A 52,087-nucleotide genomic window follows, 5' to 3' on the forward strand; every position below is an offset into this window, starting at 1 on the left:
ACCTGGACCGGCTGGGGAGCGCGTGCTTCCGGCTCCAGGACGCGGCGCGCTGGGAGTCGGGTACAGCTTGCGCCCAGGCGGAATTCGAGTTGCTACGGCTGGCAGCCCGGGTGGCCGAGCGGCCCGGGCATGTGCTCCTCGTTCAGTCCCTGCAACGGGCCTTCCTGGGAGGCGCGGACCGGCTGCAGCCTTTCATGGGGGGAGAGTTGCTGCGCGAGTGGGCCTGGCGCGCAGTGGGGGCGCTGGATGAGCGCGACGCGCGGAGGCTTCAGCACGAACTGCCGGCGCTGCTGAAGGCGCGCGATGATCGCATGCTGGAGGCCTTCGCTCCCGTCCTCCAGGAGCCGGTCTCCTCCGAAGCCGCGTGCTCTCAGGAAGCGCCGCTCAGCGCCTCCGCGTCAGCTCCCGCGCCGAAGGCACGGCCTGACGTGGACGAGAGAGACCTTGGCCCGCGTGTGCCAGCCGCGGAGGATATCGGAGCGCTCGGGGGCGCATCCTGTCCCCAGGCGGAGGCCCTCCACCTGGAGCTGGAGTGTGGGGCGCTGCCGCCGCCAACCGTTCCAAGGCCCGTTCTCAACGAGTTCGTGGGTGATGGCACCGGGGCGGACGAGCAGGCCGCGGCCTCGGAGACCTCGTCCGACCATCGGATTGGACTGCCGCAGGAGACAGGGGGCCGCCTGGGCGGGTGGATTGCGCGACTCTGGCGCTTCATGGTCCATGCCCTGGGGCCACCTGTGTCGTGCTCGGATTACCGGGGCTTCAGTGCCCGCGCGCCTCCGCCTCGAACCGCCGATGGGCGGACTCCATCCGTGCCAGCGCGTCCACGAGATCGCGCTCGATGTCCTCCCGCTGGGCCTGCACCAGGTCTTCCGGAAAGCCCGTGCGCTCCAGCAGGTTCAACTGCATGAAGAACCGCTCGCACTGGTCGGCCCTGAGCGCGCGATCCAGATACTGACCTGCCTGAAAGAGGAAGTCCCCCCAGGAGAGCGCCCCGTTTCGATAGCGGAGGAACAGGCTCGCCAGGTGGTCCGCATTCTCCTCGCGGATTTCCTCGGGAGTGGCTGGAAACGGAAGCATCGGAATGTCGCGGATCAGCCCCAGCGCTGTGTCGGCATCTGGCGCAGTGCACATTTCCAACAACCAGGGCGGTGGGTCATCCAGCTTCATCACCCAGGCATCCGCCCAGGCGATGATCTGCTTGAGCCCGACGAGCCCCATCTCCACCATCACGCCGATTCGCACGACGGAGACCAGGTCGAACGGGGTGCCGTCCTTCACCGCTTCGACCCGGTCTTCTTCGCCCCGCCGCGTCCACCCGCCTTCGCGTGGTAGCCCTCCACGCGCATGCCCAACTCGTGGACCACGGACATCGCCGTGTCCTGCGGGATGCGCGTCTCCTTCAGCTTGTTGTGCGCGGGGTCGAGCATCAGGCCCGTGGCCCCGGAGAAGTCCGTCCGGGTCAGCGTGCAGCCGCGGAAGTTGCTGCCGGTGAGGTCCGCGCCCGTGAAGTCCGCGTCCGTCAGGTCCATGTCGAAGAAGTTCGCTTCCCTCGCCACGCAGCGCACGAAGGACGTCTGGCGAAAACTCAGCGCCACGAACGAGCTGTAGGGCAGGCCGCACTCCTCGAAGTTCACCTCCGGGTTCGGCGCCACGCCCGTCCAATCAATGCCCATCAGCTTCGAACCCTCGAAGCGCACGTCCCTCAGACGGATGCCATTGAAGTTCGCGCGCGTCAGGTTGCAGCCCCGGAACACACACGCCTCCAGCAGCGTGTCCTTCCACCGGCCCTCCTGCAATTCACAGTTCAGGAAGGTGCACTGGTAGAATTCCTTGTCACCCAGGTCGACGCCCTGGAGGTCCAACCCCTCGAACGTCTCCTTTTCGAACGAGTCCTCCTGCTGAAGCCGCTTCGCCACCGCGCTGTCATTCTGGGCCATGGCTGCCTTATACCGGCTCGCCGCCACGCATGCGCGGGGTGAAGTGCCTGCCTTATCGCGAAGGGCCCGGCCCCAGGAAAAGCGCCGGGCCCTCCACGGCCTTCACGCTACTTGGCCACCAGCACCAGCACGCCGCGGCCGCACAGGCCGTAGCTCGCGGCCTCGCCGCCAATCAGGTCCGCGCTGCCCGGGTTGAGCAGCACCTGATCCGCGCCCCGGCTCTCAATCCACGAGCAGGTGTCCGTCACCCGGTACCACTGCTTGCCGCTGCCCGGCCACGGCAGCAGGAAGTTCACGCTGGCGGACCAGCCGTTGTAGGCGACGTAGATGGCGCTCACCGTCTCGCCGGAGAACTCCGTCGCGTCGATGCGGTACGCCAGCGCGTGGTTGCTCGCGCTGTTGAAGTACGCCGCGTCCGGGACCAGGCCGTCCGGCTTGAACCAGCGGTGCTGCTCCATCACGTTCCCGTTGTTGTCGTTCGTCTTGTAGAAGTCCGCCGGACGGAGCGCGGGGTGCGCCTTGCGGAATGCGATGAGGTTCTTGGCGAACAGGCGGAAGTTGGACTGGTCCGCGCTCCACGCGTAGTCCAGCCAGTTCTTGTTCGAGTCCAGGTTGTAGACGTTGTTGTTGCAGTACTGCGTGCGCAGGAACTCGTCACCCCCCGTCAGCATGGGCACGCCCGCGCTCAGCATCATGAACGCCAGGCCGTTGCGCGCCGCCTGCCGCTGGAGCGCCGCGCTGCCGCCCTGGTCCCAACTGTGGTTGCTGTCCTCGCCGCCGTCGGACGGGCCGTAGGGCCACGGCTGGCTGTTGTTCTTGCTGTTGCACGAGTACAGGTCCTTCAAGGTGAGGCCGTCGTGGGCCACCATGAAGTTCACGGACGCGGCCGGCTTGCGGCCGTCATCCGAGTACAGGTCCGACGAGCCCGCGAAGCGCGTGGCCAGTTGCGCCGGCGTCACGCTCTCCACGCCCAACTGGTTCTGGTCCTTGCGGAACGTGTCGCGGAACGCGCCGTTCCACTCCCGCCACTTCGCCGGGAAGTTGCCCACCTGGTAGGAATTGCCGCCAATGGCCCACGGCTCCGCGATGAAGTCCGTGCCCGCGCCGCCCGCCTCCGGGCGCGGGTCCAACTGCGTGGTGATTTGATTGAGCGCGGTGTTCGGGTTGTCCCGGTCGTAGAAGTAGCCGTCGTGGGTGTCCGTCTGGTGTTCGTAGACATTGCCCAGCACGGACGCCAGGTCGAACCGGAAGCCGTCCACGCCCAGCGTGTCCTTCCAGTAGGACAGCGAATGCAGGATGACGTTGCGGGCCGTGGGGTTGAACGTGTTGAAGTTGCCGCCCACGCCCGTGTTGTCCCAGTTGAACTTCATGTCCTTCGTCAGGCTGTAGTACGTGGGGTTGTCCAGGCCCCGGTACGACATGACGTTGTACGTGGTCGGGTCGCCGTTGATCCACGCGCCGCCCTCGCCGGTGTGGTTGTAGACCACGTCCACCAGCACCTTGATGCCGGCGTCGTGGAACGCCTTCACCATGGTCTTGAACTCGCGCGTGGGCCCGCCCGGCGTCTGGTCGCACGCGTAGCGGCGGTCCGGCGCGAAGTAGCTGAGGTTCATGTAACCCCAGTAGTTGTCGCCCGCGGTGCTCATGACGGTGTCGTTGTTGCCGTTGTCCGTCTCGTGCAGCGGCAGGAACTCCACCGCCGTCACGCCCAGCGCCGCCAACTGCGCCGCCTTCTGGCCCGCCGTCTTGTAGGTGCCCAGACAGGCGGCGTCCAACCCGGAGCCGGTGTCCTGTTTCGTCAGGCCGCGCAGGTGCACCTCATAGACGATGTCGTCCTTGAAGGCGCGCGTGGGCTTGGTGCCCGTGGCCGTGGCGTCCGGCGGCAGCACGATGCCCTTGGGCGCGAACGGGCCGCTGTCCTTGTAGCGGTGCAGCGGGCCGGACGCGAACACCGTGGCGTCCGTGTTGCTGGGGTTCACCGGGTCGTGCGACAGCTCCAGCGCGTACGGGTCCCACAGGAGCTTGTTCGGGTTGAAGCGGTTGCCCGCGGAGTCCACGTCCGCGATGAAGCCCACCGCGTTGTTCGTCTTGGTCCAGGTGGAGTTGTACGGCCAGTTGGGGCCCCACGCGCGGTAGCCGTAGTAGACGGTGCCGGTGACGCCGTAGCTGTTCTTCAGCGTGGAGACGGAGACGGTCTTCGACCAGACGTTGGTCGTCGTGTTCTTCGTCATCACGTAGCTGACGGCCTCCTGCGCGCCCTGGGCCGTCTTGTAGATCCACACCTCGATGCGCGTGGCGCGCGACGAGTACACGTTGAAGGTGATGTTCGCCTGCGTGGCGTCGTACTTCGCGCCCAGGGTCCAACTGAGCAGCTCCTGCTCACGCTGCGCGATGTCCTCCACGGCGGGCGTGGCAGGCGCGGGCGTGTCGGCGGGGGCTTCCGGGGAGGCGCAGGAGACCAGCGCCGAGGCGAAGCCCGCGGCGACAAGGGGATGCCACCGCGAGAGCCAGGGGCTCCGGCGGTGGCGACGGGGAGGGGTCATCATGGATGTGGCTCCAGACGCGGCAAGCGAGGTTCACGACCGCTGCATGGCCACCGGGCCCGCGACTACCCGGGGCCCGTCCGGTTCACCACCCCCACGACTGTGAAGTCAACCGCACGTTCCCCCACTCCCACCCCCGGGTCCGCTCGCGTGTGACGCAAGACATGGCCCGGTGCGTCAAGGCACGGGGGCGGGTGGGGTGACGCAGGTCTTGCTGGCCCCACACACCAGGTCGAGCGCGCAGTCCTCGTTGCCCACGCACCGGGTGCCCTGGGGGCAGTCGTAGCCGCTGCCGCCGTTCATCCCGCTCACCTTGAAGTTGTTGTTGGCGACCTTCTCCGTCATGGCCTGGTTGCCGATGGAGCCCTTCAGCTTGTGGGTGACGTTCACGGTGATGGAGCCGGTGACGACCGACGCCTCGATTTCGAACGGCTCCTCCACCGCGTTGATGGCGTCCCGGATGACGAGGGCAATCTGCGCCGCGGGCGTGCCGCTCGCCAGGACCACCCGCTGGTTGGCGGGGTTCTTGAGGCTGTTGTCGCGGTCGAACTCGAAGGTGACCGGGGTGTTGATGCCGTCGCTGAGGGTGAACGTCTCCTGGTCGGACAGGTTCGCGCTCGACGTCGCCGTGATGGTGCCGGTCGCCGCCTGGAGCGTCTGCGTCTTGCAGTTGGCGCTGCACGAGCCGCAGGTGAGGGTGTTGCCGTCGTCGCAGGCCTCGTTCGTGGCGTCCTTCACGCCGTCGCCGCAGACGTTGCCGGAGAGCGAGAGCACCTGCTGGCAGTCATTGCTGCACTGCTGGCAGCTCGCCGTGCCGTACAGGCAGGTGGACTCCGTGGTGGTGTTGCCGTCGTCGCAGGCCTCGTGGTCCGGGTCCTTCACGCCGTCGCCGCAGACGTTGCCCGTGACGGGGACCCGCTCCTTGCAGTCGCCGCGGCACACCTGGCAGCTCGCCTGCCCGTAGGGGCACGAGGACTCCGTCTGCGTGTTGCCGTCGTCGCAGACCTCGTTGGAGGCGCTGGGGTCCTGCTTGCCGTCGCCGCAGACGTTGCCCGTGAGCGTCAGGACCCGCTGGCAGTCGTCGCTGCACGTCTGGCAGTTCGCCTGGCCGTAGGGGCAGGAGGTCTCCGTGGTGGTGTTGCCGTCGTCACAGGCCTCGTGGATGGGGTCCGCCACGCCGTCCCCGCAGACGTTGCCCGTCACCGGCAGCAACTGCTTGCAGTCGCCGCTGCACGTCTGGCAGTTGGCCACGCCGTAGGGGCAGGAGGTCTCCGTGGTGGTGTTGCCGTCGTCGCAGGCCTCGAAGGTGGGGTCCTTCACCTTGTCGCCGCAGACGTTGCCCGTGAGCGACAGGGGCTGCTGGCAGTCGCCGCTGCACTTCTGGCAGGTGGCCACGCCGTAGTCGCACGCGGTCTCCGTCTTCGTGTTGCCGTCGTCGCAGGACTCGTGGTCCGGGTCCTTCACGCTGTCGCCGCAGATGTTGCCCGTGCGCGACAGGCTCTCCTTGCAGTCGAAGCGGCACACCTTGCAACTGGCGGTGCCGTAGGGGCAGGCGTCCTCCGTGTCGGTGTTGCCGTCGTCACAGGCCTCGTTCGTGGCGTCCTTCACGTTGTCGCCGCAGACGTTGCCTTTCAGGTCCAGCCGCGCCTTGCAGTCGCCGCTGCACGCCTCGCAGGTGGCGGTGCCGTAGTCGCACGCGACCTCCGTCTTGGTGTTGCCGTCGTCGCAGGACTCCGGGCGGTCCGGTCCGTTGACGTTGACCACGCTGTCGCCGCAGATGTTCGGCTTGCAGGTGCCCAGGCAGTCGTCGTCGTCGCGGGTGTTGCCGTCGTCGCACTGCTCCTTCGCCGCCGTGTTGGTGACGCCGTCGCCGCAGGCCACGGGGGTGCAGTCCACGTCGCAGATGGCGGAGCTGGGCCCGTCGTCGCACTGCTCGCCCGCCGCGGTGTTGAGGTACCGGTCGCCGCAGGCCGCGGGCGTGCAGTCCGCGTTGCAGGTGCGGGAGTCGCCCGCCGTGTCGCACAGCTCGCCGCGCGTGAGGTTGGTGAAGCCGTCGCCGCAGAAGGCGATGGTGCAGTCCGCGTCGCAGGCGGGGCTGTTGACGGGGCCGGGGTTGTCGCACTGCTCGCCGGAGGACGTGTTTACCACGCCGTCGCCGCAGGCGCGCAGCGTGCAGTTGGCGTTGCAGTAGGCGGACTCGCCCTTGTCGTCGCACTGCTCGCCCGCGGTCCGGTTGACGATGCCGTCACCGCAGACGCGCACGGTGCAGTTGAGGTTGCAGGTGGCGGACTCGCCCTTGTCGTCGCACTGCTCCTCGCCGTCGCGGACGCCGTTGCCGCAGCCTTCCGCGGACCGGCAGTCCGCGCTGCAGCCGTCCTCGCTGACGTTGTTGCCGTCGTCGCAGATTTCACCCTTGATGGTGTCCAGGACGCCGTTGCCGCACGTCTCGTTGGACTTGCAGTCGGAGCTGCACCCGTCGCCGTTGACGTTGTTGCCGTCGTCGCACTTCTCACCCTTGGCCACGTCCACGTAGCCGTTGCCGCAGCTCTCCTGGGAGCGGCAGTCCGCGCTGCACCCGTCGCCGCTGACGGTGTTGCCGTCGTCGCAGCGCTCCTCCTTCGTGGGGTCGGTGTAGCCGTTGCCGCACGTCTCGTTGGACAGACAGTCCGCGCTGCAGCCGTCGCCGCTGGCGTTGTTGCCGTCGTCGCACCGCTCGCCCACGGCCGTGTCCACCACGCCGTTGCCGCACAGTTCGTTGGACAGACAGTCCGAGCTGCAGCCGTCGCCGTCCTCGGTGTTGCCGTCGTCGCACTTCTCGCCCACGGTCGTGTCCGGGACGCCGTTGCCGCAGGTCTCGTTGGACCTGCAGTCGCGGCTACAGCCGTCGCCGTCCACGACGTTGCCGTCGTCACACTGCTCGTGGGGCTGGACGACGCCGTCGCCGCAGTCCGTGGAGATGCAGATGGACTGGTTCGCGGCGCACTTCAGGCCGTCCGGGCACACCAGGCCGGCGGGGCAGTCCACCGTGGTGGGCTGGAAGCAGGAGGAGAGGAGCAGGAGCGGCGCGGCCAGGAGCAGCAGGGCGCGCGCCATGGAAGAGGGGGAGACGCGTGTCATGCGAGGACCTCTAGAAGCGGAACGTGGCCACGGCACCGCCCGACCCCGCGCCGAGGAGCGGCGTGACCTGCACGGCCGCCGCCTCCTGACCCGGTTCGATGCGGTACGGCTTGGGTTGGTTGAGGACGGCGAGCACCGCGCCGGTGACGATGACGGCGCCGCCTACGGCGTACCCGGCGATGGCGCCGGTCTGCATCAGGTTGCCCTGGGAGCGCTCGTCGGCGACGGCGGCGGGCGGCACGCAGCCTCCGCATTGGGTGATGCCGGACTCGAAGGCGCGGAAGTGGTCGCGGGACTGGAGGTGCAGGAAGGTGCTGCCGCCCGCCACGGCCACGCCCGCGCCCATCACCAGCCAGGGCATCGCGGCGGACCAGCGGCGCTTGTAGCGGATGAGGTCGTCGGAGGTGAAGAGCTTCAGGTCCAGCGCCGTCGTCTCACCGGGCAGCAGCGTGCGGCTCTGGTCGCTGGGCACGTAGCCCGCCATCGTCGCGACGATGCTGTGCGCGCCGGGGCGCACCAGCGCCTCGTAGCGGCCGGGGGCCACGAACAGCGTCTGGCCGTCCAGGGTCACCGTGGCGCCGGGCGTGGCGCAGGTGATGTCCACGCGCGCCAACTGCTTCTCCACCAGCGTCTTGTAGTTGCGGGCGTACTCGTACTTCTCCTTCTCCAGCGGCGCCGGTCCGAAGCGCAGCGCCGCCACCAGGTGCTCGTGCACCTCCACGGGCTGGTCCAGGTTCATCAGCGCCAGCGCGAGGTTGTAGTGGATGGCCGGGTGGTCCCAGCGCGCCAGCGCCTGGCGGTACTTCTCCACCGCCCGCACGAAGATGGACTCCTTCAGGAGCACGTTGCCTTCGCCGAACAGCGCGAGCGACGCGTCCTGGTCCGCCTTGGAGATGCCCTGCGCCCAGGGGCGCTCTTCCGCGCCGGAGGGCGAGCCCTCCAGCGTGCTGCTGGCCTGCTCCTGCTGGGGCTCCACGGCCCTGGGCGTGGGCGGCGGGGGCATGGGAAGGGACGTGGAGAGGGGCGCGTCCGAGGGGGCCTGCGCGGCCTCGGCGGCGGTGGGCTTGCGCTTGCGCTTCGAGGCGCCGGCGCCGGACAGCTTCGTCTTGCCCGTGGCCTTCGACGCGGTGGGCTTCTTCTTCGCGCCCCGGGACGTCTTCGCGGTGCCTGTCCGTGGCGCCGGCTCCCGGGCCCACGCGGGCACGGACTCCAGCGCCAGCAGCAGCGACAACGCGACCGCGGACCTGCTCATCACCCTGTTCAAGACGCTTCTCACTTCAGGACCTCGATGACCGGACTGCCGAGCTGGGATTGCAGACGGGAGACGCGCTCCTTCTCCCGCTTGAGCAACGTGGAGAGTTCTTCCGCCGCGCGGAGGGCCTTCTCGCGGGCGTCGCGCGCGGACTCGGCGCTCTCCTCGGCGCGCTTCTTGGCGCTCCGGGCGCGCAGTTGCGCTTCCTGGGCGCGCTTCAGCGCGGACACCAGTTCGTCGTTCTTGCTGAGCAGCTCCTGGTTGGCCAGCGCCACCTGCGCGTTGGCGGACTCCGCCGCCTGCTGCGCCTTCTGGCGTTCCAGCTCCTTGGCCTGCACCTCGGCCAGCCGCTGCTTGGCCTCGGCCTCCGCGCCGCGGGCGTTGGTCTCGGCGGCGCGCGCGATGATTTCGGCCGCCTGGGCCGCCTGGGCCTGCTTCTCGGCCTCCTGCTGCGCGTTGCGGATGACCACGAGCGCTACCACCGCCGCCACCACCAGGAGCCCCAGGAACGTCGCGCTGCCGATGAGCAGCGCCCGCTTCAGCCGGCGCCCCTTCTTCGCCTGCGCGAACACCGCCGTGAGGAAGTCCTGCTGCAGCCGGGGCAGCTCTCCCCGGTAGCGCCGCTGGAAGCGCTGGGCCTCCTCCACCAGCTCGCCGCGCCACAGGAGGTGCGCGTCGAAGTTCTTGCCCTGCCACTGCCGGGCGGCGTTGCGCAGTTGCTCCAGGAACGCGGAGTCCTCCTGGCCCTCGTCCAGCCAGCGCCGCAGCGTGGGCCAGCTATGCAGGAGCGACTCGTGGACGATCTCCACCGTGGCGCCCGTGGCGCCGCCGCCGGTCTGCACCACCAGCAGGCGCGCCTGCACCAGATGGTCGATGAGGCGCTGCATCTCCCCCGTGTCCTTGGTCAGCTCGCGCAGCTCGTCCAGGGACACGATGGCGCGCGTGCGCTCGGGGGTGACCAGCCGCAGGAAGAGCGCGCGCACCAGCGTGCGCTCCTGCGTGGACAGGCTCTCCAGCACGCTGTCCGCGTGGCTCGCCAGCGCGCCGGCGATGCCGCCCATGGCCTGGTAGGCGCCCTCCGTGAGCAGCCGGTGGGTGACGTCTCGCGCCTCCCACAACTGCGTGGCCGCGAACTGCAACAGGGGCAGCGCGCCCTGGGACGCGTCCAGGTGCTCCAGCATGCTGGCCACCATGGCGGGGCTCTCGAACTGGTAGCCCGCGCGCTCCGCCGGCTGCACCAGCGCGTCCTTCAGGCCTTCGCGGGCGGGCGCGGTGAGGAAGTAGAGCCCCTGGCTGAGCTCCGCCATGAAGCGCTCGTCCTCCGGCACGCGGTCCAGGAAGTCCGAGCGGATGGAGAGGATGACGCGGATGGGCGTGGTCGCGTCGTCCGCGATGCCGGACAGGCACGCGGTGAAGGCCAGCCGCTCCTGGGCGTCCGGCACCAGCGTGTAGAGCTCCTCGAACTGGTCGACGAAGAGCAGGATGCGCCGCTTCTCCCGCCGCGCGCGGCTGCGCAGCACGTTGCCCACGTAGCCGGGCTCCGCGCGCAGCCGCTCCACCACCCGCTGCTGCTCCACCAGGTCGTCCTCGATGGTGGTGGACGAGCTCATCAGCGGCGTGACGATGCTGGCCAGCGCCGACAGGGGGCTTCTGCCGGGGCGGATGACCAGCGCCTCCCACGGCGTGCCGGACCGCTTGAGCACGGGCACCAGGCCCGCGCGCACGAACGACGACTTGCCCGTGCCGGACGGGCCCACCACGGCCAGCAGCGGCCGGTCGTTGATGCGGTTCACCAGCGCGGCGATTTCACGGGTGCGGCCGAAGAAGCGGTCCGCGTCCGCCTCCTGGAAGGAGCTGAGGCCCGCGTAGGGGCTCTCGTCCACGCGCAGCTCGCGGCTCATGCGGCCGGGCAGGAAGGGCTCCAGCGCACGCAAGAGCGACGCCGCGTCCGGATAGCGCTCCTCCTTGCGCTTGAGCAGGCAGCGGTCCACGACGGCCGCCAGCTCCTGCGGCACGTCCGGCGCCATTGTCCTGAGCAGCGGCATGGGCTCGTCCAGCATGCCCGTGACCATCAACTGCGGGCCGCGCAGCGGATCCAACGGGTGCTTGCCCGCGAGCATGCGGAAGAGCATCAATCCAACAGCCCAGATGTCCGTGCGGTTGTCCACGGCCACGCCGATGCCCCACTGCTCCGGGGACATGAAGGCCATGGTGCCCATGATGGCGCCCTTGCGGGTGAGGTTGGACACGTCCTCGCCCATGCCCTCCACCGAGTGCAGCCGCGGCTGGACCTGCGGGCCGCCCGGGGCTGCTTCCGCGGGCTCGTCCCCCTGGAGCACCTTGGCGATGCCGAAGTCGAGCACCTTGATGGCGCCCGAGTCCGTCACCACGATGTTCTCCGGCTTCAGGTCGCGGTGGACGATGCCCTGCTCGTGGGCGCACACCAGCGCCTTCACCACCGGCACCATCAGCTCCACCGCGCGCGCGGGCGGCAGGCGCTGGGTGCCCAGCACCTTCGTCAGCGGCTTGCCCTGCAGGTACTCCAGCACCATGAACGGGCCGCCGGTGAACTCGCCGACCTCGTAGATGATGACGATGTTCTCGTGGCTGCACCGCGCCGTGGCCCGCGCCTCCAGGATGAAGCGCCGGGTGATGTCGGCGTCCTCGCTGTGCAGGAACTTGATGGCCACCCGGCGCCCCAGCCGCACGTCGCGCGCCAGGAACACCGTGCCCATGCCGCCGGAGCCCAGCTCGCGGATGAGCTCGTAGTGCTGCAGGCGCATGCCCGGGCGCAGCGCGTGGCCCTGGATGGAGGGGCTCGTGTTGTTGCCGGTGTCACCGGTGCCACCCGTGCCCGGACGCGACGGCCCGTCCCACGTGGACGAACCCGTGTTGGAGCGGGACGGAGGCTCCACGGGCGCGGGAGCGACCCCCAGGAGCGACTCCATGTCCGCGGCCTGGGTCCGGTCCGCGAGGTCCGAGGACACACCCGTCACGCCCACCGCGGGGGGCTCCCGCCGCACGGCACCTGCTTCGTTCTTCATCATGTCCGGCCACTTTTCCCGCGACGCATTCACAGCCATGGCGCGACCCGGGCACCTCCGCCCGGTGCAGCCATGCGCTGGCTACAGCCCCCCGGCCCTGCCACCACGTGTCGTAATCATACACGGTCACTGAATCGCGGACACTCCACGCCCCCGCTGTCACAGGCGTGTCTGTTTTGACCTTGGGGGTCAGGAGGGCACACGCGCGCGGAGAGTCATTGCGCCGCTGCGACACGAAGTGTGTCGGCTCCGTGCGCCGTTCCATAACGTGGGGACTTTTCCTGTGACGCGCGCGGTCAGCGGATGCCATCTCAAGAGGGGAGGAGGGCGGGTTTCAGTAAAAATCCAATCAATCTGTTTTCCTTGATTGAAACAGGGAATCCATGGTTATTTTGATTCCCATGGTTCCTTCCACTCCGACCGAGACGCCCGCATCCGGTCCTCCGCGAGCACGGCGTGTCCCCTGGGTCCTGGCGGGCGCGGGGCTGGTGGCCGTTCTGGCGGCCGTGGGTCTGGTGTGGCGTGGCGGTGACGACGCCCGGGCGCCGTCCGCGGTGGCGGCCCCCGTCAAAGGCACACAGCCGGGCGGGGCGCATGGCGGCGGTGGGGGCGCGGCGGCGGCGGCGGCGCCTGCTGGCGCGGCGGAGGCGGAGGCCGCGGAGCGCCGCTTCTCGGACCAGACGTGCTTCCCGGAGCTGGCGCGCTTCAACGACGGCGTGACGATGGAGTCGTTCCGCGACTGGGCCGCGCCGCTGCTCGCGTCGAAGGACCCGCTCGTCCGCGACTACCTGAAGGCGAAGCTCGCGGAGCTGATTGGCGACGACGCGAAGAAGGCGGGGCAGGTGGTGGACTGGGCCCGGGACGCGCAGGGGGCGGAGTTCCAGGTGCTGCTGTCCGGGCTGCGCGGGTCGGACGCGGTGCAGAAGCCGCAGGTCGCCGCGCGGCTGCTGGAGGCGGGGATGGACAAGGGCCTGTCCATCGCGCGGCGAGCGGGCATGCTGTCCGCGCTCGACACGCAGAAGCACCTGACGCCGGACGCGATGGACCGGATGGCGGACTTCGCGCGCGACCCGGCGTCCACCGAGGCGGGCTGGGCGGCCACGCGCACGCTGGGCCGCGTGATGGCGCGCGAGTCGGAGAACCTGGGGGACGCGTCGCCGTACCTCGACCGGCTCCTCACCATCGCCACGGACGCGCCGGACGAGCAGATCCGCCACCTGGCGCAGACGGCGCCGCTGCACAACTCGCCCGTGCTGGACGCGAAGACCACGGCCCGCTTCGAGCGCATCCTGCGCAGCGAGGGCAACGAGGACGGCCGCGACGCGGCGGCGCAGGTGCTGGCCATGTCCTCCGACAAGGAGCACGTGCTGGAGATGTTCACGGACGCCTTCCAGCGCGAGCAGTCCGTGTGCGTGCGCTGGGCGCTGTTCCGCTTCTCCGCGCGCGTCGCGGGCCGGGACGCCCTGCCGGTGATGGCGAACATGGCGACCGTGGATCCGCGCTTCCAGCCGCTCTACGGCATCTTCGAGACGCTCTACGCCCAGGGCCACGTCGACTTCATCCGCGTCTGGAACGAGCTGCCGGACCAGAACCCCTTCGGCTGCATGGACCGCCACACCTAGGAGCCCTGCCCCATGCCCCGCTACCTCCAAGGTCTTCGCGCGCTCGGGGGCCTGACGCTGATGCTCGCGTCCCCGGTCGTCACCGCCCAGTCCACGCCCTCCACCGCGAAGCCCGCGCTGCGGGGGGAGAGCTGTTCGGTCCAGGGGCTGATGGATCAGCTCCGCCAGGGATTGGGCTCCAGCTCCAAGGCCTACCGCGACTATCTCCAGGCGGTGCTGCGCGAGGCGGCCGTGTCGCTGCCTTCGGGCGAGCTGCACGCGGCGTTCGACCGCGAGACGGACCCGGCGATGGTGGAGCAGTTGGCCGCGGCGCTGGTGGCGCGCAGCGAGCGCGAGGCGGAGAAGGACGCCATCCAGGCCGTGGCCCGCCGCGCGCTGGAGGACCGCGACCCCTCCGTCCGCGCCGCCACCGTGCGCGCCATGCGCCGCACGGGCGCGCTGGAGAAGACGGGGGACATGTACGAGCGGCTCATGCGGGACGGCTCGCCGGAGGTCCGCATGGAGGCGGCGAAGAACCTCGTGGAGGACAACGCGCACGTCTACTCCGGCTACCACGGCCCGGCCACGGACACGGCGGTGAACGCGGCGGCGGTGTCCACGGACCCGAAGGTGACGGCGACGATTCTGGAGTCCCTGGACACGCGCAGGATGGGGCCGGAGGCGGGGCAGAAGCTGCTGGGGATGCTGGGCCACGAGAGCGCGGACGTGCGGCGCTCGGCGGCGCTCGCGCTGGGCAGCGCGCCGGCGGCGCAGATGGGGCCCGCGCGCGAGGCGCTGGTGGGCATGTACCGGGGCGAGCGGGACGTGGGGGTGCGCAAGGCGCTGGTGCAAAGCCTCGCGGAGCTGGGCTTCGCGGACGCCGTGCCGGAGCTGCGCAAGCTGCGGAGCATGGACCCCGCCATGGCGCCGGAGATCGACGCGTGGATCCGCGCCTTGGAATCAGGAGTTCAGGAGTGGGGCCTGCTCCTGAGAGAGAAGCAGCGGCTGCAACAGGTCCGTTGAGCGGCACCCTCATGGGGCCGGACCCGCCGGCCCGAAAGGAACACCCCCGATGCGTCACATGAAGAAGAAGGTCTTCGCGGCCGTCCTGGCCCTCGCGGTCCCCTCCGTCGCGGCGGCGTACTCGTACACGGTGAAGTCGCCCTTTCCGGGCACGGTGACGGCGACGACGTACTACTCCAGCGGCAGCTTCCACGGCGCGTTGGACATCTCCAGCGGCCGCTGCAACTACTGGGGCGTGGAGACGGGCGTGATGGCGTCCCTGTCCTGGAACGTGACCATCCGCACCTCGGGCGTCTATTGCAACGGCACGGGCAGCGGCACGCAGAACGAGGCGAAGCACGCCTTCGCCAACGGCCGGACGTTCCGCCTGTGGCACTTCATCAAGACGTCGGATTCGTATGACCGCACGTGCAACCGCTGCCAGGTGGGCAACGAGGGCGGTACGGGCAACGCCACGGGGCCCCACGTCCACGTGCAGTATGACCAGTCCGGCAGCAACCTGACCGGCTGGTACTCCGGCTACACCACCAGGGGTGAGGCCGTGGACCGCTCGGAGACCATCGGCGTCATCGAGTAGCTCCCAGCTTCCCGCCGGAGGCGGAGCGTCGTGGGGCGCTCCGTCTCCCGTGGAATTGGGAGGTCGGTCGCAAGAGCTGTCGCGGCACGCCGCGACGTCTCCCTAGGCCGGAGGCGGCGGGAGGCTCAGGGCCACGGTGCCTCGGCCCCGGCGCTGCTCGCGGACCCATTGTTTGGAGTGGTGGATCTTCCGCAGCATCCCCTGGAGCGAGGGCTGCTGGCTGGCCATGAGCAGCAGGTAGCTCCACACGGAGCTGCCCCGGCGGTTCAGCAGCGAGTAGGCGAACCGCGTCGCGTCCTGGTCCACGTAGCTGGGGACGTTCTCGAACCACTCGGAGCTGCTGCGCGCCGCCAACTGGATGGCCAGCAGGGAGGCCCTGCGCTCCTCGTCATAGGCCTCCAGCGCCGTGGGCACGTCCGGCTGCTCTCGCAGTTGCCGCGCCAGCCCGATGGCGTCCTGCATGGCCAGCTTCGTCCCGGAGCCGATGGAGAAGTGCGTGGTGTGCGCGGCGTCGCCCATCAGCACCAGGTTGTCGTGGTACCAGCGCTCGTTGGTGATGCGCTTGAAGTTGAGCCACGGCGCCCGGCCCATGCCCTTCAACTGGTTGAACAGCGACCTGCCCTGGAGCCGGCTGTGGAAGATGCCCTCCAGCTTCCGGAGCGTCGCATCCGGCCCCATCGTGTCGAAGCCCAGGGCCCTCCAGGTCGCCTCCTGGCACTCCACGATGCAGGTGCTGGTCTCGCTGTTGAAGCGGTAGCCGTGGAACCAGAGCCAGCCGGCGGGCGTCTCCTCGAAGGCGAAGGTGAAGGCGTCGAACACCTGGTTGGTGCCCAGCCAGATGTACTTGTTGCGCCCCTCCTCCATGTGGGTCTGGAAGTGATGGGCGTGGCGCTGGCGCAGCCGGCTGTTGACGCCATCGCAGGCGACGACGAGGTCCGCGTCCATGAACGCGGAGGGGTCCGTGACGTCGTGCTCGAAGCGGACGTCCACGCCCAGCCCCCGCGCCCGCCGGATGAGGATGTCCAGCAGCCGGTCGCGTCCCAGCGCGAAGCCATAACCGCCGATGTGCGTCGCGTACCGGCCGCGCAGGTGCACCTCCTGCGTGTCCCAGCGCGCCGCGGACAGGGCGATCCGCTGCGCGCTCACCGGGTCGTTCCGGTAGAGGTCGTCCAGCAGGTCATCCCAGAACACCACGCCCCAGCCATACGTCACGCCCGCGGGGTTGCGCTCGAGGACGGTGATGTCGTGCTTCGGGTTGGACAGCTTCGCCAGGATCGAGAAATAGAGCCCGGCAGGGCCACCGCCAACACAGACCATCTTCATCGAATCCCCCCAGCGCGCGAACGACCCGGATGCTACCGGCCAGCCAGGGGAATCGACGCTGGTCGGAAGCGCTGTCTGTCGTTGCTGGCAGGACAGAAGAGGGGATGAGAGGCTTCAGCGGCTCCGGCCCTCGCGCCGCCGGGCCCCGCGGACGGGGGCAGGTGTTCAGCGAGGAACGCCAGCGGGTGTCCCATTTCGCGCCCGGCGCCTGGATTCGGGTTTGCGCGGCGTGGCCATTGTCTCGGAGGCTCGCGGGCCGCATCCCCACGGGCCGGAAGGCCGTACTCCTCTTTTCCCGGGACACGCCATGCGCATCGAACTCACTGGAAGGACCGCCCTCGTCACCGGCTCCACGGCCGGCATCGGCCTGGCCACGGCGAAGGGGCTGGCGGCGGCGGGCGCCGCAGTCATCGTCAACGGCCGCACGCAAGCGTCGGTGGACCGGGCCATCGCGGCGGTGCGCGAGGCGGCCCCGGGCGCCACGGTGAAGGGCTTCGCGGGCGACCTGGGCACGGCGGAGGCCTGCGCGGCGCTGGTCGCGGCGCACCCCCACTGCGACATCCTCATCAACAACCTGGGCATCTTCGGGCCGAAGGACTTCTTCGACGTGTCCGACGAGGACTGGAGCCACTTCTTCGAGTCGAACGTGCTGTCCGGCGTGCGGCTGTCGCGCGCGTACCTGCCGGGGATGCGGCAGCAGGGCTGGGGCCGCGTGGTGTTCGTGTCGTCCGAGTCCGCGCTGAACATCCCCACGGAGATGATCCACTACGGCGTCACCAAGACGGCGCAGTTGGCCGTCGCGCGCGGCCTGGCCAAGCGCATGGCGGGGACGGGCGTCACGGTCAACTCCGTGCTGCCGGGCCCCACCCTCTCCGAGGGCGTCCGGGAGATGTTCCGCGAGGAGCACGAGAAGTCGGGCCGGTCCTTCGAGGACCTCGCCGTGGACTTCATCCAGGCGAGCCGGCCCAGCTCCCTCCTCCGCCGCCCGTCCAGCGTGGAGGAGGTGGCGAACATGATTGTCTACGTCGCGTCGCCCCAGGCCTCCGCCACCACCGGCGCCGCGCTGCGGGTCGACGGGGGCGTGGTGGACTCCATCGCCTGAGCGCCCGGGGCGTGGCGTCGCGTGTGCAACAGTGTGGGCCGCCGGCGGGGTTCAAGGGCGTGCAGGTCCGGCGATACTCCATCGCATCTGGCCCTGCGGGGGATTAAGCCTGGGGAACCGGCTCCCCGGGTGGGACCCTCCAGGACTTCATGCCCAGCACGACCCGTCACGACCCCGCGCCATCCCCTTCGTTGAGCGCGGTGGGACGCGCGCTCCCCCCGCACTACGCCAGCCAGGAGCAGCTCATCGCGGCGCTGCGCGACCTGTGGGCGACGAAGCACTTCAACCTGGAGCGACTGGAGGACCTGCACCGCAACGTGCAGGTGGGCGGCCGGCACCTGGCGCTGCCCTTGGAGGAGTACCCGGCGCTCACGACGTTCCAGCAGCGCAACGACGCGTGGATCCGCGTGGCCACGGAGCTGTCGGAGAAGGTGGCGCGCGAGGCGCTGTCGCGCGCGGGGCTCACGCCGAAGGACGTGGACCACGTCTTCTTCGTCACGGTGACGGGCATCGCCACGCCCAGCGTGGACGCGAGGCTGGTCAACCGGATGGGCCTGCGCGAGGACGTGAAGCGCACGCCCCTCTTCGGCCTGGGCTGCGTGGCGGGCGCGGCGGGCCTGGCGCGCGCGGCGGACTACCTGCGCGCGTTCCCGAAGCAGACGGCGCTGCTCATCGCCACGGAGCTGTGCTCGCTCACGCTCCAGCGCGAGGACCTGTCCATCCCCAACATCATCGCCTCCGGCCTCTTCGGTGACGGCGCGGCGTGCGTGGTGCTGCGGGGCGCGGAGGCACCAGCCACGGGTCCTCGTGTGGTGGGCTCGCGGTCGGTGTTCTACCCGGACACCGAGCGGGTGATGGGCTGGGACGTGGTGGACACGGGCTTCAAGGTGGTGCTGTCCGCGAAGGTGCCGCAGTTGGTGAAGGAGCACATCCGGGGCAACGTGGAGGGCTTCCTCGCGGAGCACGGGCTCGGCCTCAAGGACGTGAAGCACTGGGTGGCGCACACCGGCGGCCCCAAGGTGCTGGAGGGCTTCGAGTCCGCGCTGGAGCTGGCGCCCGGCGCGCTGGAGCGCTCGTGGCGGTCGCTCAAGCAGGTGGGCAACCTGTCCAGCGCGTCGGTGCTCTTCGTGCTGGGGGAGACGCTGGAGGAGGTGGACGCGAAGCCGGGCGACTGGGGCGTGGTGATGGCCATGGGTCCGGGCTTCTGCGCGGAGATGGTGCTGGTGCGATGGTGACCGGGACGCAGGCGTTGTTCGCGGGCTTCATGGGGCTGCTCGTCGCGGAGCGGCTGCTGGAGCTGGTGCTCTCCAAGCGCAACGCGGCGCGGGCCTTCGCGCGGGGCGGGGTGGAGACGGGGCAGGGGCACTACCGGTTCATGGTGGTGTTCCACACGCTGTTCCTCGTCGCGTGCGTCGCGGAGGTGTTCGGCCTCCAGCGGCCCTTCTGGGGCGCGTGGAGCTGGGCGGCGCTGGTGGGCGCGGCGGTGGCGCAGGGGCTGCGGTACTGGGCCATCGGGACGCTGGGCGACCGGTGGAACTCGCGCATCATCGTGGTGCCGGGGCTGGCGCCGGTGACGGGCGGGCCGTACCGGTTCCTGCGGCATCCGAACTACGTGGCGGTGGTGTTGGAGCTGTTCTGCGTGCCGCTCATCCACGGAGCGTGGGTGACGGCGGTGGTGTTCACGGTGGGCAACGCGGCGCTGCTCTATGTGCGCATCCGCGCGGAGGAGGCGGCGCTCGGGGCGATGTACTCCGAGGCCTTCGCCCACCGTCCCCGCTTCATTCCGGAGGTTCGCCGTGGCTGACATCGTGACGGAGGCGGTGGCGGAGATCCGCCGCATCGCCCGCGAGGAGCTGGAGTTCGAGGGCGCGGTGGAGCCCGCGCACGACCTGCTCCGGGACCTGCAACTGGACAGCCTGGGGCTGACGGTGCTGGCGGTGGGGCTGGAGAACCGCTTCCGGGTGCTCCTGTCGGAGGAGGACGCGCAGGGCGTGCGGACGGTGGAGGACCTGGCGCGGCTGGTGGCGGCGCGGGTCGAGGCCGCGAAGCCGGACGCGGGAGCGCACCCGTGAAGGGGCCGCCGCTGCCGGCGCTGAAGCACGCCACGGTGAACGCGATGCTGAAGGCGACGTCGCGCACGTCGCTGGGGCTGGTGTTCGTGGACGCCGCCGAGCACGAGACGTCCCTGCCGTGGGCCCAGGTCTACCGGCGGGCGAAGCGCGCGGCGGCGGGGCTGGCGCGGCTGGGCGTGCGCCCGGGGGACCGGGTGGCGGTGTTGTTGCCCACGTCGCCCGCGTTCATGGATGCGTACTTCGGCGCGCTCCTGGCGGGCGCGGTGCCGGTGCCGCTGTATCCGCCGGTGCGGCTGGGGCGGCTGGACGAGTACCACCGCTCGACGGCGCGGATGCTCCAGTTGACGGGCGCGGTGGTGGTGCTGACGGACACGCGCGTGCGGCTGCTCCTGGGCCCGAGCATGGCGCTGGCGCGGCCGAGGCTGGGCTGTCACACGGTGGACGCGGTGCTGCACGGCGACGAGGACCTGGAGGTGGAGGTGGAGCCCGACGCGCTGGGGCTCATCCAGTTCTCCTCCGGCTCCACGGTGGAGCCGAAGCCGGTGGCGCTGACGCACGGGGCGCTGGTGGCGCAGGTGGCGGCGCTGGAGGCGGCGATGCCGTTGGCGCCGGGCGTGATGCCGGTGGGCGTGAGCTGGCTGCCGCTGTACCACGACATGGGGCTCATCGGCTGTGTGCTCGCGGCGCTGTACTACCCGGGCAGCCTGGTGCTGATTCCGCCGGAGACATTTCTGGTGAAGCCGGCGCTGTGGCTGCGCGCGCTGTCGCGGCACCGGGGCTTCGTGTCGCCCGCGCCGAACTTCGCCTACGGGTTGTGCTTGAAGCGGGTGAAGGACGCGGACCTGCAGGGCGTGGACCTGTCCGGGTGGCTGCACGCGCTCAACGGCGCGGAGCCGGTGTCCGCGGACACGCTGCGCCGCTTCGCGGAGCGGTTCGAGAAGTGGGGCTTCTCCGCGAGGGCGCTGCGGCCGGTGTATGGCCTGTCGGAGGCGGCGCTGGCGGTGACGTTCCCGCCCGCGGGCCGGGGGCCGCGCGAGCTGGGCGTGGACGCGGACGTGCTGGCGCGCGAGGGGCAGGCGCGTGACGGGGCGCGGACGCTGGTGAGCGTGGGCGCGCCGGTGGCGGGCTTCGAGGTGCAGGTGCGCGGTGAGGACGGCGCGGTGCTGCCGGAGCGTCAGGTGGGGCGCGTGTTCGCGAAGGGGCCGTCGGTGATGCACGGCTACTTCGAGGACGCGGAGGCGACGTCGCGGGCGCTGGTGGCCGAGGGCTGGCTGGACACGGGAGACCTGGGCTTCAGCGCGGACGGGGAGCTGTACCTGACGGGCCGCGCGAAGGACCTGGTCATCATCCGGGGCGCGAACCACGCGCCGCAGGCCTTCGAGGATCCGCTGCTCAAGGTGGAAGGCGTGCGCACGGGCTGCGCGGTGGCGCTGGGCTTCACGCCCGAAGGAGGCCAGGACGAGGCGTTGCTCATCCTGGCCGAGCGCGCGGAGCGGGGCGCGGACGTGGCGTCGGTGGAGGCGGACATCCGCGCCGCGGTGGTGGAGGCGACGGGCGTGCAGCCGCACACGGTGAGGCTGCTGGAGCCGGGAACGCTGCCGCGCACGTCCAGCGGCAAGCTGCGCAGGCGCGAGGCGTTGCGGCGCTATCTGGCCGGAGAGCTGACGGCGCCGAAGAAGGTGGGCGCGGTGGGGCTCGCGGTGGAGATGGCGAAGAGCGCGCTGGCGATGGTGCGCGCGGAGCACGACTCGTGAGCGTGGCGGTGCTCGCGTGACCGCGTCGGTGCGTGGAGCCCGGACCGCTCGGAGTGGGATGGGGCCCGTGGCTCCAATGCTGCGCGGGGCGGGTCCTCGCTGGCCGTGCCCTTGGCACGGACGAGGTCCGAACACGTGAAGCAGCACGACGTGGTCGTGGTGGGCGGAGGTCCGGCCGGGCTCGCGGTGGCCATCACGGCGGCCCGGCGCGGGCTGGACACGGTGGTGGTGGAGCGCGCATCCACGCCCGTGGACAAGGCGTGCGGTGAGGGCCTGATGCCCTCCGGCCTCGCGGCGCTGGAGCGGATGGGCGCGCTCGCGCACCTGGACCGGAGCGACAGTTCGCCCTTCGTGGGCATCCGCTACGTGCAGGAGGACGGCAGCACGGCGGAGGGAAAACTGCCCGCGCCCGGTGGGCTGGGCGTCCGCAGGCTGGCCCTGTCGAATGCGCTGGCGACCCGCGCGCGCGAAGTGGGCGTGGACCTGCGCGAGCACACGCATGTCGTGTCGCACGTGCGCACGCCGGACGGCGTCACGCTGGAGACGCCCGTGGGCCGCGTGTCCGCGCGCTTCCTCGTCGCGGCGGACGGCTTGAACTCACCGCTGCGCAAGGCCGAGGGCCTGGACGTCGAGCAGGACATGCCCCGGCGCTACGGGCTGCGTCGCCACTTCCGGCGCGCGCCGTGGACCCCCTACGTGGAGGTGCACTTCGCCTCCGGCGTCGAGGCGTACGTGACGCCCGCCGGAGCGGAGCGCGTGGGCATCGCGTTCCTCTGGGAGGACGGCACGGTGCCGGGCCGCGTGGGCTTCGACGCGATGCTGGAGCGCTTCCCCCGGCTGGCGGAACAGCTCACCGGCGCGGAGCCGGACTCCCAGCCGCGCGGCGCTGGCCCCCTGGCCCGCGTGGCCCGCACGCGCATCGCGGATCGCTTCGCCCTCGTCGGTGATGCCGCCGGCTACGTGGACGCGCTGACCGGCGAAGGGCTCACGCTCGCCTTCGCCTGCGCGGAGTCCCTGGGCGCGCTGCTCCCGGACGCTCTGGCGAAGGGCGCGGGCCGCGACACGCTGCTGCCCTACGAGCGCACCTTCCAGCAGGTGTTCCGCAAGTACTCCTGGACCACGCACGGCCTGCTGATGCTCGCGCGCCGCCCGCGTCTGCGCAGGCCCGTGGTGCGCCTCCTGGGCCGCGCCCCCTGGCTCTTCGAGTGCATCCTCGCCGCCGTGGTGAGCTGACCCGGACGCGGATCCGCACGGCCTGGCCCTTGTTCCACCGCCGCGCGCCGGGGACACTCGTCCCCATGGCATCTGGCCCCGCGGCTTCACGTCCCTGGTTCGCGTTCTCCCTCGACCTGGCTCCGGCCGCGGCGAGCCGGCACCTGCACGGCCTGCCCCCCGTGCCCGACTTCCCCGAGGGCGAGCTCGCCGAGGCCCTGGACGTGGACGTCGTCTACGACGTGCACGTGCCCAACTGGGGCGGCCGGGTCGCACGCCTGGTGGATGCTCCCGGACACCGGCTGTCCGGGCGCCTGCGCCCCGTCGCCACCGAGTCCTGGCCCGTCCTCGCCCGCCTGGAGACCGCGCTCGCCCTGGCCACCGAGGAGCGCCCGGTGAAGGTGCGCACCGCCTCCGGCACCGTCGTGGACGCCCACGCCTTCACCCCCGCCGCGCGCAACGCCTCCACGCAGGGGCCCGTCAGCGAGGCCTTCCTGATCACCCTCGCCGTCGCCGCCGAGCGCGCCCGCCTGCCTGCCGCCGTGGTCGAAAAACTCCAGGCCGAAGCCCGCATCGTCCACGCCGTCCAGCACGCCCGGCCCGACGGACACCACCCTCCGCCCCCCTCCAAGTCCGGCATTAAGTGACAGCCGGGTCCAGCCGGACCGAAAAACGCCCTGCTCCCTGAGAAAAAAGGCGGGGTGACGCAACCGGGCGCCGGGTCACTCCGACGATGGAGGGGAGGGGCCCTCCCTGATCGTCTCCCCCGCCGGCTCCGAGGACTTTCACCGCATGTCGCTGCGAATCCCGACGGGAATCTCCACCCCGCGTCCCACGCCCGCGAATGCCGCCGCCCCCACCGCCGCGCCCGCGAACACCGCGGTGCCCGCCGGGGCGGACCTCCCCGTCAATGCGCCCGCCTCCAACGTCGTGGCGCCCACGGGGGGCAGTTGGAAGCGCTCCGCCACCAAGGAGGTGGCCATCTCCGACCTCCAGCAGAAGTTCGGCTGGACGGATGAGAGCTGGCAGGGGCGCCTGCTGCACGCGGCGGACGAGGGCGCTGACGGGAGCCGGGCCTCGAACGGCCAGGTGTCCGCGGCGGAGCTGGAGTCGTACCTCTCCGCGCCCGCGGACGCGCAGTTCCTCACGTCCACGGCGCTCCAGCAGCAGCGCGCGGCGCTCGACGCGAAGCTCCAGGGCGGCGCGCAGTCCGCGAAGGTGGACAGCTTCGACAGCCCCTGGCAGCAGTCCGTGGCGAAGCGCGCGGACCTCCTGGGCGGCAACGGCGACGGGGAGCTCTCCGCGGACGAGCTGACGGCCTACATCAACGCGTCCAAGGCGAACCAGGCCAAGGGCACGGGCACGGCCGCGAACACGCAGTGGGTGCCCGACCAGCAGATGGCCGTCTTCCAGAGCCGCGTGGCGGAAGTGGCCGGCGAGGTGGATCCGCTCCAGGGCGTGGGCGGCAGCGGCGCGACGCCCGGCCTGAACATGGTGAAGGAGTACTCGCGCACGCTGATGGACACGGACAAGAACGTGCCCACGTTCGTGAGCTACCTGCTGTCCGCGGCGGACGTGAAGGAGACGCCCGCGGACGTCAGCCGGCTGGACAGCACCTTCGTGCGCGACCCGGAGCTGAAGCAGGGCGGCGTGGTGGACTCCGACTACAACAACACCGGTTTCGACCGGGGGCACATGAAGCCGGCCGAGGACTCGCCCACGCAGGCGGCGATGAACGAGAGCCACTACATGAGCAACATCGCGCCCCAGCACGGCAACCACAACCAGCAGGTGTGGCGCACGCTGGAGCGCGGCGTGTCCGAGATGGTGAAGGAGACCGGCGGCAAGGCCTACATCGTTACGGGCAACCTGTACCTGGACGACAAGGGCAAGCCGCTGCCGCCGGAGTCCATCCAGACGACGGGCTCGAAGGCCGACCGGCAGATCGCGGTCCCCACGCACAACTTCAAGACGGTCCTGCTGGAGCTGCCCAACGGCAACCTGTCGATGTTCGCGTACATGGTGCCCAACGCGAAGGAGGGCCCGTCCAAGAAGGAGGACATCCTCCCGCTGCTCCAGCAGTCGCGCGTGCCGGTGGACCAGTTGGAAGGATTGCTGGGCCAGGACCTCTACGCGCAGTTGCCGAAGGGCGTGCAGGACAAGCTGGAGAAGGACACCTCCGCCGCGGGCGTCTTCCAGCAGCAGAGCCTCTACGAGTCCGCCACGCTGCTGCGCGCGCCCTGAGCCGTTGTCAGGGCCGCGGGGGCACGGGGAAGAGGCTCAGCGCCGCACGCGGTACCGGAGCCACACGATGCCGGAGTCGCGGCGCTCCACGTGGGTGAGCTCCAGCGCGGCGCCCGCGCCGGTGGAGCCCTGGGGGCGGTCGAAGACGGTCGGAGTGCCGGGCAGGCCGTCGGCGGTGGGGTGCACGAGGAGGCTCACCTCGTCGATGAGGCCCGCGGCGAGGAACGCGCCATTGATGCCGCCGCCGCCCTCCAGCAGCACGGTCTGGATGCCGAAGGTGTCTCCGAGCTTCTCCAGCACGCGGGCGAAGTCGATGTCCTGCGTGCCGCCGAAGACATAGGAGACGCCACGCTCGTGCAGGTGGGCGAGGTGCGCGTCGGAGACGGACTCGGTGAGCACGACGACGAGGTGGTCCTCGTCGATGGCGCCGGACTCCCAGCTCAGCTTGCCGTGGGCATCCAGGGCGATGGCGTAGGACTCCGCGTCCTTGCGAGCGACGAAGTCCGTGCGGGGCAGGGGAGTAGCCGGAGCGGGCTTGGACACGGCGCCTTCCGCGGCGAAGTCCTCCATGGTGATGCGGCCGCACATCCAGGCGTCCGCGTCGAAGGTGTCGGCGGTGCGCTCGTATTCACCGCGCAGCGACGCCGGGTCGGGCCAGTGCTTGACGACGATGCGCCCGTCGATGGACGAGACCATGTGGCAGATGACGTGGGGCTTCATCGGGAGGCTCCGGAGCACGGGCGGAGCGCGGATGGTTCCCGAGGCGCCAAGGCCTGTCGAACCGATTCCGCGCCGGTCCGTTCACAATCCCGCGAGCCGCTACTGCGTCGCGCCGGGGTCGTCGGAGGCCTCGGCGGTGGAGGGCTTCTCCTCCTCCGCCTTGGGGGCTTCGAGGGGAGGGGACTCTGACTTGCCCACCTGGATGACCACGGGCCTGGAGACAGCGGGCGCGGCGGAGAACCGGCTCCTGGGCGTCGTGCTGACTCCCACGTAGGAACAGCCAGCCAGGGCGAGCAGCGGGACAGCGGCAATCAGTCGGCGCATGAATGCATTCAAGCGGACGTGCGTGTGGGAGGTCCAGCCACGGAGGTGTTCAGCCGGTGGCCGTCGTCCGGGTGAACTCCATCACCCAGTTGGTCTCCCAGGTCTCTCCGTCGAGCGAGAAGGCCTGCTCCCACCGGGCACGGTCGTTGCCCAGGCGGGTCCAATTGAACATGACCTGGACCGGGCGGCCTCCTTCGGTGTCCTCGCCGTAGAAGCGGCCGTGGTCGCCGGTGAAACCTCCGTGCACGGGGGGCTGGAGCACCGCGTGGCGGCTGTCGATCCAGTGGATGGACCAGCGGCGCTCGCGCACGTCGAACAGGCGCAGCGCCATGCCGGAGAAGCCCCGCTCGAAGACGGTCTCCTCGACGTTGGACAGGCCGCCCAGGTGGGGCTGGCAGCGCATCCTGGACGTGAACACGTCCCAGTCGTCGCTGCCTGTCAGCCGTTGCTTGAGCTTCCGGTTCATGCACGTCCATTCGCCCATGAGGAAGTCGAAGTCGTGCACGTCGCCCGTGGGCAAGGGGGGAAGGGGCTTCATGGGGTGGAGCCTTTCAGCGCAGCTCGGAGCGCGCGGTGGGGGACAGCGTCAGGTGTTCAACCGGCGCGCTCAGCCACGGTTGGAGTGGCTCCGACCAGTTCTTCGCGGCGGCCCGGCGTCGAAGGTGTTCGCGGTGGTGCACCGTGTCCGGGAACACGGTGAGCCACGCGAAGACGTGCTCGCCCGTGCGCACGGGCAGGGCCGGGAACGTGTTCTCCGCGGGAGCCTTCAGGTAGCAGACCGTCACCTCCACCCGGGAATCCGGACGCGTGTCCGTCTCCGGCGCGGGTCGAGGCGTGCCTGGATGCGCGAGGCCCGTGTCCGAGCGCACCGGCCGCAGGAGCAGGACGTTGTCGGAGTCCTGCATGGTCACGTTCGCGGCGCTCCGGTGCTCCTTCCACACCGGGCCGCCGTAGAACGCGCTCAGCGCCTCGCGCCGTGAGGCCATGTCGCGGAAGCCTCGCAGCCACACGAACCGGTCCGGGCGGTCCTCGTCGCGGAACTGACCGATGAGGTGCATGCCGGTGGCTTCCTGCGACTCGATGAAGGCCCGGTCGAACAGCGAGATGAGGACGTCCCGCTGACCGGGATGCAGCGTGTACTGGCGCAGTTCGAGGACTGAGCAACAAGAGGACGGCATGAGGGGCTTCCGGGGTGCGGGGGCGGAGGCCATCCTTGCCAGGGAACTGGTAGGGTCATGAAGACCACTTCCGCCAGAATCGGCCATACCAGTTTGAAGACCTCCCACGGCGTCGCCTCCTCGCTCCTCCTGCGGCTCGATTCGCGGAGTCCCACGCCGCTCCATGAGCAGCTCTTCGAGGGGATTCGTGCGCGCATCCTCGCGGGGGCGCTGGCACCCGGGCTGCGGCTTCCGTCCTCCCGTCAGCTCGCCACCGAGATGGTGGTGGCCCGCAGCACCGTCCTCCAGGCGCTGGACGCGCTCACGGCGGAGGGCTACCTCGTGGCCCGTGCGGGCTCCTGCACGCGCGTCGCGCCCGAGTTGCCCATCCTCGCCGGGGACCGGAGCCGTGAGCCCGCGCTCCCTGTTGCCGCACGCACGTCGCTCACAGGGGAGCGGGACCTGGGCAGGGGGCCCGGTGCTTCACGCGGGTCCCGCTTCTCCACTGCCGCACAGACGCCAGGCTCCGGGGCGCGGAGGCAGGGTGCCTCGCGAGGGCCTCGACTTGCTGCCTCCGTGCGGACGCTGAAGTTCACACCTGTGGGGGCTCCGCGCCTCGGGGCCGCGCCTCGCGCGTTCCGGCCCGGTGTGCCCGCGCTGGACCTGTTCCCCACCGCGCTCTGGGCCCGCACGGTGTCTCGCGTCCATGCTCGCGCGAGCACGGGCCTGCTCGATGGCGGTGACCCTTCGGGCCATGCGCCGCTGCGTGAAGCCATCGCCATCCATGTGTCCGTGTCGCGGGGCGTGCGCTGCTCCCCGGAGCAGGTCTTCATCACGGCCGGCACCCAGCAGGCCTTCGATGAAGTGCTCCGGCTCGCGCTGAACCCGGGGGACCCCGTCTGGGTGGAGGACCCGGGCTATCCCGGCGTCCGTCGCGCCGTGCTCTCCGCCGGAGGCCGTCCGGTGCCCATCCCCGTGGATGGAGACGGACTCGACGTGGGCGCGGGCCTGACTCGCGCGCCTCGGGCCCGGGTCGCGCTGGTGGCTCCTTCGCACCAATACCCGGTGGGCGTCACGCTGAGCCTGGCGCGACGCATGGCGCTGCTCCAGTGGGCCGAACGCACCCGCTCGCTGATCATCGAGGACGATTACGACAGCGAGTTCCGCCACCGCGGCCGCCCCCTCACCGCGCTCCAGGGACTCGATGACGCTGGCTGCGTGGTCTACGTGGGCACGTTCAGCAAGTCGATGTTCCCCGGCCTGCGCCTGGGCTTCCTCGTCGTGCCGCCCTCGCTCGTGGACGTCTTCTCCGCCTCGCGCGCCGCCGCGCCCGCCTCCACGCTGGAGCAGGCCGCGCTCGCCGTGTTCCTCGCGGAGGGCCACTTCGCCCGCCACCTGCGCCGCATGCGCGCGGCCTATCGGGAGCGCGGTGAGGCCCTGCTCGAAGCCCTGAACGCCGACTGCTCGGGCTTCCTCACGCCCCGCCCCTGTGACACCGGCATGCAGGTGTGCGCGTCCCTGGCCACGCCGCTGTCCGACCTGCGCGTCCGGGATGAAGCCGCCCGGCGTGGCGTGGAGGTTGCTGCCCTCTCCGACTATTTCCTCGGCAGACGCCGTGAGTCCGGCCTCATCTTCGGCTTCGGCGGCGTGCGCCCGGAAGGCATGCGCGCCGGGACACGGACCCTGGCCCAGGCACTCGAAGCCGCGCGCCGCGGCCGCCGTCCTTCCCGATAGGACCTCCCCGATGAGCGACGGCCTGCCCTGAACACGATGCCGGGCAGGCGGGACACGTGGCGGGTGTGTGCCCTTGCCATCGCTCCGCTCCACGCACATCCCTTCCCGGACACAGGCCGTCTACGATGGCGCCATGGCCTGGCGCTCCCTCGTCCTCTCACTGTTGCTGCTGTCCGCATGCGGTCAGCGACGCAGCGACCCCGCGCGCGTGGCGGAGGACCTGATGCGCCCCGCGCCCGTGGGCGCCTTCGCCGCGGGCACCCCTCCGGTCTCCTCGGAGGACTGCACGGTGCGCACGGCGAAGCAGTGCTTCGACCAGGCGCTCACGCTGCTGGCCACGAACGCGCGAGGCCCGGAGCGGCTGCGCGCGCTGTCGCTGATGGGCAAGGCCTGTGACGGACAGGTGAAGGACGCCTGCTCCTGGCTGTCCCAGCACGTGAAGGAGCCCCGGCGCGTGCGCGGCGGTCCTCCGGACGACCCCGTGTTCCAGGAGGCCTTCGAGCACTGGCGCGAAGGCCGCAAGCACCACGTGCGCGTGACGTGCCGGCTGGTGCAGGGCGGCGTGCCCCAGCGGTGCGAGGTGCGGGAAGCGACGTTGCCGCCGGACCTGCTGGCGCAGGCGCTCGCCAGCATCCAGGCTTCGCGCTACGTGCTGCCCACCCTCGACGGAGAGCCCTTCGAATGCGACTGGACCATCGTCATCAAGTGACGCGACTGTGGCCCGCGCTGGCCCTGTCGCTGTTCACGGGCTGCTTCGCCGGCACCGTGCACCGGGGCCCGGTGACGGACCACTTCGACGGAGCGTCCTTCCAGAACATCGGCGACGCGCCGAAGCTGTCCCCGCTCACGCTGATAGGGGCCGTGATGGAGGAGCGGCGCGGCCCCTGGCGCGACTACGCGGAGGAGCCCTCGGGCCCGAAGCCGCCGGAGCGCGTGGGCCCGGGCGGGCTGCGCGTGACGTTCATCAACCACGCCACGGTGCTGCTCCAGGCGGACGGGGTGAACGTGCTGACGGACCCCATCTATTCGGAGCGGGCGAGCCCCGTGTCCTTCGTGGGCCCCAGGCGCGTGCGGCCCCCGGGCATCCGCTTCGAGGACCTGCCGCCCATCGACGTCGTGGTGGTGAGCCACAACCACTACGACCACCTGGACCTGCCCACGCTGCGGCGACTGGAGGCCGCGCACCACCCGCTCTTCCTCGTGGGCCTGGGCAACCGCGAGCTGCTCCTGGACGAGGGCTTCCAGCGCGTGGAGGAGCTGGACTGGTGGCAGGCCGCGAAGAGGGGTCCCCAGGGATTGAAGGTCTGGGCGGTGCCCGCGCAGCACCGGTCGAACCGCGGGCTGACGGACCAGGAGGAGACGCTGTGGGCGGGCTACGTGCTGGAGACGTCCGGGGGCCCGGTGCTCTTCGCGGGCGACACGGGCCTGGGTCCGCACTTCGACCGCATCGCGGAGCGCTTCGGGCCCATGCGCCTGTCGGTGCTGCCCATCGGCGCGTTCCGTCCGTGCGTCCTGCACCCGGTGCACATGGGGCCGGAGGACGCGCTGAAGGCGCACCACGTGCTGCGCTCGGGGACGTCCGTGGCGATGCACTACGGCACCTTCCCCATGGCGTGGGATGGCCAGGACGAAGCGAAGTACCTGCTCCTGCGGTTGCTGCTGAAGGAAGAGGTGCGGCCGCGCTTCTGGGCGCTCGGCTTCGGCGAGGGCCGGGACGTGCCGCCGCTGGCGCCGGGCCATGAAGGGCGTGCCGATGCCGGACGCTGAAGGCGCGGTGCCACCGGAGGTGGAGGCGAAGGAGAAGATGGACCAGGCGCGCGCGTACCTCCGCGCGGGCGAGGAGCTGGAGGCGGCGATCGCGCTCTGTGACGAGGTGTACCGGCGCTTCACGCTGTCGAAGGTGCCGGCGCTCCAGCTCCAGGTGGCGCGAGCGCTGGGGCTGCGAGGCGCGGCGCTGGGAGAGCTGGAGCGGCTCCCCGAGGCGCTGGTCCACTTCGACGAGGTGGAGCGCCGCTTCTGGAGTCCGCGCCGGCCCGAGCTCTGGGAGGGGGTGGCGTGGGGGATGCTGTACCGGGCCCGCGTGCTGCTGGACCTGAACAAGGAGGGCATGTGCACGAACTGGCTGGAGCGGATGTTGAGCCGCTTCGGGGCGGTCGCGCAGCGGCCCGACCTGCGTATCCCGGTGGAGATGGCGCGGACGGCGATGCTCGTCGCGCACAACATGGGGCAGCGGTTCGAGGAGGCCCTGAGCCAGTCCGAGCTGCTCCTGAAGGGATACGACGGGAGCACCGACCCGTTCCTGGTGGAGCAGACGGCGGTGGCGCTGGTGCAGCGGGCCTTCGCGCTCCAGGGGTTGGGGCACGTGGACGAAGCGCTGGAGGCGTTCGACGAGGTGGACGTGCGCTACTGCGAGTCGACGGACCCCAGGATGCGCACCGTGGTCTCCACCGCGCTCATGGGGCGGGCCATCGTGTTGCTCCAGGAGGAGTTCCTCCCGGAGGCGCTGGGCGCGATCGACGCCATCCTCGAGTACGCGGGCCCGAGCCCGGAGCGGCGCCTGATGGAGCCCGTGAACTTCGCGAAGTTCCACCGCGAGGTCGTCGAGCGCGAGCTGGAGCTCGAACGCGAGCGGGCCGCGCGCAGGCCGAAGCCTCCACCCCTGGCGAAGCCGAAGCCGCGCTAACCCGGAGGCGGAAGGGACTTCCAGAGCCAGCCCAGCCGCAGGTCCCGCTCCTCGAAGGGCGGAGCGCGGATGAGGTCATCCTCCTCGCCGTAGACGCCCATCTCCACCCAGCGCCCGTCCCGCAGCTCGCTCACGGTGAGCGTGCGCGAGTCCAGGTCCACGAACCACAGGTGCTGGATGCCGATGCGCGCGTAGAACGGCCGCTTGATGCGCGTGTCGTAGGCCCGCGTGGTCGGCGACAGGATTTCGCAGGCCCAGTCAGGAACATCCGTCCATTGGCCCTTGGGAAGGGTGGGCACCCGTTCGCGCCGCCATCCCGCGAGGTCGGGGATGAACTCCGGTGAACCGCCCACCCGGATGCCGGGCTCGGTCATGATCCACCAACCACCTGGCTCCACACCGCTCAACTGGAGTGCATCATCCAGCTCACGGTGAAGCCTGTACTCGAAATGGCCATGCGCGGCACGCGGCCGTGCATGCGTATACAGCGTCCCATCGATGATCTCGCCCACCACGCCCTCGGGCAGGGCCTCGATGTCAGCGAAGGTCGCCGGACCTTCGAGTGGTTTCGCGCCATAGGCCATGCCTGGAGTGTGGAGTTACCTCCACCGTCTGACAAGCAGGCGCCGGGACCGTCAGTCCGGCTGCGCGATGATCAACGTCTGCAAGGGCAGGTGCCGGATGGGCCGTGTGCTCTGGACCTTGAAACCCGCGTCATCCAGGAAGCCCTCGACCTCCGCGGGCGTGTAGGACGCCGCTCCGGACGTGAGGAAGTAGTGCAAGCCGATGAGCGGCGCGGACGTGCTCTGCGTGTCCCGCTCCTCGCGCAGGTACTCCAGCACCGCCAGCGTTCCCCGGGACACCATGGCCCCGCGCACGCGCCGGAGCAGCGCCACGTTCTGCGCGGGCGTCAGGTGGTGCATCACCTGGAACAGCAGCACGCCGTCATACGGCCCGCCCAGCTCCGCGGTCAGCACGTCCCCTTCCTTGTGCGTCACCCGGTGCGACAGCCCCGCCTGGGCGATGATGTCCCGCCCCACGCGCACGCTGCCCTCCAGGTCCACCACCGTGGCCTTCAGCCCCCGGTGCGCCCTGCACAGCTCCGCCGCGTACCAGCCGTGCGCGCCGCCCAGGTCCAGCAGGTGCCTCGCGCCCCGGGGCAGGGGGATGGCCGCCGCCACCTCCGGCGAGGCCAGCCGCGCCAACTGGTACATGGCCTGGATGTAGTCCCGCCAGCGCGGGTCGTCCGGAGCGAACTGGTGGATGTCCACCGACTGCCCGCTCTTCACCGCGGTCTCCAACTGCCCCCACCAGTCCCACTGCGCGTAGTTGAACTCCAGGAACGCCGTGATGGACTGCGGCGAGCGCGGGTCCAACCACCGCCGCGCCCGGGGAGCCAGCCGGAAGCGCCCCCGGTGCAGCTCCACCACCTCGCAGGCGATGAGCGCTTCCAGGAGCGCCCGCATCCCCTCCGTGCTCGTCTTGAGCCGCGCCGCCAGCGCCTCCGCCGTCGCCGCGCCGTCCGCCAGCGCCGCGTAGACGCCCAGCCGGGCCCCGGCCATCAGCGTCCGCGACGCCATCATCCCGAAGAAGGCGTGCGCCAGGGGCTGGGGCGCCAGGTTGAGGAAGTCCGCGACCCGCTCCAGGAGGTTGTCCGCCTTCAGGCCCAGCCGCATCGCGCGTCGCTCCTTGGAGTGGGGGGCCTGCCGGCTACCGGCGGCGCCGCGAGCCTGCCACGGCCGCCACGCCCAGCACCATCAGCGCCGCCTGCGGGCCCAGCAGGCACCCCTGCGTCTCCGCCTGGCGGATGCCGGTGTACTTGCACTTGCCCGCGTTGCAACTGAAGCGCGGCGCGCAGTCGCTGGTGCTGCGGCAGTCCGTGGGCACGCGCCCCGTGTTGTCGTCCCCTTCCGGAGAGTTCGGATCGTCCGGCTGGCCCGCGTCCGGCTGCTGGCCCTCCTGAGCCCGTGCCACCAGGGGGGAGAAGAGGAGCAGGCCGGCCAGGAGCCCTGCCGGAAAGATGCGGGAGGAGAGGGAGGACATGAGGCGGGCGCCACCCTAACGCCCCAGCGGGGCGCTTGCATCCATCCTCTGAAGCGGGCGGCCTTCCGGGGTTCCCTGGAAACGCTGGCCGCCCCGGCGTCCGAATCTGCTACGGTCCCCCCGCGATGGCGCCTCGAATCCTCGTCGTGGATGACAACCAGGAGCTCCTCTCCCTCCTCACGCAGTTGTTCGAGGACGCCGGGTACGAGGTGGTGGGCGCCAGCCGTGGCAAGCAGGCCATCGAGGCCGCCCGCGCCCAGCCCCCCGGCTGTGCTGTCTTGGACATCCTCCTGCCGGACATGATGGGCTACCACCTGGCGGACACGCTGCGGAAGGACAACCCCCAGCTCCCGCTGCTCTTCATCACCGGCGTCTTCAAGGGCGGCAAGCACGCCACCGAGGCGCGCCAGAAGTACCAGGCCGCCGGCTACTTCGAGAAACCCTTCGAGGCCCAGAAGCTGCTGGAGGCGGTGGCCAAGGTCCTGCCCGCGGAGAAGAAGGTCCCCGCCGCCTCCATGCAGGACGCCTTCGAGGTGGAGCTGGACATCGACGTGGAGGAGGAGGGCCCGCAGGACGCCATGGAGCTGACCGGCCGCATCAAGGTCACCGGCGGCGGCAACCTTACGGCCGAAATCCGCGGCGCCAACCTCACCGCCACGCCCATGCAGAAGGTGCCCACCACCCAGGTGCGGCCCCCCACGCCGGGCCGCCCGCCGGATCCGCTGCCGGTGGGCGCGGGCGCGCCGGGCAGCCGCCGGGGCGAACTGAAGGACAACCTTCCGTCGCTGCTCACCGCCTTCTACCTGTCGCGCGAGACGGGCGAGCTGGGCGTGCAGCGCGGCAAGGTGAAGAAGGTCGTCTACTTCGAGAACGGCACCCCGGTGTTCGCGCTCTCCAACCTGCTGGCGGACCGCTTCGGGCAGTTCCTGGTGCGCGTGGGGAAGATCAAGCCCGAGCAGCTCCAGGACGCGTCCGCCGTCGCCGCGCAGAGCCACCGGCGCACCGGTGACGTGCTGGTGGAGCGCGGCCTGCTCAAGGACACGGAGCGGCTGTACTACGTGGGCCAGCAGGTGAAGGCCATCATCTACTCGCTCTTCTCCTGGGAGGAGGGCACGTACGTGATGAGCTTCAAGGAGAAGGCCTCCTCGGAGTCCATCAAGCTGGACGTGCACCCGGCCAACCTCATCGTCCGGGGCATCAAGAAGCTCTACAAGCCGGAGCGCCTGCGCCGCCTGCTCCAGCCCGAGGACCGGCTCATCCCCGCCGTCGCCCCCGCCTATGGCCTCAACGAGGTGGAGCTGGAGCGCTGGGAGGCGGAGCTGCTGCCCAAGATTGACGGCAACCGCGTGGTGGCGGAGCTGCTCGCGTTCGCCAACCGCCCGGAGCACGTCGTCTACGGCTTCCTGGTGTCGATGATGGCGCTGGGCATCCTGGACAAGCGCTCCTGAGCGCTCGCGGTGCCTTCACGCGGGCCGGGAGTGCTCCCCGCGCCCGCCCGCGCCGCGCGGCTCCCTAGACGAGCCGCGAGCCGATCCAGAACAGGCCCAGCGCGCCGGAGCCCAGCGCCACGCCGCGCTGGATCCACCGGCTGATGCGCGCGTTGGCGCGCGACAGGCCTTCCGCGAACAGCAGGCCCACGGCGCCCATGCCGATGAGGATGCCCAGCGCGAAGCCGGGCAGGTACGTCCACGCGGACAGGCTCATGCTGCCGCCCACCAGCAGCGGGGGCAGCGCGATGAGCAGCGACCGCACGCCGCTGACGGCCATGAAGGCGCCCGCGGCGGTGCTCACGGTGTGCACGTGCTCGTGCGGCTCGCGGTCGTGGCCGGGCAGGTGCGGGTGGCCGTGGTCCAGGCTGTGCGGGAAGAGCAGGGCGGTGACGGCCAGCGCCACCAGCACCGCGCCGCCGAACACCTCCGCCCACCGCTCGAAGGTCTCCGACAGGCCCACGCCCGCGACCAGGCACACCGCCGCGATGCCGCCCAGCATGGCCGCGTGGCCCAGGGCGAAGCGCAGCGCCGTCATGAGGGCGACGCGGCGCCGGCCACCGCCCAGGGTGCCGAGCGTGGCCATGGCGGCGCAGTGGTCCGGCCCCAGGGCGTGGAGCATGCCTTGGGACAGGCCGAGCAGGAAGGCGAGCAGGATGGGAGCCACGACGGCGCACCCTAGCCGTGGTTTAACCCTGTGGCCAGCAGGAGGACGTCCCACACCATGCGCATTGCCCATCCCCGAACTTCCGCCGCGCTGCTGCTCGCGGGGCTGCTCGCGCTGTCCGGCTGCTCCACCGACCCCGGTCCGGAGCAACTGAAGAAGGCCGAGGAGCGCTACCAGGAGCTGATCAACCAGAACCTCGCCGCCCAGGACCCGGCGTGGGCGGAGGTGGCCGCCCAGTTCGAGGCCGTCCCCAAGGACTCCAAGGCCCGCCCGGAGGCAGACAAGCGCCTGGCCGCGCTGAAGGCCGCCCAGGAGAAGGTCCCGCCGCGTCCCCTGGCCCGCCCCGGCGCGACCGGCCAGGGCGCCAGCGACGTGGAGGCCAAGCGCGCCGCGTGCGAGTCGCTCGCGAAGAAGATGGGCGAGGCCCACACGGACGCGACGCGCAACATGCTGCGCAAGGTGCTGGAGAACTGCCAGGCGGACCTGGTCAAGCTGGAGGCCCACGACCACCCGCCGGGTGAAGAGGTCCATCCGGCGGACGAGGGCGCGCGCTGACGTCCCCGTCGCGTGCGTGGAGTTGAGAAGCCCCCGGGGTCTGGGTATGGAGCCGACGCATGCCCATGCCCCAAGCAGGTGACAAGGCCCCCGGCTTCTCGCTCCCCGACCAGAGCGACGCCACCGTCTCCCTCTCGCAGTTCAAGGGGCGGCACGTCGTCCTCTACTTCTACCCGAAGGACGCGACCCCCGGCTGCACCACGGAGGCGTGCGACTTCCGAGACGAGCACTCCGCGCTGGTGAAGGCCGGCGCGGTGGTGCTGGGCGTGTCGCCGGACAGCGTCGCGTCCCACCAGAAGTTCGCCACGAAACAGGGGCTGCCGTTCTCGCTCCTGGCGGACCCGGACCACGCGCTGGCGGACGCGTACGGCGTGTGGGGGGAGAAGTCCCTCTATGGCCGCAAGTTCATGGGCCTCATCCGCGCGACCTTCCTCATCGGCCCGGACGCGAAGGTCGTCCGCGTGTGGCCCAAGGTGAAGGTGGCCGGGCACGTCGCGGAGGTCCTGGCCGCGCTCCAGGGCGGGGCGGCCTCCGACGCGGCTCCGGCCCCCAAGAAGGCTCAGGCGAAGGCTCAGGCGAAGGCCCCGGTGGCGAAGCCCGCGGCTGTCAAGAAACCGGCGGCGAAGAAGGCCCCGGCGGCGAAGGGCGCGGCCAAGAAGGGCGCTCGCGCCTGAGGTGGGGCGTGGGTGGTGGACGCCGGTGCACTCCTGGCGGGACAGGGAGGCCGGGACCGTGTATGCCTGCGCCCGTGGCTGGCTCCTCTCTCCCCGGGCGGGGCCGGCCGTTCACCATGAAGCCCTGTCGGCCTCCGGCCGGACAGCGGGCGGCCGGCAGGGCCTGCCCCCGGGTGGATGCCCGGTGGTGGGCGAGGACGGCGTGACCATTCCTCGGGGATGGCGGAGACGATGAACATGCGCGAGCGAGGCATTCAGCGGTGGATGGGAGCGGCGGCGCTGGCGGCGGGCGTGCTCCTGGGCACGGCCTGTGGCGGGCTGCCGGAGACGGGCGGCAAGCAGCCGGATGAGCCGCGGGGCAATGCCTTCGCGCAGCGTGGGACGCAGCCGGAGGCCGTCTACAACGTGGCCGAGCAGCAGGGGCGCGAGAACCCCGCGGACGCGCACCACGGTGACGCGGCCGCGAAGCTGCCTCCCCACGTGCTGACGGTGGACCGGGGCTACAACTCCACCATCGAGAAGATCGGCTCCAGCATCGACCCGCGCACGCCGGCGAAGGCGGGCAAGTCCAACAACTCCAAGTGGGACGACGCGGGCGGCATGATGGCGCACCGCTACGGCGTGCTCGGCGGCGCGACCTACTCGCCCGCGGCCGACGGCCTGGGTGGCTGGAACGTGTCCACCGCGAACGAGGGCACGCGCGGCTTCGAGGCGCCCTACACCTACGTGAGTCCGCCCGTCTACCTGCAGAACCGGTAGTTGGACGGAAGTCCCAGGGCGCCCGCCGGCCAGCGTGCCAGCGGGCGTCCGTCCTCCGGCCCCGCCACTCCCGGTGGGGCACCGGGGTGGCCACTCCTTCTGTCGAGGCCATGACGGCTTCTGGAGGGAGCAGGCCATGCACTCAAGGAGACTTCATCACTGGACGCTGGTGGCGGTGTGCGCCGCGACGGCCGCGCTGGTCGGCCCCGGCTGCAACCGTGACAAGCCCACCATGCCGCGCGCGGGGAGCCGCTATCAGGGCGTCGCCAACACGCAGCAGCCCGCGCCGCCGGGGACGGGTGGCTCCGGTGCCACCGTGCCCACGGACGCGAAGGGCTCGCCGCTGAAGCCGCAGCCCGCGGAGGCCCAGGGCCTGCAGAACCAGATTGGCGCGCCCGGCTTCACCACGCTCCAGGAGCCGGTGCCCGGAGACCGGGGCGGCGCGGACCGCTTCCAGGGCCCCATGGGCCAGGGCTCCGAGCTGGGCTCCAGGCACGCCACCCACTAGCGCGACGCGAGCATGACCTCCGTGGGGTCCTTGCCGGTGAAGGCGCTGGCGAGGCCCTCGGCCAGCGCGCGGTGCTCCGCGTCGCCCAGCGTGGCGAGCCGGTCCTCGGCGGGGTGCGCGAAGCGGGCGGCGAGCGCGTCCAGGCGGCGGTGGGCTTCGGTGATGCGCTCGCGCGGGACGCGGCCGGACTCCACGGCCTTCACCAGCGCTTCGATGGCGGTGCGCTGCACGTCCGCCTTGTGGCACACGAGGAACAGGTCCACGCCCGCGAGCGTGCCCTGCACCGCGGCCTCCGCCACGGAGTAGTGGTCCGCGATGGCCTTCATCTCCAGGTCGTCGCTGACGAGCACGCCGTCGAAGCCCAGCTCCTTGCGCAGCAGGTCGTGCAGCGCGCGGTGGCTCATGGTGGCGGGGACGCCCTGCTCCAGCGCGTCGAACAGCACGTGCGCGGTCATCAGCGACGCGAGCCCCGCCTTCGCAAAGGCCTGGAACGGCACCAGCTCCACGCGGCGCAGGCGCTCCAGGTCGTGCGGCAGCTTCGGCAGGGTGAGGTGGCTGTCCGTCGTCGTGTCGCCGTGGCCAGGGAAGTGCTTTCCGCAGGACGCCACGCCGCCGGCCTCCAGCCCCTTGGCGAGCGCCACGCCCAGCCGGCCCACCTCCACCGGGTCGCGGCTGAAGCTGCGGTCGCCAATCACGGGGTTGGCCGGGTTGGTGTCCACGTCGAGCACGGGCGCGAAGTCCCAGTCGAAGCCCACGGCGCGCAGCTCATGCGCGAGCAGTCGGCCCACGCGCTCGGCCAGGGCTTCGTCGCCGCGCTGTCCCAGCTCGCGCATGGGGGGCAGGGCGGTGAAGGGCTCGCCGCGAAGGCGCGCCACCCGGCCGCCCTCCTGGTCCACGGAGAGGATGAAGGGCCGGCCCGCGCGCGTCTTGATGTCACGGCACAGCGCCGCGGTCTCCGCCGCGGTGCCCACGTTGCGCTTGAAGAGGATGGCGCCGTAGATGCCGTCATCCATCAGCGCCGCGAGGTCGGCGTCGATGCGGGTGCCAGGGAAGCCCACCATGAAGAGGCGGGCGCAGTCGCGATAGAGGGCGGAAGCAGGGCTCACGGCGGCGCAGTGTGGCAGAGCCCGCCGCCCGTGGGGCACTGCGCGCGCATCCCGAGCGTCGGCTGCCTGTCAGGGCACGGAGCGGGCCGACCCGCAGGCTTCCAGGCTGGGCCCCGCCAGCGGCGTCCCGAAAACCTGTCCGACAGTCGGACAGGTTCGAAGCCCGTGGCCGGGAGGGCTCCCGCCGCAGCCAGGCGGCGGGAAACCTGTCCGACAGTCGGACAGGTTTTGGAGAAGCGCCGCCGGGGAGGGCGGGGCTACTTCCGCAGCAGCGTGCCTTCGAAGAAGAACGCCAGGCACGCGGCCAGGATGAGCCATGTCCATAGTGGTACGGCGGGCTTGTCCGCGTCCCCCGTGGAGGCCTTCACCGTGTCCTCTCCGAAGTAGGCCGTCAGCGTGTCCTGCGGTACGCGCGTCAGGTCGCTCTCCGCCGGGTCCAGCGTGGCGGCGAAGTCCAGCGCGGCCACGGGCTTCCCGTCCGCTCCCAGCACTGCGTGCACCCCCGGCTCCACCGTGGGCCCCGCTACGAACGACCCGTCCGGCTGTGCCTTCACCGGCAGTTCGCTGCCATCCGGCGCGCGCACCCCCGCCACCTTCTGCGTGCCTTCCGGTCGCAGCGTCACGGACTCGCCCACGCGCACGCGCACCTCCTCGCGCTCCTCCAGCGAGCCCGTGAGGTACGCGGCGAAGCGCTGCATCAGCGGCAGGAAGCTCGTGCGGATGGCGAAGTCGCTCCAGTCGCGGTCCACCGTGCTGGTGAACAGCGCCACGCGCCCCTTGCCCCGGCGCGCCACCGCCACCGCGGGGGCTCCGTCCTCGTACGTGGCCAGCACCTGGCTGGTGCCCGGCGCGGACGGGCTGTCCGCCTCCAGCAGCATGTACTTGTAGAAGCGCGCCCCGATGAGCCCCTCCTCCGCGCGGCCCGTGAAGGGCGCGAACAGCGGATGGTCCACCTTCACCTGCGCCAGCTTCGCCGTCTTCGTCTCCGCGTCCGGGTCCTCGCGCTCGGCGCTCGTGCGCACCAGGCGCAGGGGGCGCGGCAGCAGCGTGCCCAGCCGTGAGTTGTACGCCTCCGGGTTCACGTGGTCGCCCACGCTCACGAAGAGGCCGCCGCCGTTCTCCACGAAGGCCGACAGCTTCCGCGCCTCCTCCTCCGACGGCGCCGCCGTGTTGAGCAGCAGCACCAGGTCATACGCGCTGAAGTCCTCGCGCAGCCCCACCTCCGCGTCGCGCACCACCACGTCCACCGGCGAGCCCGGAGACGTGAGCGCCGCGTCCACGAAGAAGGCCTCGTCCCGGTAGCGCGTCGCGTGCGGCGAGCCGTTCACCACCAGCGCCTTCAGCCCGCGCGGCACCGGCAACACGAAGGCCCGCCGGTCGTCCTCCGCCAGCGCGTCCGGCGCGAGCGTCACCTGGCCCACCACCGTGCCGCCCTGCGGGAAGCGCACCGTCAGCGTCTTCTGCGTCGTGCCGCCCGCGGGCACGTCCACGAAGCCCTTGGCCAGCGTGGACTCACCCACGCGCACCGCGGCCTCCAGGTCCTTCGCGGGCTTCGCGCCGAAGTTCCGCACCGTGAAGGTGAACTGGTACGCGCGCGGCCCCGCCTGCAGCGCGGGCTCCACCCGCAGGTCCACCAGCGCGTGGTTGTCCAGCGACTCGCGCCCGGACGCCACGTCGCGCAGCACGACCTCCGGCTTCACCATCGCGCCCGTGGGCCCCTTCACCGTGGGCGGCGGTGCTTCCAGCCGGAAGCCGGAGCCCGTCATGTCGGAGACCACCACCAGGCGCTTGCCCGGCATCGGGTTCTCCTCCAGCGACCGCGCGGCCATGTCCAGGCAGCGCGACAGGTCCGCCGTGCCGTAGGTGGGCTTCGCCTCGTCCACCAGCGCGCGCAGCCGCGCCCGGTCGAAGCCCGGCGGCGGGGGCGCTTCCGGCGCGCCCGTGCACACCATCACCGTGGCGGGCTCCTCCGGCAGCAGGTCCTTGAGCGCGTCGCGCGCCTCGTCGCGGCCCTTCTCGAAGTTCGACGTGCCGTCCGACCAGCGCATGGACAGCGACGCGTCCAGGATGACCGCCGTGGCCGCCGGCCCGCGCGTCACCGTGGCCGCCTGCGCGTCGCGGGTGAACTCCGGCCGCGCCAGCGCGATGGGAATCGCCAGCAGGATGAGCGTGCGCAGCGTGTACAAGAGCAGCCGCTTCAGCTTGAGCCGGCTCGCCGTGCGCTTCTGGCTGCTCAGCACGAACGCGAGCGGCCCGAACGGATGCGCCCTCGGGCGGCGCCGGTCGAACAGGTGCACCAGCACGGGGATGAGCGCACCCAGCGCGCCCAGGAGGAACCACGGGTTGCCGAACGTCACCGGCGCCTCCCTCGGCGTCCCAGGAAGCGCAGCAGCACCTCATCCAGCCGCTCGTCCGTGCGCACCAGCTCGTAGTCCACGTCGGCCTCGGCGCACTTCGCCTTCACGTCCGCGAGGAACGCGCCGAACTCCTCCAGGTAGCTCTGCTTGATTTCGCGCGGGTTCACCTCGATGCGGCCCTCGCCCTCCATGTCCAGGAAGAGGGTGGGGTCGTCGAAGGGGAACGTCAGCTCCGCCGGGTCCACCAGGTGGAACACCGCCACGTCGTTCTTGCGCTGCCGGAGGGCCAGGATGCGCTTGAGCGACTCCTGCCGTTCATCCAGCAGGTCCGACAGCACGATGACCGTGGAGCGCCGGGGCAGCACCTCCGCCAGGTGATCCGCCGCGCTGCCCAGGTCCGTGGGGCCCTTGGGCTGCGTGTGCTCCAGCGCGTCCAGGAGCACGTTGAGGTGTCCGGCGGAGGCGCGGGGTGGCACGTCCTTGAACGCGCCGCCCACCATGACGGCCAGGCCCGCCGCGTCCTGCTGGCGCACGAGCAGGTAGCTGAGCGCGCCCGCGAGCGTCTTGGCCACCTCCAGCTTGGACATGGCGCCGCTCTGGTAGCCCATGGACGCGGACGCATCCACGACCATCACCGAGCGCAGGTTCGTCTCGTGCTCGAAGCGCTTGACGTAGTACTTGTCGAACTTGCCGTAGGCCTTCCAGTCCAGGTGGCGCAGCTCGTCGCCGGGGGCGTACTCCTTGTGCTCGGCGAACTCCACGCTCTGGCCCTGATGGGGGCTCTTGTGGAGGCCGGACAGCACGCCCTCCATCACGGCGCGGGCGCGCAGCTTCACGCCCTGGAGGCGGGACAGCGTCTGGGCGTCGAGCAGCGACATGGGATGGAAGCGCCTAGCCCTTCACCACCGTGAGGAGCTGGTCGATGAGCTTCACGGACGTGATGCCGTCGCTCTCCGCGGTGAAGTTTGGCAGCACGCGGTGGCGCAGCACGGGCCGCGCCAGCGCCCGCACGTCCTCCACCGTGGCCACGAAGCGGCCGTTGAGGATGGCGCGCGCCTTGGCCGCGAGCACCAGGTACTGGCTCGCGCGGGGGCCCGCGCCCCAGCCCACGTTCTTCGCCACGAAGTCCGGCGCGCCCGCTTCCTTGGGGCGCGTGTGGCGCACCAGCTCCACCGCGTAGCGCACCACGTGGTCCGGCACCGGCACGCGGCGCACCAGCTCCTGCAGGGCGAGGATGCGCTCGGGGGAGAGGATTTTCTCCAGCTTCGGCGGCGCGCCGGCGGTGGTGCTCTTGACGATCTGCACCTCCTCTTCCGCGGTGGGGTAGCCCACGTCCACCAGGAACATGAAGCGGTCCAACTGCGCTTCCGGGAGGGGATAGGTGCCCTCCTGCTCGATGGGGTTCTGCGTCGCGAAGACGAGGAAGGGCAGCTCCAGCGGGTACGTGCGGCCACCGGCGGTGACGCGGTACTCCTGCATGGCCTGGAGGAGCGCGGCCTGCGTCTTGGGCGGCGTGCGGTTCACCTCGTCCGCGAGGATGATGTTCGCGAACAGCGGGCCCTGCATGAAGCGGAAGGAGCGGCGGCCGGTGGTCTTGTCCTCCTCCAGGATGTCCGTGCCGGTGATGTCCGACGGCATCAGGTCCGGCGTGAACTGGATGCGGTTGAAGGACAGGTTGAGCACGTCCGCCAGCGTGGAGATGAGCAGCGTCTTCGCCAGGCCCGGCACGCCCACGAAGAGGCAGTGGCCGCGGCTGAAGAGCGAGATGAGCAGGTGCTCCACCACGTCCCGCTGGCCGACGACGCGCTTTTCAATCTGCTCGACGATGGCGTTGCGGGCCTGGGCAAGCTCCTCGACGGCGCGCAGGTCCTCGGGGGTGGCGTCGGACGGGGGAAGAGGGGCGGGGGCGGCGCTTTCCATGGAAGGGTTCTCTTAATCGGCGCGGCGGGGGCGGACCAACGGTTTCCGTCGCCCTGGGGCCCCGAGCGTGGGGTGCCAACCGTTCCAGGGGCCCGGTATTCCGCCAGAATGGGCCACGGGTCCGCCCGGCCCCGCGCCTGGCCCCGTGCCTGCCCCCCGGCCTGTTTCAGTGCCCCCTGGACAGGGGGGAATGCCGGACCGTGGACACACTGCTTACGTTCCCAAGGCACCTGCGATGGGGCAGGGCAGGCATGGGAGCACGGCATGCGTTCAGCACGGCGAGTCATCTGGGGCGGGTGGGCACTTCTGGGCGCGGGACTCCTCGGGCTGGGAAGCACCGCGTGTGGTGGTGCTTCGGCGGAGGAAGCTGGCGATGTGACCGCCAGTGCGGAAGCCCAGGACACCCCGGTCCCCGCGCCGGCCCCTCGGACGGCTGCTCCCTCGCCTGGGACCCAGGCTCCCACGCAGGCCCCCGCGGCGGAGGCGCCCAGGCCCGCGGCCCCGGCGGCCAGCCCCTGGTCCCTCACGCAGGGCGGTCCGCAGGACGACACGGGCGCGGGGCTGGCGGTGGGGAAGGGCGGAGATGTGCTGTGGGTGACGTCCGGCACGCCGCGCTCGGATGAGGACCGGGAGCAGGTGGACGGCGAGCGGCTGGTGCTGACGCTGTCGCGCTACTCGGCGGACGGGACGAAGCAGTGGGCGAAGGAGTTCGAGCGCAACCGCCTGTCGGACCTGCGCGTGGCGGGCTCCACGGGAAGCGACGGCGCGGTATTCCTGTCCGGCAACGCGTTCCTGTACTCGGCGGACTTCGGGCTGGGCGAGGCGCAGGACGGCTTCCTGGTGAAGTTCACGCAGGCCGGTGAGCCCGAGTGGCAGCGCCGCGTGGGCCAGAAGGTCTACGCGGTGGCGGCGGACGCGGCGGGCGGCGTCGTGGCCCTGGGCGAGGAGTGGACGCCGGAGGCCCACACGCCCCAACTGGTGCGCTACGCGGCGGACGGCACGGTGGCCTGGACGAAGACGTTCAACGGCGCGAAGGAGGGCACGCTCCTGTCCGCGGTGGCGCTGTCGGCGGCGGGTGCGCCGGTGGTGGCCGGGCGGCTGGTGGGCCCGGTGACGGTGGACGGGCGCACGTTCGACGCGCAGGGCACGGGCGGCTTCGTGGTGCTGGCGTTCGGCGCGGACGGAGCGCTGGCGTGGGGCCGCGAGGTGCCGGGCGTGAACGGGCGCGTGGGCTCCGTGTCGGTGGGCACGGACGGCACGGTGGCCGTGGCCGGCGAGGCGGTGGGCCTGCTGGTGTGGAACGGCGTGGCGCTGGATGAGGGCGGTCCGTTCGTGCTGACGGCGACGGCGGACGGTCAGGAGCGCTGGGTGAAGCAGCCCACGTGCGGCGCGACGTCCGTGGGCACGGTGGCGGCGGTGGAGCCTGCGGGCCCGGTGGCCACGGCGTGCGGCGACACGCTCACGCGCTACGCGGCGGACGGCGCGCTGCTGGGCACGCAGTCGCTGGCGCCGGAGTCGTGCGAGAGCGGCACGTGCTCGCTGGCGACGACCACGCTGGTGGCGGCGCCGGAGTCCGGGCTGGTGGTGTCCGGCTGGCAGCGCGACGGCGCGGGCGACACCTGGAACCAGGATGCGTTCCTGCGGCTCGTGACGCCCTGAACCTGGGGCTACCCGGTCGTCAGGCCCGCGGCTCGTACCGCCTCTTGTACGAGCCCGCGGACCCAGGCGTGCTTCGGGTCGCCCTCGTTCCCCAGGTGCCAGGCCAGGAGCATCTCGATGGGGGGCAGCGGGACAGGCAGTGGCCGAAGCGCGAGCCCGAGCGCCTTCGCGTGCGCGGCTGCGAAGCTGCGCGGAAGGACCGCGAGCCGGTCCGAGCCCAGGACGAGCGGCAGTGCCAGGGAGAACGTGGTCACCACGCGCGTCACTCGACGCGGGAACCCCTCCTTCTCCAGGAGCGCGTCGATGCCGCCGCGGCGCGACTGCGCGAGGGGGGCCACCAGGACGTGCTCCCACTCGGTGAACCTCTTCAGGGACATGCGCCCGGTGGCGAGCGGATGCGCCCCGTGCATGACGCAGACGAAGTCGTCGACGAACAGGCGCTGTGAGCGCAGGTCCCGCTCCTTCGCGACCTCCGGGACGATGGCGATCCCGCCGTGCTCCCGCAGGAACGTCCCCAGGTCCGGCGTCTGGGTCCGGAGCGTGAGCAGGGCCCCGGGAGCCCGCGCCCCGAGGAGCCGGTCGAGCGTCGGCAGGAGCAGCTCCGCGACACGGTCCGACGTCGTCACGTAGAGGTCCCAGGTCGCGGTCGCCGGGTCGAAGGGGCGCCCCTGGTCGAACAGCCGCCCGGCCGCGAGCATCACCTCCTTGGCCGGAGCGCGAAGCGCCTCGGCCCGCTGCGTTCGCACGAGCGACCTTCCGTTGCGGACCAGGAGCGGGTCGTCGAAGTCGACGCGCAGCCGGTGCAGGGCGTTGCTCGCCGCAGCGGGCGTGATTCCCAGCTTCTTCGCGGCGCGCGTGACGTGCGCCTCTTCGAGCAGGTGGTGGAGCGCGCGCACGTGGTTCAGGTCGAAGGCCGAGAGTTTCACGGCGTGAACAATAGGCCTTCCAACCATCAAGTTCCGCGAATTCATGCCGCCCCGTACCTTGAGGCCCATGAACGCACTCACCTACAGCCGCTTCGGCGGTCCCGAAGTCCTGATGCACACCGAGCAGCCGGCGCCCCGCGTCCGCGCTCACCACCTGCTCATCCGCGTCCGAGCCGTCTCGGTGAATCCCATCGACGGGAAGATCCGGCGTGGCGCGCTGAAGTTGCTCAGCGGTTCCCGCTTCCCGAAGTCGCCGGGCTCGGACTTCGCCGGTGTCGTCGAGGAGGTGGGGCCGGGCATCGAGGGCTTCTCCGTCGGAGACCGCGTGTTCGGCTTCCCCGGAAGCATGCGGGAGGGAACGCTCGCCGGGCTCATCACGGTCGCGGCGAACGCCGTCGCCAGGATTCCGTCAGGGCTCGATGACGTCGGAGCCGCGGCGGTCTCGATGGTGGGGCTCGCGGCGCTCCAGGCGGTGCGTGACGTCGCGCGCGTCGCTCCCAGCGAGCGCGTCCTCGTCAACGGCGCGACGGGCGGGGTGGGGCTCATGTTGATTCAGCTCGCCCGGTCGCGGGGCGCGCACGTCACCGCCGTCACGTCCGCAGCAGGTCTGGAAACGGCGCGGAAGTACGGTGCGCAGGAGGTCCACGACTATCGCGCCCGGCCGCTCTCGATGCTCGGTGAGCGCTTCGACGTCGTCTTCGACCTGAGCACGAAGCTGTCCTCCTCGGAGGCGCGGGGCCTCCTGACTCCTCGCGGCCGGCACGTGGGGTTCGAGCCGTCCCCCGCGTCGCTCCTCGCCTCCGTCCTGCTCGGCCCGTTCCGTCGCCAGAAGCAGCTGCTGCTCGTCACGAAGCCGTCCGCCAGGGACCTCGCGGAGCTCGCGGAGGAGCTCCAGACCCGGGAGCTCCTCCCGCCTCCCGTGGAGGTGTTCGAGCTGTCCGACGCCCGAGCCGCGTTCGAGCGGTCCGAGCGAGGGGGCGTCATCGGCAAGGTCGTCATCCGGGCGGTCCCTTCGCCCTGAAAACCACGCTGCCTCTCAATTACGCCCGCCGCCCGGGAGTCCCGGTGGAGCTCCACGTCTACCCCGGGGCCATCCACGGCTTCGACGCCATCCCGAACGCCTGGATGACCACGAGCTTCAATCGCGAGCTGACCGACGCGCTCACCCGGGCGCTCCGTGCGCCGACCGAGTTGGCGGCGTGAGCCCTATCACCTTGACGCGGATGCGGGTGCGTTCATCACCCATGCCGCAGACGAAATCGCCCTGCGGAGGAGGGAGCGTGCTGCGAGCTGAGGCATCCCCTCATTTGAATCAGATGAGTCCGAAGGCTTCACGGAACACAGAGTGCTCGCGTACCAACTGGCCAAACCGCTCCACCAGCGGGAGTAGACGCGCATCGCTCATGCGCGGCATGGCCATGAAGTAGTAGGCGCCTTGAGTGAAGAGCGAGTGAGTCCGCTTCTTCACGGTGTTCACCTTCAAGTGCTTGTCGTAGCCGAGCGCTTCGCCCGCGGCGCCCAGCAGCGTCAGCAGTACCTGGGCCAGGGCGGAGACGAGCAGCAGTCGGTCTCTGCGGTCCGGTGTCTTCACTCGCACCTGCTTGAGGCCCATGCCGAACTTGAGGTCCTTCACATCTCGAAAGGTTTCCTCGATGGTGAAGCGGCGAGCGTAGGCGTCCATCACTTCCTGGGCTACGGCCTCGTTGAAGCTGGTGGCCAGGCACCAGGAATCCTTCATTCCCTTGCGTTTCACACACACCACCGCTCCGACTTGGGCCCCTGCCGCGGTGACGCGCGCGCCCCGGAGTACCTTCGCCCGGCCGCCCTCTGGCACCCCCTCAGCTGCAGGCTTCGTCTCCCCTTGCTCGGAGGTAACGAGCACGTCCGAGCGAAAGCGCACCACGTACTCGAAGTCGAGCTGCTTCAAGAGCGCGTAGAACTTCGCATCCGCGAAGCCCCGGTCTGCGAGCACTGTCACCTGCACCTGGGAGGGAATCAACTCCCGCAGCCGTTGAAGAACCAGGTCCTCGGTGAGCTGCCGGTTGCCCGCGGAGGCCGATTTCACCAGCGTCGTCCATAGCAGGGGCGTCGCGCGTCCATGGCGGGTGACGAGGCTTGCCACCAGGGCCTCTTGGTCGTCCTTCTCGAAGTCCGTCCAGTCCAGTGCGATGACGGCCTCCGTACGCTCCGCCAGCACGAACGGCACCCAGGCGCCGAAGAGCTTCCAGACCTCAATGCCCCCATTGGACAAGAGCCGGTCCACCTGCTTCACCGCGTGCTTGGAGGTGACGTCCTCGCCCCTCGCCCACGCCATGGCCTTGCCAATCGCCGCGATAGACAAGCTCGTCGCCTGCACCGCGCCCAGCGTCGCGTGCGAGAGGGACAGGATGCGTTTGACGTGCAGGTCGTCCTCGAACACCTCCGTCAAGAACGCCCGCACCTGCTCTTCGTCGATGGCCACCTTGCGCGTCATGGTGGCTCGACTCTCTGCCCAAACGCCAGTGCTCCCGCACGCAGCTGCCGAGCGACCGACTGCTGATCAACTTGCTAGATGAGGGGATCATTCAGTGCTGCGAGGGCAACACCTGGAACCAGGATGCGTTTCCACGGCTCGTGACGCTGTGATTCACTACGGGCATCGGGGCTGCGTTACCACGCGAGCTTGATGCCTCCGGTGTCCTGCGCCCAGTTGGGGATGGAGCACCCTCTTGCTGCAACCGCAGACCAATTGCCTAATCGAGCACGGGTCTGCGGCTGCTGGTGAGGCAAAAGCCATTCGAAGCTATGCCAATGAACGATTGGGCATACACCAACTAATGGGCTTTTGGGTATTGCTTAAGGCGCGTTGAAAACGCTCAAACTTACTGACTGTGGATGGGCGGGCACTGGGCGCCTGATTGACTACGAGATGCGCCAAGCGTCTTTGGAGGGCGAGATCGTCATTCTCAATCTCCACTTCGTAGAAATCATTGCCGTCGGGCAGCCGAACCCAGTCTACCTCGATGCATCCGACATTGGTGAGTTCGATAACATGCCGTGTGTTGCGCATGTATCCAACCCGGTTAAGGAATGGGATGTTTAACCCAAGGAGTTCATCCCTGAAGCTCGGAGCTAGGTGACTCCTGACATCTAGATTTCTTGGAGGGCTGGCAACGTGGCCGAGCGGTGTTATGGCTTGACGTGCAGGAGTTTCGAGTTCCCTGCTTGTTCGCTGGCCATTGCGAGTGCTCAAAGGAATTTTAAGTGTGGCCACCGCCGGCTTGCCCAGTGCGAGCCTGATTCGAAAGGTTGCGCTTGCGGCTGCTAGGAGCCAATTGAAGTCGTAGTAGATGTTGAGCTGTTCGGTGGTTTTCTTTACTTGGTTGCCGCTCAGCAAACGATTGAAGTCGATTCGACTTATTTCCAGTTTCGTTTCGATCTCAAGCTTGCTCTGCATTTTCTGCCTCGCCAGGAGTGGATAGGTCTTTTCTGAGGGCTGCTCGAATACTCTTGGCTTTGCTGGAATCCGCTGTTTGAACGTATATGCGGCGGATGTGTTCCTCTTCTTTTCCTTCTTTTTCTTCTTCTGGCGTTATGGTCTTGCTTAGTGTTGCTATGATTCGGGAATACGACTCCCATTTAGCAGCTTGATCTGCAGAGTAAATGCCGGTGGAGTCTTGATTTAGAATTACTGCTCCGCTGTTGAGGTCTTTTGCGGCTGCTGCCTTGATTTTGTCTAAATGGAACGTTACGTCGGGGAACGTGGCCTTGAGTTTCTGCAGGATAGATTCTTGAGTTGATGCGTCAAGATTTCTGTTGTCCTGGGAGTCTGCCACGCGCTTCCAAAGCTGACGGTCATGGATCTGCTGCGCGATCTCGTTGATAGCCGGGCTGTCAACTTTTTTATGGCCCCCTTGGCCTCTGAGGATGTCAAGAAAAATGTCGTCGCCTAGATTTACGTAGTCCCTGATGAGATCGTTAAGGCTGTTTTCGGAGATAATGTTGTGCGTAGTGGAGCCTGCCAATGCTGAAATATGCTGTAGCATTGACTCTATTGCTCTGTTGGTCTTGTGGTAGTAGACCTGCACGAATAGTTCGTATCTTGCTTGGATGAAGTTCTCCACGGCGCGAAAGCCACTGGATTTTAGGCCAAGCCTGTATTGCCCATTGCTTGCTTTGTAGCAGAGCATCGTCTTGAGGAGCCGATTCCTGTCGAACAGGCCATAGGAGACACCGCAGGAGCGGCTATCTCGTTCAAGATAGTCCATTCGATCCGCGTCGGCAGGTGCTGATGCAACAAGATCATGGATGAGCGGAACCCATGGCGCAAGACCGCTGCCGACAAAGCCAAATGCAGTTTCGCCTAGTATTGCCGCGGTGATGGCTTTCGGGGTTTCAAGATCGTGCGCGTCGATTTTTTGCCATATGTGTGCAAAAAATACGCACGACATTATCTCGTGCGGTGCGCGAATGTGGTTGTTTTTCGCGGCATAAGCCCGAAAAGTGTCTTCAAAATCTGAGAGAGCGGGAAGTTGTCCGCCATGAAGCATTTTCAGGACAGCGTCGAGGCTTGGCGCAAACCGATCGAAAGTATGTGAAAAGGGGCCATGACCCAAGTCATGGACAAGGGCAGCAAGTCTTGTTACGCGGAAGAGTTCTTTGAGTGTGGCTCTAGGAACAGTGTTCAAGTCGATGGCTTGGCCAGGAGTGGCATTGGCGGCATCGGTGATTCTTTGTTTTGATGTTGAAGAAATGGAATTGAATAGCAGGCTGCGGAGCATTGAGTCCGCTACGAAGAGTACCCCAAGGCTATGTTCGAAACGCGTATGGGTTGCTGAGGGGAAGACGAAATGCAGGAGGCCGTTTTGTTTTATTTTGCGAAGCCGCTGGTAGACCGGATCGTTGATTACCTTTGTTTCATTCTCTGTAAATCTGATGAGTCCGTGGATGGGGTCGAGAATGGATTTTGTTAGATCTAGGAGGTGCGGAGTGCTGTCTTGATCTTGCATTTGGGGCTGCCTTTGCCGAGGTTGCGGGTCTTACTGTAAGCCATGATAGCGCCTAGGGGCTGGAAAGAAATGTTGCGGTTGGAGTCATTATCTGCTTGTTGAAAGAGGTCGGTGTGCCAGATCGCGAACTCATGCGCGTGCGAGTGCAGTTGCTGGCGCTAGTGATCGGCCTGGTTGGGTTTGACTGAGCAGGAAGAGTCACTTGCCACGCTGCGCCACGTGAATGCTAGAAAGTCCACTGTGCGCTATGGTGGTGGTAGGTGTGGGCTGTGCGGCGCGGCAATAGTTAAGCGTGTGCTTAATAGTGAAAGTTGAGCCCTTGTGATCAGTACTTTGCTATCGCGGATCAACGCATGTGGGCGAGCGGGCGCGCTCACTCAATGTCAGTCCAATGGATGGCCCAGGGCCGAGCACTGAAGTCGTTGGCTGGGATTCTCTTCGAGGCCCTCCAGGTCACCCACGATGCGCAGGGAGCCTCGAAGCTTCGACTTCCGTTTCCGGGCAGGGCGCACCTTTCACTCTGCTTCCAGCAGGGCCTCCAATCGCGAGGGGGCGATGAGGAACGCCTTCAATTCATCGTGCACCGTGATGGCGGTGAGATGCCGCTGGGTGGCGGCCTGCTGCACGAGCGCGCTGAGATGGCTGCGCGCTTCGCTGAGCGGGATGCGCTGCATGGGCAGGGGCCACGTGGGCGGTGAGGCGGCGGCGCGACGCGCGGTCGCGGGACGAGGTGGTGTCCGCCGTCGATGTTTGCTGGCCATGGTGTACGGATAATAGGCACAGGTCCGACACACCCTCGGGCCCGACCGTCAGGCCGCTGCGCCGGTGTTCAGCTTGAGGTCCTGGTTCAGACCCGCGTCCTTGCGCACGCGCCAGATGTACTGGTCCAGGAAGTAGTGGTGCAGCGCGAAGCCCCAGATGAAGCCTTCCATCAAATCTCTCACAGCGTAGCTCAGTGGGGCTGAGCAACTGGGTAGCCGCAGTGAGAGAACCAGCCTGCGGCGTCCCTGGGCGTGAGT

General features: G+C 69.8%; 48 protein-coding genes. 23 read left to right on the forward strand and 25 right to left on the reverse strand.

Translation table 11 applies throughout. The features are described from left to right. Positions 1 to 759: 759 nt before the first annotated feature. The 6 genes from K8556_RS36830 to K8556_RS36855 all read right to left on the reverse strand — a co-directional run bounded on the left by K8556_RS36830 (position 760) and on the right by K8556_RS36855 (position 11,896). A complete protein-coding gene (locus K8556_RS36830; RefSeq protein ID WP_223744811.1) occupies positions 760 to 1,278 on the reverse strand; it encodes a hypothetical protein in 519 nt (172 codons plus the stop codon). Then, positions 1,275 to 1,937, reverse strand: a complete 663-nt coding sequence (locus K8556_RS36835) for a pentapeptide repeat-containing protein (RefSeq protein ID WP_223744812.1) — start codon at positions 1,935 to 1,937, stop codon at positions 1,275 to 1,277. Before K8556_RS36835 ends, K8556_RS36830 begins: the two co-directional genes overlap by 4 nt. 107 nt (positions 1,938 to 2,044) lie before the next feature. Continuing rightward, positions 2,045 to 4,483, reverse strand: a complete 2,439-nt coding sequence (locus tag K8556_RS36840; RefSeq protein ID WP_223744813.1) for an isoamylase — start codon at positions 4,481 to 4,483, stop codon at positions 2,045 to 2,047. A 174-nt stretch (positions 4,484 to 4,657) separates the two neighbouring features. Then, positions 4,658 to 7,597 carry a DUF4215 domain-containing protein gene (locus K8556_RS36845; RefSeq protein ID WP_223744814.1) on the reverse strand — a complete coding sequence of 980 codons (2,940 nt, stop codon included), beginning with the start codon at positions 7,595 to 7,597 and terminating at the stop codon, positions 4,658 to 4,660. 10 nt (positions 7,598 to 7,607) lie between these two features. After that, a complete protein-coding gene (locus K8556_RS36850) occupies positions 7,608 to 8,849 on the reverse strand; it encodes a PEGA domain-containing protein (protein WP_223744815.1) in 1,242 nt (413 codons plus the stop codon). Positions 8,850 to 8,869: 20 nt separating this feature from the next. After that, a complete protein-coding gene (locus tag K8556_RS36855; protein WP_223744816.1) occupies positions 8,870 to 11,896 on the reverse strand; it encodes a protein kinase in 3,027 nt (1,008 codons plus the stop codon). 485 nt (positions 11,897 to 12,381) lie between these two features. On the opposite strand from K8556_RS36855, the gene K8556_RS36860 reads away from it, so the two are divergent. Genes K8556_RS36860 through K8556_RS36870 form a run of 3 tightly spaced genes read left to right on the forward strand, consistent with a single transcriptional unit; the run spans position 12,382 to position 15,094 of the window. After that, positions 12,382 to 13,515 carry a hypothetical protein gene (locus tag K8556_RS36860; protein ID WP_223744817.1) on the forward strand — a complete coding sequence of 378 codons (1,134 nt, stop codon included), beginning with the start codon at positions 12,382 to 12,384 and terminating at the stop codon, positions 13,513 to 13,515. 12 nt (positions 13,516 to 13,527) lie between these two features. Next, positions 13,528 to 14,517: a HEAT repeat domain-containing protein gene (locus K8556_RS36865; RefSeq protein ID WP_223744818.1), complete on the forward strand. Its 990-nt coding sequence runs from the start codon at positions 13,528 to 13,530 to the stop codon at positions 14,515 to 14,517. A 49-nt stretch (positions 14,518 to 14,566) separates the two neighbouring features. Beyond that, complete coding sequence (locus tag K8556_RS36870; RefSeq protein WP_223744819.1) at positions 14,567 to 15,094, forward strand: hypothetical protein; 528 nt, start codon at positions 14,567 to 14,569, stop codon at positions 15,092 to 15,094. A gap of 102 nt (positions 15,095 to 15,196) precedes the next feature. Here K8556_RS36870 and K8556_RS36875 read toward each other — a convergent pair whose 3' ends face one another. After that, positions 15,197 to 16,417 (reverse strand): FAD-dependent monooxygenase, encoded by a 1,221-nt coding sequence (locus K8556_RS36875; RefSeq protein ID WP_223744820.1) that lies wholly within the window; start codon positions 16,415 to 16,417, stop codon positions 15,197 to 15,199. A gap of 307 nt (positions 16,418 to 16,724) precedes the next feature. On the opposite strand from K8556_RS36875, the gene K8556_RS36880 reads away from it, so the two are divergent. The 8 genes from K8556_RS36880 (at position 16,725) to K8556_RS36915 (ending at position 24,801) form a co-directional block, all read left to right on the forward strand. Continuing rightward, positions 16,725 to 17,519 carry an SDR family NAD(P)-dependent oxidoreductase gene (locus K8556_RS36880; RefSeq protein ID WP_223744821.1) on the forward strand — a complete coding sequence of 265 codons (795 nt, stop codon included), beginning with the start codon at positions 16,725 to 16,727 and terminating at the stop codon, positions 17,517 to 17,519. A 149-nt stretch (positions 17,520 to 17,668) separates the two neighbouring features. Beyond that, positions 17,669 to 18,754 carry a type III polyketide synthase gene (locus K8556_RS36885; protein WP_223744822.1) on the forward strand — a complete coding sequence of 362 codons (1,086 nt, stop codon included), beginning with the start codon at positions 17,669 to 17,671 and terminating at the stop codon, positions 18,752 to 18,754. Next, positions 18,748 to 19,323, forward strand: coding sequence for an isoprenylcysteine carboxyl methyltransferase family protein (locus K8556_RS36890; RefSeq protein ID WP_223744823.1), 576 nt, complete (start codon positions 18,748 to 18,750; stop codon positions 19,321 to 19,323). Before K8556_RS36885 ends, K8556_RS36890 begins: the two co-directional genes overlap by 7 nt. Next, positions 19,316 to 19,591 (forward strand): acyl carrier protein, encoded by a 276-nt coding sequence (locus K8556_RS36895; protein WP_223744824.1) that lies wholly within the window; start codon positions 19,316 to 19,318, stop codon positions 19,589 to 19,591. The genes K8556_RS36890 and K8556_RS36895 overlap by 8 nt, the downstream gene beginning before the upstream one ends. Next, complete coding sequence (locus tag K8556_RS36900; RefSeq protein WP_223744825.1) at positions 19,588 to 21,345, forward strand: fatty acyl-AMP ligase; 1,758 nt, start codon at positions 19,588 to 19,590, stop codon at positions 21,343 to 21,345. The genes K8556_RS36895 and K8556_RS36900 overlap by 4 nt, the downstream gene beginning before the upstream one ends. A gap of 135 nt (positions 21,346 to 21,480) precedes the next feature. Beyond that, a complete protein-coding gene (locus tag K8556_RS36905; protein ID WP_223744826.1) occupies positions 21,481 to 22,578 on the forward strand; it encodes an NAD(P)/FAD-dependent oxidoreductase in 1,098 nt (365 codons plus the stop codon). A gap of 65 nt (positions 22,579 to 22,643) precedes the next feature. Beyond that, entirely contained in the window at positions 22,644 to 23,204 is a 561-nt protein-coding gene (locus K8556_RS36910; RefSeq protein ID WP_223744827.1) for a gamma-glutamylcyclotransferase, read from the forward strand. A gap of 145 nt (positions 23,205 to 23,349) precedes the next feature. Beyond that, positions 23,350 to 24,801 (forward strand): DNA/RNA non-specific endonuclease, encoded by a 1,452-nt coding sequence (locus K8556_RS36915; RefSeq protein ID WP_223744828.1) that lies wholly within the window; start codon positions 23,350 to 23,352, stop codon positions 24,799 to 24,801. 36 nt (positions 24,802 to 24,837) lie between these two features. Here K8556_RS36915 and K8556_RS36920 read toward each other — a convergent pair whose 3' ends face one another. The 4 genes from K8556_RS36920 to K8556_RS36935 all read right to left on the reverse strand — a co-directional run bounded on the left by K8556_RS36920 (position 24,838) and on the right by K8556_RS36935 (position 27,023). Further along, positions 24,838 to 25,521 (reverse strand): RibD family protein, encoded by a 684-nt coding sequence (locus K8556_RS36920; protein WP_223744829.1) that lies wholly within the window; start codon positions 25,519 to 25,521, stop codon positions 24,838 to 24,840. Between the two features lie 99 nt (positions 25,522 to 25,620). Continuing rightward, a complete protein-coding gene (locus tag K8556_RS36925; protein WP_223744830.1) occupies positions 25,621 to 25,845 on the reverse strand; it encodes a hypothetical protein in 225 nt (74 codons plus the stop codon). Positions 25,846 to 25,894: 49 nt separating this feature from the next. After that, on the reverse strand, positions 25,895 to 26,383 hold the full coding sequence (locus K8556_RS36930; RefSeq protein ID WP_223744831.1) for a hypothetical protein: 489 nt from the start codon (positions 26,381 to 26,383) through the stop codon (positions 25,895 to 25,897). A gap of 13 nt (positions 26,384 to 26,396) precedes the next feature. Next, positions 26,397 to 27,023, reverse strand: a complete 627-nt coding sequence (locus K8556_RS36935) for an NIPSNAP family protein (protein WP_223744832.1) — start codon at positions 27,021 to 27,023, stop codon at positions 26,397 to 26,399. A 93-nt stretch (positions 27,024 to 27,116) separates the two neighbouring features. Between K8556_RS36935 and K8556_RS36940 the strand changes: the two genes are divergently transcribed. From K8556_RS36940 to K8556_RS36955, 4 genes are all read left to right on the forward strand, one after another. After that, positions 27,117 to 28,736, forward strand: a complete 1,620-nt coding sequence (locus tag K8556_RS36940) for a PLP-dependent aminotransferase family protein (protein ID WP_223744833.1) — start codon at positions 27,117 to 27,119, stop codon at positions 28,734 to 28,736. A gap of 133 nt (positions 28,737 to 28,869) precedes the next feature. Beyond that, positions 28,870 to 29,445, forward strand: coding sequence for a hypothetical protein (locus K8556_RS36945; RefSeq protein WP_223744834.1), 576 nt, complete (start codon positions 28,870 to 28,872; stop codon positions 29,443 to 29,445). Beyond that, a complete protein-coding gene (locus K8556_RS36950) occupies positions 29,442 to 30,503 on the forward strand; it encodes an MBL fold metallo-hydrolase (protein ID WP_223744835.1) in 1,062 nt (353 codons plus the stop codon). The genes K8556_RS36945 and K8556_RS36950 overlap by 4 nt, the downstream gene beginning before the upstream one ends. Beyond that, positions 30,475 to 31,419: a hypothetical protein gene (locus K8556_RS36955; RefSeq protein WP_223744836.1), complete on the forward strand. Its 945-nt coding sequence runs from the start codon at positions 30,475 to 30,477 to the stop codon at positions 31,417 to 31,419. Before K8556_RS36950 ends, K8556_RS36955 begins: the two co-directional genes overlap by 29 nt. Here K8556_RS36955 and K8556_RS36960 read toward each other — a convergent pair. The 3 genes from K8556_RS36960 to K8556_RS36970 are packed head-to-tail and all read right to left on the reverse strand — an operon-like array spanning position 31,416 to position 33,462. Then, positions 31,416 to 32,003: a Uma2 family endonuclease gene (locus K8556_RS36960; protein WP_223744837.1), complete on the reverse strand. Its 588-nt coding sequence runs from the start codon at positions 32,001 to 32,003 to the stop codon at positions 31,416 to 31,418. The genes K8556_RS36955 and K8556_RS36960 overlap by 4 nt on opposite strands. Before the next feature lie 51 nt (positions 32,004 to 32,054). Beyond that, positions 32,055 to 33,095: a class I SAM-dependent methyltransferase gene (locus K8556_RS36965; RefSeq protein ID WP_223744838.1), complete on the reverse strand. Its 1,041-nt coding sequence runs from the start codon at positions 33,093 to 33,095 to the stop codon at positions 32,055 to 32,057. 34 nt (positions 33,096 to 33,129) lie between these two features. Further along, on the reverse strand, positions 33,130 to 33,462 hold the full coding sequence (locus K8556_RS36970; RefSeq protein WP_223744839.1) for an MXAN_6627.5 family MYXO-CTERM protein: 333 nt from the start codon (positions 33,460 to 33,462) through the stop codon (positions 33,130 to 33,132). A 125-nt stretch (positions 33,463 to 33,587) separates the two neighbouring features. Between K8556_RS36970 and K8556_RS36975 the strand changes: the two genes are divergently transcribed. Next, the gene (locus K8556_RS36975) at positions 33,588 to 34,910 is read left to right on the forward strand and encodes a response regulator (protein WP_223744840.1); all 1,323 of its coding nucleotides are present in this window, start codon (positions 33,588 to 33,590) and stop codon (positions 34,908 to 34,910) included. 64 nt (positions 34,911 to 34,974) lie between these two features. Here K8556_RS36975 and K8556_RS36980 read toward each other — a convergent pair whose 3' ends face one another. Then, the gene (locus tag K8556_RS36980; protein ID WP_223744841.1) at positions 34,975 to 35,616 is read right to left on the reverse strand and encodes a hypothetical protein; all 642 of its coding nucleotides are present in this window, start codon (positions 35,614 to 35,616) and stop codon (positions 34,975 to 34,977) included. Positions 35,617 to 35,673: 57 nt separating this feature from the next. On the opposite strand from K8556_RS36980, the gene K8556_RS36985 reads away from it, so the two are divergent. The 4 genes from K8556_RS36985 to K8556_RS37000 all read left to right on the forward strand — a co-directional run bounded on the left by K8556_RS36985 (position 35,674) and on the right by K8556_RS37000 (position 38,112). Beyond that, a complete protein-coding gene (locus K8556_RS36985) occupies positions 35,674 to 36,171 on the forward strand; it encodes a DUF3987 domain-containing protein (protein ID WP_223744842.1) in 498 nt (165 codons plus the stop codon). Positions 36,172 to 36,230: 59 nt separating this feature from the next. Next, a complete protein-coding gene (bcp, locus tag K8556_RS36990; protein WP_223744843.1) occupies positions 36,231 to 36,845 on the forward strand; it encodes a thioredoxin-dependent thiol peroxidase in 615 nt (204 codons plus the stop codon). Positions 36,846 to 37,082: 237 nt separating this feature from the next. Further along, positions 37,083 to 37,604 (forward strand): hypothetical protein, encoded by a 522-nt coding sequence (locus tag K8556_RS36995; RefSeq protein WP_223744844.1) that lies wholly within the window; start codon positions 37,083 to 37,085, stop codon positions 37,602 to 37,604. Positions 37,605 to 37,740: 136 nt separating this feature from the next. Beyond that, positions 37,741 to 38,112 (forward strand): hypothetical protein, encoded by a 372-nt coding sequence (locus K8556_RS37000; RefSeq protein WP_223744845.1) that lies wholly within the window; start codon positions 37,741 to 37,743, stop codon positions 38,110 to 38,112. On the opposite strand, the gene nagZ is transcribed toward K8556_RS37000, so the two are convergent. The 4 genes from nagZ to K8556_RS37020 form a co-directional block, all read right to left on the reverse strand. Further along, entirely contained in the window at positions 38,109 to 39,173 is a 1,065-nt protein-coding gene (gene nagZ, locus K8556_RS37005; RefSeq protein WP_255653183.1) for a beta-N-acetylhexosaminidase, read from the reverse strand. The two genes, K8556_RS37000 and nagZ, sit on opposite strands and share 4 nt — an antisense overlap. Positions 39,174 to 39,475: 302 nt before the next feature. After that, positions 39,476 to 41,575: a BatA domain-containing protein gene (locus K8556_RS37010; protein ID WP_223744847.1), complete on the reverse strand. Its 2,100-nt coding sequence runs from the start codon at positions 41,573 to 41,575 to the stop codon at positions 39,476 to 39,478. Further along, the gene (locus K8556_RS37015) at positions 41,572 to 42,453 is read right to left on the reverse strand and encodes a DUF58 domain-containing protein (protein WP_223744848.1); all 882 of its coding nucleotides are present in this window, start codon (positions 42,451 to 42,453) and stop codon (positions 41,572 to 41,574) included. The genes K8556_RS37010 and K8556_RS37015 overlap by 4 nt, the downstream gene beginning before the upstream one ends. Positions 42,454 to 42,466: 13 nt before the next feature. After that, positions 42,467 to 43,495: a MoxR family ATPase gene (locus K8556_RS37020; RefSeq protein ID WP_223744849.1), complete on the reverse strand. Its 1,029-nt coding sequence runs from the start codon at positions 43,493 to 43,495 to the stop codon at positions 42,467 to 42,469. A 375-nt stretch (positions 43,496 to 43,870) separates the two neighbouring features. On the opposite strand from K8556_RS37020, the gene K8556_RS37025 reads away from it, so the two are divergent. Then, a complete protein-coding gene (locus K8556_RS37025) occupies positions 43,871 to 45,154 on the forward strand; it encodes a hypothetical protein (RefSeq protein WP_223744850.1) in 1,284 nt (427 codons plus the stop codon). A gap of 8 nt (positions 45,155 to 45,162) precedes the next feature. On the opposite strand, the gene K8556_RS37030 is transcribed toward K8556_RS37025, so the two are convergent. Then, on the reverse strand, positions 45,163 to 46,080 hold the full coding sequence (locus tag K8556_RS37030; RefSeq protein WP_223744851.1) for a LysR family transcriptional regulator: 918 nt from the start codon (positions 46,078 to 46,080) through the stop codon (positions 45,163 to 45,165). 67 nt (positions 46,081 to 46,147) lie between these two features. Between K8556_RS37030 and K8556_RS37035 the strand changes: the two genes are divergently transcribed. Both K8556_RS37035 and K8556_RS37040 read left to right on the forward strand, forming a co-directional pair. Next, entirely contained in the window at positions 46,148 to 47,101 is a 954-nt protein-coding gene (locus K8556_RS37035; protein WP_223744852.1) for an NAD(P)-dependent alcohol dehydrogenase, read from the forward strand. Positions 47,102 to 47,145: 44 nt separating this feature from the next. Then, complete coding sequence (locus tag K8556_RS37040) at positions 47,146 to 47,283, forward strand: hypothetical protein (protein ID WP_223744853.1); 138 nt, start codon at positions 47,146 to 47,148, stop codon at positions 47,281 to 47,283. 109 nt (positions 47,284 to 47,392) lie between these two features. Here K8556_RS37040 and K8556_RS37045 read toward each other — a convergent pair whose 3' ends face one another. The 5 genes from K8556_RS37045 to K8556_RS39330 form a co-directional block, all read right to left on the reverse strand. Next, on the reverse strand, positions 47,393 to 48,553 hold the full coding sequence (locus K8556_RS37045) for an IS4 family transposase (RefSeq protein ID WP_223744854.1): 1,161 nt from the start codon (positions 48,551 to 48,553) through the stop codon (positions 47,393 to 47,395). 309 nt (positions 48,554 to 48,862) lie between these two features. Beyond that, positions 48,863 to 49,516: a CYTH domain-containing protein gene (locus K8556_RS37050; RefSeq protein WP_223744855.1), complete on the reverse strand. Its 654-nt coding sequence runs from the start codon at positions 49,514 to 49,516 to the stop codon at positions 48,863 to 48,865. Then, positions 49,500 to 51,068: an HD domain-containing protein gene (locus K8556_RS37055; RefSeq protein WP_223744856.1), complete on the reverse strand. Its 1,569-nt coding sequence runs from the start codon at positions 51,066 to 51,068 to the stop codon at positions 49,500 to 49,502. Before K8556_RS37055 ends, K8556_RS37050 begins: the two co-directional genes overlap by 17 nt. A gap of 515 nt (positions 51,069 to 51,583) precedes the next feature. Beyond that, on the reverse strand, positions 51,584 to 51,742 hold the full coding sequence (locus tag K8556_RS37060) for a type II toxin-antitoxin system Phd/YefM family antitoxin (RefSeq protein ID WP_223744857.1): 159 nt from the start codon (positions 51,740 to 51,742) through the stop codon (positions 51,584 to 51,586). A 135-nt stretch (positions 51,743 to 51,877) separates the two neighbouring features. Then, positions 51,878 to 52,000 carry a hypothetical protein gene (locus tag K8556_RS39330; protein ID WP_255653176.1) on the reverse strand — a complete coding sequence of 41 codons (123 nt, stop codon included), beginning with the start codon at positions 51,998 to 52,000 and terminating at the stop codon, positions 51,878 to 51,880. Positions 52,001 to 52,087 lie beyond the last annotated feature (87 nt).

The sequence above is a fragment of the Corallococcus sp. AS-1-12 genome, from assembly GCF_020036995.1.
Taxonomy (GTDB): domain Bacteria; phylum Myxococcota; class Myxococcia; order Myxococcales; family Myxococcaceae; genus Corallococcus.

Coding starts and splice junctions, on each gene's coding strand:
- K8556_RS36835 (WP_223744812.1), bottom strand. CDS start 1,937: ATGGCCCAGAATGACAGCGCGGTGGCGAAGCGGCTTCAGCAGGAGGAC.
- K8556_RS36840 (WP_223744813.1), bottom strand. CDS start 4,483: ATGATGACCCCTCCCCGTCGCCACCGCCGGAGCCCCTGGCTCTCGCGG.
- K8556_RS36845 (WP_223744814.1), bottom strand. CDS start 7,597: ATGACACGCGTCTCCCCCTCTTCCATGGCGCGCGCCCTGCTGCTCCTG.
- K8556_RS36850 (WP_223744815.1), bottom strand. CDS start 8,849: ATGAGCAGGTCCGCGGTCGCGTTGTCGCTGCTGCTGGCGCTGGAGTCC.
- K8556_RS36855 (WP_223744816.1), bottom strand. CDS start 11,896: ATGATGAAGAACGAAGCAGGTGCCGTGCGGCGGGAGCCCCCCGCGGTG.
- K8556_RS36865 (WP_223744818.1), top strand. CDS start 13,528: ATGCCCCGCTACCTCCAAGGTCTTCGCGCGCTCGGGGGCCTGACGCTG.
- K8556_RS36870 (WP_223744819.1), top strand. CDS start 14,567: ATGCGTCACATGAAGAAGAAGGTCTTCGCGGCCGTCCTGGCCCTCGCG.
- K8556_RS36875 (WP_223744820.1), bottom strand. CDS start 16,417: ATGAAGATGGTCTGTGTTGGCGGTGGCCCTGCCGGGCTCTATTTCTCG.
- K8556_RS36880 (WP_223744821.1), top strand. CDS start 16,725: ATGCGCATCGAACTCACTGGAAGGACCGCCCTCGTCACCGGCTCCACG.
- K8556_RS36885 (WP_223744822.1), top strand. CDS start 17,669: ATGCCCAGCACGACCCGTCACGACCCCGCGCCATCCCCTTCGTTGAGC.
- K8556_RS36890 (WP_223744823.1), top strand. CDS start 18,748: ATGGTGACCGGGACGCAGGCGTTGTTCGCGGGCTTCATGGGGCTGCTC.
- K8556_RS36910 (WP_223744827.1), top strand. CDS start 22,644: ATGGCATCTGGCCCCGCGGCTTCACGTCCCTGGTTCGCGTTCTCCCTC.
- K8556_RS36915 (WP_223744828.1), top strand. CDS start 23,350: ATGTCGCTGCGAATCCCGACGGGAATCTCCACCCCGCGTCCCACGCCC.
- K8556_RS36920 (WP_223744829.1), bottom strand. CDS start 25,521: ATGAAGCCCCACGTCATCTGCCACATGGTCTCGTCCATCGACGGGCGC.
- K8556_RS36925 (WP_223744830.1), bottom strand. CDS start 25,845: ATGCGCCGACTGATTGCCGCTGTCCCGCTGCTCGCCCTGGCTGGCTGT.
- K8556_RS36930 (WP_223744831.1), bottom strand. CDS start 26,383: ATGAAGCCCCTTCCCCCCTTGCCCACGGGCGACGTGCACGACTTCGAC.
- K8556_RS36935 (WP_223744832.1), bottom strand. CDS start 27,023: ATGCCGTCCTCTTGTTGCTCAGTCCTCGAACTGCGCCAGTACACGCTG.
- K8556_RS36945 (WP_223744834.1), top strand. CDS start 28,870: ATGGCCTGGCGCTCCCTCGTCCTCTCACTGTTGCTGCTGTCCGCATGC.
- K8556_RS36955 (WP_223744836.1), top strand. CDS start 30,475: ATGAAGGGCGTGCCGATGCCGGACGCTGAAGGCGCGGTGCCACCGGAG.
- K8556_RS36960 (WP_223744837.1), bottom strand. CDS start 32,003: ATGGCCTATGGCGCGAAACCACTCGAAGGTCCGGCGACCTTCGCTGAC.
- K8556_RS36965 (WP_223744838.1), bottom strand. CDS start 33,095: ATGCGGCTGGGCCTGAAGGCGGACAACCTCCTGGAGCGGGTCGCGGAC.
- K8556_RS36970 (WP_223744839.1), bottom strand. CDS start 33,462: ATGTCCTCCCTCTCCTCCCGCATCTTTCCGGCAGGGCTCCTGGCCGGC.
- K8556_RS36975 (WP_223744840.1), top strand. CDS start 33,588: ATGGCGCCTCGAATCCTCGTCGTGGATGACAACCAGGAGCTCCTCTCC.
- K8556_RS36985 (WP_223744842.1), top strand. CDS start 35,674: ATGCGCATTGCCCATCCCCGAACTTCCGCCGCGCTGCTGCTCGCGGGG.
- bcp (WP_223744843.1), top strand. CDS start 36,231: ATGCCCATGCCCCAAGCAGGTGACAAGGCCCCCGGCTTCTCGCTCCCC.
- K8556_RS36995 (WP_223744844.1), top strand. CDS start 37,083: ATGCGCGAGCGAGGCATTCAGCGGTGGATGGGAGCGGCGGCGCTGGCG.
- K8556_RS37000 (WP_223744845.1), top strand. CDS start 37,741: ATGCACTCAAGGAGACTTCATCACTGGACGCTGGTGGCGGTGTGCGCC.
- nagZ (WP_255653183.1), bottom strand. CDS start 39,173: ATGGTGGGCTTCCCTGGCACCCGCATCGACGCCGACCTCGCGGCGCTG.
- K8556_RS37015 (WP_223744848.1), bottom strand. CDS start 42,453: ATGTCGCTGCTCGACGCCCAGACGCTGTCCCGCCTCCAGGGCGTGAAG.
- K8556_RS37020 (WP_223744849.1), bottom strand. CDS start 43,495: ATGGAAAGCGCCGCCCCCGCCCCTCTTCCCCCGTCCGACGCCACCCCC.
- K8556_RS37035 (WP_223744852.1), top strand. CDS start 46,148: ATGAACGCACTCACCTACAGCCGCTTCGGCGGTCCCGAAGTCCTGATG.
- K8556_RS37045 (WP_223744854.1), bottom strand. CDS start 48,553: ATGACGCGCAAGGTGGCCATCGACGAAGAGCAGGTGCGGGCGTTCTTG.
- K8556_RS37050 (WP_223744855.1), bottom strand. CDS start 49,516: ATGCAGAGCAAGCTTGAGATCGAAACGAAACTGGAAATAAGTCGAATC.
- K8556_RS37055 (WP_223744856.1), bottom strand. CDS start 51,068: ATGCAAGATCAAGACAGCACTCCGCACCTCCTAGATCTAACAAAATCC.
- K8556_RS37060 (WP_223744857.1), bottom strand. CDS start 51,742: ATGCAGCGCATCCCGCTCAGCGAAGCGCGCAGCCATCTCAGCGCGCTC.
- K8556_RS39330 (WP_255653176.1), bottom strand. CDS start 52,000: ATGGAAGGCTTCATCTGGGGCTTCGCGCTGCACCACTACTTCCTGGAC.